The sequence below is a fragment of the Serratia sp. CY27727 genome, from assembly GCF_052169275.1.
Lineage (GTDB): Bacteria > Pseudomonadota > Gammaproteobacteria > Enterobacterales > Enterobacteriaceae > Serratia > Serratia sarumanii.
The window spans coordinates 1-57,671 of record NZ_JBJNLB010000015.1 but is presented as its reverse complement, the minus strand read 5'-3'; the positions used below and the strand labels follow the sequence as shown (position 1 = coordinate 57,671).

Below are 57,671 nucleotides of genomic sequence, written 5' to 3'. Positions count from 1 at the left end.
TACGGATCGCCGACCTGTTCGCCCAGGACAGCGATCGTTTCTCCAGGTTCTCCGCGACCTTCAACGACCAAATGTTGGTGGACTATTCCAAGAACCGTATCACGCAGGAAACCCTGGAGAAGCTGCAGGCGCTGGCGAAAGAAACCGATCTGCAAGGCGCCATCAAATCGATGTTCGCCGGTGAGAAAATCAACCGCACCGAAGATCGCGCGGTGCTGCACATTGCCCTGCGCAACCGCAGCAACAGCCCGATCCTGGTCGACGGCAAAGACGTGATGCCGGAAGTGAACGCGGTGCTGGCCAAGATCAAACAGTTCTGCGCGCGCATCATCGGCGGCGAGTGGAAAGGCTACACCGGCAAACCGATCACCGACGTGGTGAACATCGGCATCGGCGGTTCGGATCTCGGCCCTTACATGGTGACCGAAGCGCTGCGCCCGTATAAAAACCACCTGAACATGCACTTCGTCTCCAACGTCGACGGCACCCATATCGCCGAAACGCTGCAGCCGCTGAACCCGGAAACCACGCTGTTCCTGGTGGCCTCCAAAACCTTCACCACTCAGGAAACCATGACCAACGCCCACAGCGCGCGCGACTGGTTCCTGAGCAGCGCCGCCGATCAACAACACGTGGCCAAGCACTTCGCCGCGCTGTCCACCAACGGCAAAGCGGTGGCTGAGTTCGGCATCGATACCGACAACATGTTCGAGTTCTGGGACTGGGTGGGCGGCCGTTACTCCCTGTGGTCGGCGATCGGCCTGTCGATCGCGCTGTCCATCGGTTATGACAACTTCGAGCAGCTGCTGAGCGGCGCGCACGCCATGGATAAGCACTTCGCCGAAACGCCGGCGGAGAAGAACCTGCCGGTGCTGCTGGCGCTGATCGGTATCTGGTACAACAACTTCTTCGGCGCCGAAACCGAAGCCATTCTGCCGTACGATCAGTACATGCACCGTTTTGCCGCTTACTTCCAGCAGGGCAACATGGAATCCAACGGCAAGTACGTCGATCGCAACGGCAATCCGGTGGATTATCAGACAGGCCCTATCATCTGGGGCGAGCCGGGCACCAACGGCCAGCATGCGTTCTACCAGTTGATCCACCAGGGCACCAAGCTGGTGCCTTGCGACTTCATCGCGCCGGCCATCAGCCATAATCCGCTGGGCGATCATCACGCCAAACTGCTGTCCAACTTCTTCGCCCAGACCGAAGCGCTGGCGTTCGGCAAGTCGCTGGACGTGGTGGAGGCCGAGTTCGCGGCGCAGGGTAAAACCCCTGAGCAGGTCAAGCACGTGGCGCCGTTCAAAGTGTTTGAAGGCAACCGCCCGACCAACTCGATCCTGCTGCGCGAAATCACCCCGTTCAGCCTGGGCAGCCTGATCGCGCTGTACGAGCACAAGATCTTCACCCAGGGCGCGATCCTGAACATCTTCACCTTCGATCAGTGGGGCGTGGAGCTGGGCAAACAGCTGGCTAACCGTATCCTGCCTGAACTGGCGGGCAGCGAGAAAATCAGCAGCCACGACAGCTCGACCAATGCGCTGATCAACCGCTTCAAGGAATGGCGCTAAGCGCCTGAGCTGAAGCCAATAAAAAACCCGCCGCGGCGGGTTTTTTTACGTCTGCAAAAAATTACAGGTTGATGGGTACTTCGAAGCTGACGCCGGCACCCACGTCGTCGGCGGTGCTGTGATCGTTGTCGGTGTACCACAGGCTGGTATCGAACTTAACCTGTGACGGGAAGGTGTAACCCCAGCCGAGCTGAATGCCCTTCAGCGTATCGGATTTCGGGAAGGCCTGGTTGATGCTTTGGCTCAGCGGGTTCACCTTGGCGTAAACCACGCGGGTGCTCCAACGCTGGCCGTCATCCAGCACCATTTCCACGCGGCCGGACAGCATCTGGCCGTCGCCGCCCATCGCATGACCCAGCGGGTAACCTTGCTGGTAGTAGCCGCCTTTATAGGTATAATGTGTGTACACATAGTTTTTGCGGCTCATATCTGAACGGGTGTCTGACCCTTCGATATACCAGTTGATGGTCGTCGGACCCCATTCTGGGTGGCCTTCCAGTCCGAGCAGATAGGTGTTTTGCGATGGCAGATAGCCTGCCTCATCTTCACCCACCAATTGACCATACAGGCTGACTGGCAGGCCGATCAGCGGCTGCATTTTCAGTTTGAAGTCGAAACCGGCGAGCTGGTTGCCTGGATCGTTGCCTTTACCTGAATCATCGTTATCTTTACCGGTGAAGCCGTCCCAGAACGAGCTCCACGACTGCGGTCGGCCTTCACCACCCCACATCATGATGCGTGAAGCGCCCAGCTCCAGGAAGTCGGTCGGCATCATGGTGAAACGGCCGCCAATCAGTTTGGTGTGCGGGACTGAACTGTACTGCGACAGCTGGCCGGCGGACAACTGGTATTGCCAGCGGCCGATCCACGACAGCCATGGGGTTTCAAACGGCGATTGGTCGGCGCGCTGCAGCATAAAGCCGGCCACCGGGCGCGCGGCGTCGGAGCGGATCAGGCTGCCGTCGTAGCCCGGGCCCCACCACTGGGAAACCTCGCCGAAGGAGAGCCATTGGTTCCAGATTTTCACCGCGCCGTAGGAGCCGTTCATGTTGAATTTGGAGCCGTCGCTGACGCGCTGATCGCCTTCCACCGAGCCCTGCAGACGCACGTCCCAGAACTCGCCGTTGGCGCCGGCGCCGATGGTCAGGCGATCGTCGGCGTATTCGTTTTGGCCGAAGCCCTGCGGGGTGCCGGGTTTATCGGTCGAGGCGTAACCGCTGACGCGAATGTTGGCTTTCAGGGCATCGACGCGGCGTTGTACGCGGTCGATAACGTTTTTCTCTGTGTTGGTCACCGGCTTGGCCTGCGCGATAACGGAGCTGATCTCTTCCTGGCTCAGCGGCCAGGTGGACAGGCTGACGTTGATGACGCCGCGGTCAGACAGCCAGGCGAGATCGTTACGCAGATCGTTGTCAGGGGCTACCAGGCCGGCGGCGTGGCCGGACAATGCACAGGTAAACAGGCCCGCAGCGACCAGTCCGTTAAGTTTAGCGCGCATAAAGAATTCCCTTGTTAATTCGAGGTTATTGGTTTTATGTAAAGATCTCTGTGACCCATGATAGTTGACATTTCGATTTGCTACAAATCTATAAGTCAGAAACATCTTATTATAACGTGATGAATTAAATGGGGTTTAAAGTGCTTTCGCGAGGGGCGGAATTTTTAGGACAATGCCTATATTGGCACGGTTGAATCATATACGCGGTATTCAGAGAGAGGTTTTATGGCAAAAACGTCGCGTTCTATAATGATAGCGAAGGGGCTGCAGCGGGTGCTGAACGTGGGCTTGCTACTGCTGGCGGCCATTCTGGTGGTGTTTCTGGTCAAGGAAACCCTCCACCTGGCGAAGGTGTTATTTATCAACAGCGAAGAGTCGTCCTCTTACCTGTTGATTGAAGGCATTGTGATTTATTTCCTGTACTTTGAATTTATCGCCTTGATCGTCAAGTATTTTGAGTCGGGTTATCATTTCCCGCTGCGCTATTTTATTTACATTGGCATTACCGCGATTATTCGTTTGATTATCGTGGACCACAAAAACCCTATCGATACCCTGATCTACGCCGCGGCGATATTGGTGCTGGTGGTGACGCTTTATCTGGCTAATACCGACCGGCTGAAACGAGAGTAGCGATAAAAATGGCGGCCCAAGGCCGCCGAAGACACAGGATATCATTACCCGTCGTCTTTCAAGCTACAGCGTTGTTGACTGCACTCGCTGTAACTTGAAATCCATAGGGTAAAAGATAAGGAAAGACATCAAACGCACTGCAGTGGCACAAATTACCCCTTCACGCCGCCGGCCGTCAGGCCGCCCACCAGCCAGCGCTGCGCCAGCAGGAACACGGCGGTGATCGGTATCGCCGACAGCACCGCGGCGGCGGCGAAGTCGCCCCACAGGTAGTTCTGCGGGTTGAGATATTGCTGCATTCCCACCGCCAGCGTGTAGCTGTTCACATCGCGCAGCAGCAGCGACGCCACCGGCACTTCGGTGATGGCGGCGATAAACGACAGAATGAACACCACCGCCAGAATCGGCACCGACAGCGGCAGCAGCACCAGACGGAACGCCTGCCACGGCGTGGCGCCGTCCAGCGCCGCCGCCTCTTCCAGCGAGTTGTCGATGGTTTCGAAATAGCCCTTGATGGTCCAGACGTGCAGCGCGATGCCACCCATGTAGGCGAAGATCACGCCGCCGTGGGTATTCAGGCCGATAAACGGAATGTACTGGCCCAGGCGATCGAACAGGGCGTACAGCGCCACCAGCGACAGCACCGCCGGGAACATCTGGAAGATCAGCATGCTTTTCAGCAACGTGCTCTTGCCGCGAAAGCGCATGCGGGCAAAGGCGTAGGCGCAGGTGGTAGACAGCGTCACGATGCCGATGGCGGTGATCGCCGCGATCTTGACTGAGTTCCACAGCCACAGCAGCACCGGGAACGGCGGCGGCGTCACGCTGCCGTCGGCGTGGGTGACGCTAAAGCCGAGCGCCAGCCGCCAGTGATCCCAGGAGAGGGTTTCCGGTATCAGGCTGCCGGTGGCGAAGTTGCCGGAGCGCAGCGAGATGGCGACCACCATCAACAGCGGGAACATGATCAGGGCGATAAAGCACAGCATCAAAATATGGGTGATCCACAGGCGCAGGCGCTGGGATTTGGGTTGAACCATGGCCATCGTCATTCTCCCTAATCGAAGTTCATCTTGCTGGCTTTCAAATTCAGGATCGCCAGCGCGCCCACCAACAGGAAGATCAGCGTGGCGATGGCGGCCGCCAGCCCGAAGTCTTGCCCGCCGCCGCCTTCGAAGGCGATGCGGTAGGTGTAGCTGACCAACAGATCGGTATAGCCGGCCGGCGTCGTGGTGCCGATCATGTCCGGGCCGCCGTTGGTCAGCAGCTGGATCAGCACGAAGTTGTTAAAGTTGAAGGCGAAGCTGGCGATCATCAGCGGCGTCAGCGGCTTGATCAGCAGCGGTAAGGTGATGCGGAAGAAGTTTTGCCACGGGTTGGCGCCGTCCATCGCCGAGGCCTCGTACAGATCGTCCGGGATCGCCTTCAGCAGCCCCATGCACAGGATCATCATGTACGGGTAGCCGAGCCAGGTGTTGACGATCAGGATCATGCTCTTGGCGGTGAGCGGATCGCTGAACCAGGCCGGTTTGATGCCGAACAGATGGCTGAGCATCATGTTGATCTCGCCGAAGCTCTGGTTGAACAAACCTTTGAAGATCAGGATCGAGATGAATGACGGCACCGCATAGGGCAGGATCAGCAGCACACGGTAGATCGCCTTGCCTTTCAGCGCCTCCCACTGCACCACGCAGGCCAGCACCATGCCGACCGCCACGGTGAGGATCACCGTCATCACCGAGAACACGATGGTCCAGATGAAGATCGACACGAACGGCTTTTTGATGCCCTCGTCCTGCAGCACCCGCAGGAAGTTTTTCCAGCCGGTGGTGACGGTATAGCCCGGGCTCAGGGTTTCCTGCGCCCAGCCGCCGTCGGCGTTGATCGCCTGATAGAAGCCGGTGTCGCCGTTCGGCCGGTAGCGCACCTGAGTCTGGTTATTGGTCAGCGTGCTGCCGTCTTGGTCCAGCGCATACAGCGGGCGGGTGCCGGAGAACTGGCGCAGGGAGCTCATGCGCAATTCACCGCCGTCGGGCAGCTGCGCCACCAGCTGGCTCAGCGCCAGCCGGTTTTGGGTGATCACCCGCAGCGTGGCGCGCTCGCCCTGCGGCGCGGCGCTCTGCGCCGTCAGTTTCAGGGTTTGCGGCGCGGCGGCGTCGAGGCGGAAAGGCTCGGAGATCAGCGGTGCTTCGCCGTCCGGCGGCGTCAGCTGCAGGCGCCACTGCTGGTTTTCCGCCGGGTAGAGGCCGAAGGTAAAGGTTTTGCCGCTCTGGAACTGGCGCTGCATCAGCACCGATTGCGCGCGCTCGAAGGTCAGCTGGTTGGTGCTGCTGTAGTTGGTGAAGGCGATGGCGATGGTGCAAATCAGCGGGAACAGGACGAACAGCCCCATGCCGGCGACGCCGGGATACACATAGCGCCAGGCGTAGGCGCGGCGGTTGGCGAAGACGTAAAGCCCGGCGCTGACCAGGATCAGCGTCAGGATGGCGAACAGGTATTCACCCTGTGCATACATCAACACAATCAGGTAGCAGGTCACCAGGCTGAACAGGCTGACTACCAGCCATTTCAGCGCGTCGCTTTGCCACCACTTCGATTTTTTACGCGCAGGCGTCCCGGCGTGAGCGAATTGCATAGGGCGTTCCTTTCTGTGAAGCAACGGCGGGGCACCGTGGCACCCCGCACGACGTCGTTACTTGGTGATGCGGGTCTGCACGTCGTCCAGCGCGGCTTTCACCGTCTGACGGCCGCTGACGGCGTTGATCACCGCGCTGCGTTCGGCGTACCAGAAGGCGCTCATCTGCGGGATGTTCGGCATGATTTCCCCGTTTTGCGAGTTCTGCATGGTGGCGGCGATCTTCGGATCTTTGGCCAGCGTTTCCTGATAGGATTTCAGCGCCACCGCGCCCAGCGGCTTGTCTTTGTTGACGTCCGCCAGCCCTTCGTTGGTCAGCAGGTAGTTCTCGAGAAACTCGGTCGCCAGCTCTTTATTCGGGCTGGCGGCGTTGATGCCGGCGGTCAGCACGCCGACGAACGGCTTGGACGGTTTGCCTTTGAAGGTCGGCAGCAGCGTCACGCCGTAGTTGATTTTGCTCTGCTCGATGTTGTTCCAGGCCCACGGCCCGTTGATGGTCATCGCGGTCTGGCCTTTGTTGAACGCGGCTTCGGCGATCGAGTAATCGGTATCGGCGTTGATGTGCTTGTTTTTCACCAGATCGACGATGAACTGCAGGCCGGCCTGCGAACCGACGTTGGCGACGCCGACATCCTTGATGTTGTATTTGCCGTTTTCATACTTGAAGGCATAACCGCCGTCGGCGGCGATGATAGGCCAGGTGAAGTAGGGTTCCTGCAGGTTCCACATGATGGCGCTCTTGCCGTTGGCGCGCAGCTGCTTGTCCAGCGCCGGGATCTCTTCCCAGGTCTTCGGCGGCTGTTTGACCAGGTCTTTGTTGTAAATCAGCGACAGCGCTTCGACGGCGATCGGGTAGCCGATCAGCTTGCCGTCATAACGCACGGCGTCCCAAGTGAACGGGAACAGCTTGTCCTGGAAGGCTTTGGACGGGTGGATTTCGGCCAGCAGGCCGGACTGCGCATAGCCGCCGAAGCGGTCGTGGGCCCAGAAGATGATGTCAGGGCCGTCGCCGGTGGCGGCCACCTGCGGGTATTTTTCTTCCAGCTTGTCCGGATGCTCGACGGTGACCTTGATGCCGGTGTCTTTTTCGAATTTCTTGCCGACTTCTGCCAGGCCGTTATAGCCCTTGTCGCCGTTGATCCAGATAACCAGTTTGCCTTCCTCGATCTTGGCGAAGGCGGAAGAAGAGAGCACCAGGGTGGCCAGTGCCGAGAGCGCCAGCGTGCGGGCGAGGGTAATGCTGCGAGTCATAATCCAGTCCTTCTTTTTGTGGGCACATAAATCAAGGAGTGACGTTTCGCGGTAATAGTGGGTCACAACGCGACATATTCTCATCCTCCCCCCCTCTACGCCCCTGAGATGAGGAGTGTGATCCAGTTAACGTTGCGCTCTATTCTGTGGCGTCAGGCACAAAATAGGGGGGCGATTTTTGCCAGACGGATCACAGATTTGCCTTAAGCGCGGAACTTCTCATCGCCGCGGTCGTTCTCTCATCCTCCCGCCTCCTCCCCCATGAAAAATCCTGTTACGGATGATTACCCTTTCCGGCGACTCCCGCACTATCGGCCCATTGATTTTTAACGCCACGCGCAGCAGGGATACCGGATTTATGTCGTCAATGCCTATCGCCACTCAGCCCACCCTGTACCGGATCCATCCGGCCAGTTTCCGTGACGGAAACGGGGACGGTGTGGGCGACGCGCACGGCATGCTGGCGGCGCTGCCGTACCTGAAAGCGCTGTCGATCGACGGCCTGTTGCTGCCGCAGACGCTGGCGCCGGAGGCCGAGGCGACGGTGACGGCCGAAGGGCTGACGCTGTGGTATGGCGATGAAGCCAACCGCGTTCGCAATGCCGTCGCGCCGCAGCGGTTCGTCCACGGCGCGCTGGCGCTGGACGTGATGCCGTTCAGCGCGGAGAAGCTGGTGGCGGTGCTGCACGCCCGCCGCGCCACGTTGGCGGACAGCCTGTGGAGCACCGGCGACGCCGATCAGCCAAGAGTGGTCAGCCGCTGGGGGCAGGGCGACCTGCGTTCCGCCGCCGCCTTTTTGACGCTGTTGGCGATGTTGCCGGCGCCGATCTGCCTGTACCAGGGCGAGGAGCTGGGGCTGCCGCATGCCGCCGGGCTGCAGGATCCGCGCGGCGCGCAAACGCCGATGCCGTGGCATGAAGCCCCCGAACAGGTCACCGCCGGCGAAATCAGCTGGTATCAACAGGTGGCGATCGAACACCGCGCATTGGCCATCAGCCGCCAACAGCACGACAGCCACTCCACCTTACGTTACTGCCAGGCGCTGTTGGCCCTGCGCCGTTCGCCGCTCATCCAGCGCGGCGAATTGAACGCGATCAGCCAGCGGGACGGCGTGGTGCGCTTACTTATTACCCATCAGGATCAATGCCTTGAAGCGCTGATAAACCTGCAGCCTTATACTCAGGCGGCCGCGCCGTCTGAGGCGACCTTGCCGTTGGCATGGCAGCACGGCGCGCAGCAAGAGGGTCATCAATGGGTTTTGGCGGGCTTTGCCTCCGCCATTTTCACACGACATGTTAACTGCGAAAGCAGGGGAGTAACGCATGGCTAGCGTGACACTGCGCAGCGTTTATAAGGCCTTCGGTGAGGCCGTGATTTCCAAAGACGTCAATCTGACCATCGAAGACGGCGAGTTTGTGGTGTTTGTCGGGCCGTCGGGCTGCGGTAAATCGACGCTGCTGCGCATGATCGCCGGGCTGGAGGACATCACCTCCGGCGACCTGCTGATCGGCGAGAAACGCATGAATGAGGTGCCGCCTTCCGAGCGCGGCATCGGCATGGTGTTCCAGTCCTACGCGCTGTATCCGCACCTGTCGGTGGCGGACAACATGTCGTTCGGCCTGAAGCTGGCCGGCGCCAGGAAAGCGGAAATCAATCAACGGGTGAATCAGGTTTCCGAGGTGCTGCAGCTGGCGCACCTGCTCGATCGGCGGCCGAAGGCGCTGTCCGGCGGGCAGCGTCAGCGCGTGGCGATCGGCCGCACGCTGGTGGCCGAGCCGGACGTGTTCCTGCTCGACGAACCGCTGTCCAACCTCGACGCCGCGCTGCGGGTGCAGATGCGCATCGAGATTTCCCGTCTGCACAAGCGCCTGCAGCGCACCATGATTTACGTCACCCACGATCAGGTCGAAGCGATGACGCTGGCCGACAAGATCGTGGTGCTCGACGCCGGTCGCGTGGCGCAGGTCGGCAAGCCGCTGGAATTGTACCACTACCCGGCCAACCGCTTCGTCGCCGGGTTTATCGGCTCGCCGAAGATGAACTTCCTGCCGGTCAAGGTGACCGCGGCGCAGCCGCAACAGGTGCAGGTCGAACTGCCCAACCGCCAGCTGGTCTGGCTGCCGGTGGAAGGCGAGGGCGTTCAGCCCGGCGCCAACCTGTCACTGGGCATTCGCCCTGAACATCTGCTGCCCGGCGAAGCCTCAGAAGTGCGGCTTACCGGCGACGTACAGGTGGTGGAGCAGCTCGGCAACGAGACGCAAATCCACATCCAAATCCCGGCCATCCGTCAAAACCTGGTGTACCGCCAGAATGACGTGGTGCTGGTAGAAGAAGGTGCCACATTCGCCATCGGCCTGCCGCCTCATCGTTGCCACCTGTTCCGTGAAGACGGTACGGCATGTAAACGGCTGCACCAGGAGCCGGGCGTTTAAAGCATCAAAGTCGGTATAACAGGAGAATAATGATGACTACTCTGCGCAAACTTCCTCTGGCACTGGCTGTCGCCGCCGGTGTTCTCTCTACCCAGGCGCTGGCCGTGGATTTTCACGGTTACGCCCGTTCCGGCATCGGCTGGACCGGCAGCGGCGGTGAGCAACAGTGCTTCAAGGCCACCGGTGCCGCGAGCAAATACCGTCTCGGCAACGAATGCGAAACCTACGCCGAACTGAAACTGGGGCAGGAAGTGTGGAAAGAAGGCGACAAGAGCTTCTATTTCGACACCAACCTGGCCTATTCGGTCTCGCAACGTTCCGACTGGGAAGACGTGACCCCGGGCTTCCGCGAAGTCAACGTGCAGGGTAAAAACCTGATCGACTGGTTGCCGGGCTCCACGCTGTGGGCCGGTAAGCGCTTCTATCAGCGTCATGACGTTCACATGATCGACTTCTACTACTGGGATATCTCCGGCCCGGGCGCCGGTCTGGAAAACATCGATCTGGGCTTCGGCAAGCTGTCCGCCGCCGTGACCCGCAACTCCGAATCCGGCGGCTCTTACGGCTACCTGGATAACGAATGGAAACAGCGCCCAACCGTCAACGACACTTTCGACCTGCGTCTGGCCGGCCTGGAGCTGAACCCGGGCGGCACCCTGGAGCTGGGCGTGGACTACGGCCGCGCCAATGCGCAGGATAACTATCGCCTGGCCGACGGCGCCAGCAAAGACGGCTGGATGTTCACCGCGGAACACACGCAGAGCATCCTGAACGGCTACAACAAATTCGTGCTGCAGTACGCCACCGACTCGATGACCTCGCAGAACAACGGCCGCAACGAAGGCGCCACCATCGATAACAACGGCAAGATGATCCGCGTGCTGGATCACGGCGCCATCGACTTCAACGATCAATGGGCGCTGATGTACGTCGCCATGTTCCAGGACATCGACCGCGATAACAACAACGGCACCACCTGGTACACCGTGGGTGTGCGCCCGATGTACAAATGGACGCCGATCATGAGCACCCTGCTGGAAGCCGGCTATGACAACGTCAAATCCCAGCGCACCGGCGATCGCAACGGCCAGTATAAAGTGACCCTGGCGCAGCAGTGGCAGGCGGGCAACAGCATCTGGTCGCGTCCGGCCATCCGTCTGTTCGCCACCTACGCCAAGTGGGATGAGAAGTGGGGCTACGCCACCGGTGACGACACCGGGTATAACACCGGCACCGCTTACAACGACACCAGCATGCATACCTTCAGCCGCGGCAAGGATGACGAAGTCACCTTCGGCGCCCAGATGGAAATTTGGTGGTAACGACGACAGGGCGGGGAGGGCCATCGGCTCTCCCCCAACCGCATTCGCCGCGGCCGGATCTCTTGCCTGATCCGCCGCGGCGCTGAAAGAGGATATAACGATGAAAAAGAATCTGCTGTCACTCTGCCTGTCGCTGGCGCTGACCGTCGGCGCGCCTTTGGCGGCCAACGCCGACACGCCGGCCAACGTTTCCGTCGCGCCGGCCATCAGCGCCGCCACGCTGCAAAGCCTGCCGTGGCAGCCGCTGCAGCCGCCGGTGTCGCAAGAGGTGAAGCTCGACGCCGTCAGCCCGCAGCTCAATCAGGGCGAAATTCAGGGGGCGATCGCCGCCTATACGCTGCCGGCCGATCGCGGTTCGCTGGAAGTGACGCTGAGCAGCCTCGCCAAAAACAATTCGCTGTACGCGCCGAGCGTGCTGGTGCTGGATGAGCATCTGCGCCCGGCGGCGTATTACCCGAGCAGCTATTTCCCGTATCAGCCGCCGGGGGCGATGTCCTCCGATCGCCTCGAAGGCACGCTGAAACTGACGCCGGCGCTCGGTCAAAAACAGATTTACCTGCTGGTGTACACCACCCGCCAGGACTTGGCGAAAACCACGCAGCTGACCAACCCGGCCAAGGCCTACGCGCAGGGCGTGGGCAACGCGGTGCCGGATATCCCGGATCCGATCGCCGGCCACGCGACGACCGGCACGCTGAAGCTTAAGGTGACCGCGGAACAGGGCACCGGCAACGTGATGATCGGCATGCTGCAGCCTGCGCCGACCGTGGCGCCGGTGGTGGTGGGCTCGACCGCCCCTGCCGCCGTGGCGGCGCCTGCGCCTGCGCCGGAGAAACCGGCGGAGCCGATGCTCAACGATACCGAAAGCTACTTCAATAACGGCATCAAGCAGGCGGTGAAGGCGGGCGATATCGATAAGGCGCTGAAGCTGATGAATGAGGCCGAGAAACTGGGCTCGACCACCGCGCGTAAAACGTTTATCAGCAGCGTTAAAGGCAAGGGGTAACACCCGGCGCTGCCGATGCTGGCTCGATGATTGGTGCGCTTTGGCGCACCTTTTTTCATCCGCGGGCCAGCGTTGCGCCGATCAACGCCAGCAGACGGGCGTTGTCCACCTGCTGCATGACGCGCACCGGCTTGCCCTGCGGCGCCGGCATGCCGACCGTCAGGCGCAGGCTGTCCGGCCGCCAGCGGCGTGAGCTGCCGCGCGTCAACGCCCCTTCCAGCGCCACATCCACATGAAACATCTCGGTGGTGACCAGCTGCGGCGCCAGCAGCCAGGCGATCACCAGCGCATCATGGATCCAGCAGCCCGGCAGGTGCCGCGTATGGCGCGAATAGTCGATCCACGGCTGCGTCGTGGCGCGCAAATAGCGGCACAGCGGGGTATCCGGCTGGGTCAACGCGGCCAGATCCGCCTGGGTCAGCATGGTCTGAGTGGTGACATCCAGCGGCGCCAGCGTGATAGCGGCGCCGCTGTTCAACACCAGCCGCGCCGCTTCCGGATCCAGGCCGAAATTGGTGTCCTTGATATATCCCTCAACGTTGAACACGCCACCCATGATCACGATCTCTTTCACCGCCTGCGCCATCTGCGGGTAAAGCTGCATGGCGTGCGCAACGTTGGTCAGCGGGCCGATCGCCGCCAGCGTGATCTCGCCGGGATGCCGGCAGATCAGTTCGCCGATGGCGATGGCGGCGTCCGGCACAGGCGCGTTGGCCAGCGAGGGCGCGGGCAGGTCACGCCACAGCGCCGCCAGCTTAGGATCGGCGATCGGGCGGTCCAGGTGTGCGCGCCACGGCTCCGGCGGTTCGCTCAGGGCGCGCGCCGCGCCGAGAGCGACCGGCACCTGATAACCGCTCTGTGCCAGCAGATCGGTGGCGACGGTGAAGCCCACTTCGCGCGGGGTGTTGCCGGCCACGATGCTGATCAACTCCAGCTGCAGCTGCGGTTTGGCCGCCAGCGCCAGGGCCAGCGCCAGGCCGTCGTCGACGTTGGCGCCGGGAACGCCGTTGCCGGGATCGCAATCAATGATTAAACGCATATAAGGTGTCCTGAAAAACCGCTAACAGCCGCACGAACGGCGGATGCGCAGTTGAAAAGCGAATTCATGCAGCTCGGCGGGCGCGGCGCCGGCGGCCAGCATGGCGATGGCCCGCTTGGCCATGGCGTCGATCGGCTGCTCGACCGCGCTGAGCGGCGGCACGCTGAATTCGGATTGTTGCGTGCCGTTAAAACAGATCAGCGCCAGATCGTCCGGCGCGCGCAGCCCATGCTCCGCCAGCGCCGACAGGCAGCCGAGCGCTTGCTGCTCGTTGGAGGTGAAAACGGCGCGCGGTCGCGGGCCTTGCACCAGACGCTGGGTGGCCTGGTAACCGCCCTGGCGGGTGTAGGGCGCTTCGAAAATCCACGCGTCGCGTGGCGCGATGCCCGCCTCCAGCAGCGCATCGCGCCAGCCGTTCAGGCGATCCTGCGCGTTGAGCATGGTCAGTGGGCCGATAAAAATGCCGATGTCGCGATAGCCGTGCTGCAGCAGATGGCGGGTCGCCTGGCAGGCGGCGTCGCGCTCGTCGACGCGAATGGCGCAGACGCCGGCCTGGCTGTCGATGGTGTCTATCATCACGCAGGGGGTGCCGGAAGCGCGGATCAGATCGAACCACGGGTGGCGATCGACGCTGGTGTACAGCAGGCCGTCGACCTGGCGGCGCAGCAGGTTGTTGATAAGCTCATACTCGCGCTGACGATCGTCGCCGGCATCGCCCAGCAGCAGCACGCGGCCGCGGCTGAAGGCTTCCTGCTGCAGCGCCCGCGCCAGGGTGGCGAAGAACGGGTTGGAAATATCCGGCACCACCAGCCCGTAGGTTTGCGTGCTGCCGGAGGCCAGCGCCCGCGCGATGTCGTTCGGCCGGTAGCCGGTCTGCTCGATCGCCGCCAGCACGCGCAGCCGGGTGGCTTCCGCCACCGGGCGCGGGCCGTTGTTGATCACGTAGCTGACCACGGCGACGGAGGTGCCCGCTACGCGGGCCACGTCGGCGCGGGTAACGCGTCGCGCGGAGTGATTATCCAAATTGAGATCCTGTTCGCCTTCTCGCTACGCGGCATCCTGCGGCAGGTTGAGATCGCGGCCGCGGGTTTCGGGAGCAAAGAAGGTGGTGATTAAGCCGATGCCCGCCATTACAACAAAATAGGCGGCGACAGGCCACCAGTGACCGAAGCCGGAGAGCAGCGCGGTGGCGATCAGCGGCGCGGTGCCGCCGGAGAGGATCGAGCCGAGCTCCTTGGCGAACGCCATCTTGGAGTAGCGGTTCTTCACGCCGAACAGTTCGACGCCGTAGGCCGCCTGCACGCCGAAGATCCCCAGCGATGCGATGCACATTCCGACCACGATCACCGAGATGACGATCGCCGGTTCACGGCTGTCGAGCAGCCAGAACGCCGGGAAGGCGTACAGCACCAGCAGCAGGCAGAACCAGCGGTAGGTGACGCGGCGGCCGAAGCGATCGGACAGCCAGCCGGCCAGCGGGATCACCAGAAAACCGCACAGCGAGGCAATCAGCACCGCCAGCGCCGGCACCGATTTATCGACCATCAGCACCTTGGCGACGTAGCCGACGATAAAGCCCTGGCACAGATAGGAGGGGCCGTTTTCGCCGATGCGCAGGCCGAGCATCACCCAGAACGCTTTGGTGCGCTGCAGGTAGCTGCGTGAGTCCGGCGCGGCCTGAGCGGCGTCCAGCATGCGCTGGTGGTTTTGTTGCAGCTCGCGCTCGAACACCGGCGTTTCGCGCACGTGACGGCGCAGGTACAGCGCCACCCCGGCGATCAGAATGCTGGCGAGGAACGGAATGCGCCAGCCCCAGCTCATCAGATCTTCCTTGTCGAGCTGCAGCACCAGCAGCCATACCAGCGACGCCAGCAGGGTGCCGCTGTTGGAGCCGATGGCGATGATCGAGGCCACCAGCCCGCGCCGCTTGGCCGGCGCGTATTCCGCCAGCATCACCGCGCCACCGGACAGCTCCGCACCGGCGCCGAACCCCTGCGCGAAGCGCAGGATCACCAGGCAGGTGGGCGCCCAGACGCCGATTTGCGCATAGGAGGGGATCAGGCCGATCAGCGTGGTGGAAATGCCCATCAGCGCCACGGTGGTGATCAGCACCACGCGGCGGCCTTTGCGATCGCCGATCCAGCCGAACACCAGCGCGCCGATCGGCCGCGCGACGAAACCGACGGAGTAGGTGGCGAAGCTGGCCAGCAGGGCGACCAGCGGCGTGGCCTCGGGGAAGAACACATCGCCGAACACCATGCCGGCCGCCAGGCCGTACAGCGCGAAGTCGACGTATTCCATGGCGGTGCCGAGCCAGCAGGAGAAGGTGGCGCGCCAAAATTGGCTGCGCCCCTCTTTGGTTGCCAGGCGTTCATCGGCCGCCAGCGCGGCGTCGGCGGTCTGTGGAGTGGCAAGCGTTGTTTCGCTCATGACGGTGCTATCCTCTTTTGTTCTGCGCCTGGAGGGGCGCGGTTAAAGATGGTTTCCCTGGTGCCGGCAACAAAGGTGTGCCGACAAATGATGTCGGACGCATGGCGATTCAACGCTGCGGTGTCAGAGTATCTACGCGCGTAGATAAAACAACGCGACAAAGATGAAACTTTGCAGGCGATCACAGAATCGTCATCGTGCCGGGGAACGAAGATAGAGAATACGGATGGCAAAAAGATGACAGAACCCCGGTTTTTCCGGCCGATAGGCCTGCCGTTTTCGCCACGAATCAGCCTGCCGCTTTCGCATTTCTGCGCTACAATGGGGGCCTGTTAACAGTTTGTATCGTCTGGCGCGCCGTACCGGCTGCGGTTCAGGCGAGGAGTAAAGCAATGTCTGGCATCAGGGATTCCATCCTGCCGCCGCTGGAGTGGTTGTCCGAACAGGATCCTCCGGCGCCCGCCGCCGTCAGCGACTGGCTGATGGAGTTAGGCTCCATGACCCGCCGATTTGAACGCCATTGCGCCCAGGTACGCGTCGAACCGCAGCGCGAATGCTTCGTCACGCGCGAGGCGCTGGGCGACGAGGCGAAGCACCTGCCCGACAGCCCGCGCTACTGGTTGCGCGAAGTGGTGCTGCTGGGCGACGACCAGCCCTGGCTGCTGGGGCGCACGGTGATCCCGGAAAATACGCTGACCGGCCCCGACCAGGCGCTGGTGGATCTGGGCACGCTGCCGCTGGGGCGCTACCTGTTCAGCAGCGGCGAGCTGACCCGCGACTATATTCATATCGGCCGGCAGGACGCGCTGTGGGCGCGCCGTTCACGGCTGCGGCTGGCGGGCAAACCGCTGTTGCTGACCGAACTGTTTTTACCGGCTTCGCCGCTGTATTCAGCGGTTCCTGCATAAGAGAGGAGAGCAAGACCTTGGAGGGAAGCGTGACTCAAAGTAAATGGCGGGCTTACAGCCATTTGATGCGCATTGATAAACCGATCGGCACGTTGTTGCTGCTGTGGCCGACGCTGTGGGCGCTGTGGCTGGCCGGGAAAGGCGTGCCGCCGCTGTCGATTTTGCTGGTGTTCGTGCTCGGCGTGTTCCTGATGCGCGCCGCCGGCTGCGTGGTGAATGACTACGCCGATCGCGCGGTGGACGGCTACGTGAAACGCACCGCCGGGCGGCCGATGCCGAGCGGCCGGGTGAGCGCGAAAGAGGCCAAGGTGCTGTTCGTGGTGCTGGTGCTGATCTCGTTCTGCCTGGTGTTGACGCTGAATGCGATGACCATCTGGCTGTCGCTGGCGGCGCTGGCGCTGGCCTGGGCGTACCCGTTTATGAAACGGGTGACCAACCTGCCGCAGTTCGTGCTGGGCGCGGCATTCGGCTGGGGCATTCCGATGGGCTATGCGGCGGTCAGCGAATCGCTGCCGCTCAGCTGCTGGCTGCTGCTGCTGGCCAACATCTGCTGGACGGTGGCCTACGACACGCTGTATGCGATGGTCGACCGAGACGATGACCTGAAGATCGGCATCAAATCCACCGCTATCCTGTTCGGCCGTTATGACAAGCTGATCGTCGGGCTGTTGCAGTTCGCGACGCTGCTGCTGCTGGTGTGGGTCGGTTATCTGGCGCAGCTCGGCGGGGCGTTTTACTGGTCACTGCTGCTGGCGGGCGCGCTGTTCATTCACCAGCAGAAACAGATCGCCGGCCGCGAGCGCGAGGCCTGCTTCAAGGCCTTCCTGCAGAACAACTATGTGGGGCTGGTGGTGTTCATCGGCATCGCGCTGAGCTATCTGCCGACGTAACGCTTCCCTTCCGCAAGAAAAAAGGCACCCCGAGGGTGCCTTTCGTGTTTCCGCGCTGGGCGAAATCACTCGTCTTTCTCTTCTTCCGCATCGGATTGCGGCAGGGCGTTGGTTTCTTCCGGCATGTTGACGCTTTCGATGGTCAGCTTGATCTCCGGCGTGATCAGATCGCTCAGCATGTTGTACACCTCGAGGGTGTGCTCGCGGATCGCATCGCCGCTGTCGTTGATATAGCCTTCTTCGCGCAGCGTTGCCACCAGGGTGGAGAACACCGCCTTGTCGAAGAATTCCGGCGCGTTGATGCCGTGCAGCACCGACAGACGCTGCGCCATGATGCGGCTCTCTTTCTCCAGCGCGCCGCGGTTGATGCTCGGGTTGGCGCTGAGGATCGACATGGTGATGGCGTAGCGTTGCAGGGTTTCGCGCACCCCGGCGGCCAGCAGCTGCAGCGGGCGAATGCGCGCCGGGTTCAGCACCAGCTCGTCGCCTTTGTCGCAGATCAGCTGTTGACGGATCAGCTCGTCGATCACCGGCCGCAGCACCTCCGGCAGCTGTTCCTTGTCGTTATGCAGGAACAGCTCGGCTTTCAGCATCGGATAGATCATGCCGATTTGGCGCAGCAGCTCGGCGCGCGATACCCGGCGGTGATGCATCACGATGCTGGCGATCAGCGACGGCAGCACCAGCAGGTGGTGGATGTTGTTGCGGTAATAGGTCATCAGCACCGCCTGCTCGCGCGGCAGGATGATGATGTCGCCGATGCTGTCCTTCTCCACCTCGAACTTGTTCATGTTCAGCGCGTGATCCAGCAGCTCGTCCGGCGTTTGCGTCGGCACGGTGACGTCACGCGCGTAAGGCGCGTTGCGCATCAGCTGCAGGTAGCACTCGAGCTGTTCGATCAGCTGTTCGCGGGTCAGCGAACGCTGACGCGAGGCCAGCAGCGCGGTGGAACACAGGTTCATGGCGTTGGCCGCGGCGGCGTTGTTGATGCGCACCATGATCTGGCCGGCCAGATCGTTGACCGTCGGCGTCAGCCAGCTTGGGCGCTGGGCTTCGATCGGATCGATCGACTCGCGCCACTGCGGCACGTTCTGGTTGAGGTAAGCCGTCAACGGCAGCGGTTCGCCGAAGTTGACGTAACCCTGGCCCAGGTTGCGCAGCTTGCGCAGGCCGCGCAGCATCTGCGGCAGGCTCTCTTTTTCCTTGGTGGCGCCGCGCAGCTCTTTGGCATAGGTACCCACTTCCATCACGTGCTCGTAACCGATGTAAATCGGCACCAGCGTGATCGGACGGGTGCCGCCGCGCAGCATCGCCTGGATGGTCATCGACAGGGTGCCGGTCTTCGGCTCCAGCAGGCGCCCGGTGCGGGAACGGCCGCCTTCCACGAAGTATTCCACCGAGTAACCGCGGGTGAACAGCTCGCCGAGGTATTCGCGGAACACCGTCGAGTAAAGCTTGTTGCCCTTGAAGGTGCGGCGGATGAAGAACGCGCCCAGGCGACGGAAGATCGGGCCGGCCGGCCAGAAGTTGAGGTTGATGCCGGCGGCGATGTGTGGCGGCACCAGGCCCTGGTGATACAGCACGTAGGACAGCAGCAGATAGTCCATGTGGCTGCGGTGGCAGGGCACGTAGACGATCTCGTGGCCGTCCTGCGCCAACTGGCGCACGCGCTCGGCGTTGGTGACGTTGATGCCCTGATACAGCCGGTTCCAGGTCCAGCTCAGCACGCGGTCGGACAGGCGCACGGTTTCGTAGGAGAAATCGGCGGCGATCTCTTCCATCAGCGCGATGGCGTTTTGCTGGGCCTTCTCGTGCGAGATCTTCTTGCTGCGCGCTTCGTCCTCGACCGCTTTTTCGATCGCTTTGGACGCCAACAGCTTGTTAAACAGATCCTGACGGGCCGGCAGGCTCGGGCCCACGGCGGCCAGGCGCTGACGCGAAAAGTGCATGCGCGCCACGCGCGCCAGTTTCTGCGCGATGGTTTTATCCGTTCCGTGTTCGGTGGCCATGCGGCGCAGCGAAACGGTGTTGGAGAAACGCACGAAGCTGTCGCGGCCGAGCCACAGCACGGCGAAGAATTTCTGCACGCCGTTCAACAGACGCAGGTGCGGCGTACCGTGGCCTTCGCGGCCCGGCGAGCGGCCGAACATCACCGAAACCGGCAGCATCTGAATGTCGAGATCCGGATTGCTGCGATGCAGATCCAGATAGTCGTGGAACAGCTTTACCGACTCTTCTTTCGGGGTGTAATAGCGGAACACGCGCGGGCCGTCGTGAATGAACACGTAGCTCGGCAGCACGGTGCCGTCGATCTCCAGCGAGTTGAGCGGATCGGGCAGATCCTGCGCCAGGCACTGGGTGCGCAGCGTCAGCAAATCCGCCTTGGAATTGTAAGGTAAAACATACAAAATCGGCCGTGAGGGATCCAACCCTAGCTCGGTAACCGGATCTGAAGGGATGACCTTACTTCTTACCAACAATTTAAGTGGTAAATTCAATATTTTATAATAAATTTTACGCCAACCTGACATAACAACGTGAAGCCTCTTGTTAGCAATGCGCCGCAAGCATACCAGAAACCGGGTAGCAGATCTGTGGTGTTCGAAATCCGAGAGCCGTCAGCGCGGACTGTTCTAGACTCTTTTTATTATGACCGACCTCTGAGAAAGGCACGAAAACATGGCAAACCAAGCAACCGGCCTGACCCGCATCATCAAGGCCGCCGGCTATTCCTATAAAGGGCTTTCCGCCGCCTGGCAACACGAAGCGGCGTTCCGCCAGGAACTGGTGGTCACCCTCCTGGCTATCATACTGGCTGTCTGGCTGGATGTGGGTGCGATAGCGCGCATTTTATTGATCGGATCGGTAGCGCTGGTGATGATTGTCGAGATCCTGAACAGCGCGATCGAGGCGGTGGTGGATCGCATCGGCAGCGAACATCACGAGCTGTCCGGCCGGGCCAAGGACATGGGATCGGCGGCGGTGTCGCTGGCGATCGTGCTGGCGCTGTTCGTTTGGGGCACGGTCTTATGGCAGCACTTCGGCTGACGAAAAGCGCCTACTGACTGATTTTTATTTAATCTTCGGTTCCCAATCCGCGCTTACCTGTATATACTCACAGCAAGACTGTATAAACAAACAGGGGGCGGAATGAAAGCACTAACTACCAGACAGCAAGAGGTCTACGACCTGATTCGCGAGCACATTTCGCAAACGGGCATGCCGCCAACGCGTGCCGAGATCGCGATGCGTCTGGGGTTCCGTTCGCCTAACGCCGCCGAAGAACACCTGAAGGCGCTGGCACGCAAAGGCGTGATCGAAATCGTCTCCGGTGCCTCGCGCGGTATCCGCCTGCTGATGGAAGAAGAAGAGGGTCTGCCGCTGATCGGCCGCGTCGCCGCCGGCGAGCCGCTGCTGGCGCAGCAGCACATCGAAGGGCACTACCAGGTGGATCCTTCCCTGTTTAAACCGAGCGCCGATTTCCTGCTGCGGGTGAACGGCATGTCGATGCGCGACATCGGCATTCTGGATGGCGATCTGCTGGCGGTGCACAAAACGCAAGACGTGCGCAATGGCCAGGTCGTGGTGGCGCGCATCGAAGACGAAGTGACGGTCAAGCGCCTGAAAAAGCACGGCAACGTGGTTGAACTGCTGCCGGAGAACAACGAATTCCAACCGATCGTGGTCGATCTGCGTCAGCAGAATTTCACTATCGAAGGGCTGGCGGTCGGCGTGATCCGCAACGGCGACTGGATTTAATCGTCGCACCCTCAGTGCCGCCTCCTTGTATCAATCGCCCCTGTTCTGGGGCGTTTTTGTTTCTGACCTTGCCATTCGCCACCGCTACGGGAACGTCTCATCATGCGCTTGATTTCCGCCTTTACCAGCGACACCGATAAAGCTCTGTGGCGCCTGGCCCTGCCGATGATTTTCTCCAATATTACCGTGCCGCTGCTCGGGCTGGTGGACACCGCGGTGATCGGCCACCTCGACAGCCCGATCTATCTGGGGGGCGTGGCGATCGGCGCGGTGGCGACCAGCTTCCTGTTCATGCTGCTGTTGTTCCTGCGCATGAGCACCACCGGCCTGGCGGCGCAGGCGCTGGGGGCACAGAACCCGCAGGCGCTGGCGCGCGCCTTTATGCAACCGCTGCTGTTGGCGCTGCTGGCCGGAGCGGCGATCGTCCTGCTGCGCTATCCGCTGATCGAACTGGCGCTGCGGATCGTCGGTGGCGATGGCGAAGTGCTGGAACAGGCGCGGCGTTTTCTTGAGATCCGCTGGCTCAGCGCCCCGGCGGCGCTGGCCAATCTGGTGCTGCTGGGCTGGCTGCTCGACGTGCAGTACGTGCGGGCACCGGTGATCCTGCTGATCGTCGGCAACCTGCTGAATATCGTACTGGATATCTGGCTGGTGATGGGCCTGGGCTGGAACGTGCGAGGGGCGGCGGCGGCCACCGCCATCGCCGAATACGCCACGCTGTTGCTCGGCCTGTGGCTGGCGTGGCGGGTGATGCGCCTGCGCGGTATTACCCTGCCGATGCTGCGCCAGGCCTGGCGCGGCGATCTGCGTCGCCTGCTGGCGCTCAACCGCGACATCATGCTGCGTTCACTGTTGCTGCAACTGTGCTTTGCGTCGCTGACCATTTTCGGCGCTCGCCTGGGGAGCGAGGTGGTGGCGGTCAATGCGGTATTGATGAATCTGCTGACGTTCACCGCCTATGCGCTCGACGGCTTCGCTTATGCGGTGGAGGCCCATTCAGGCCACGCCTACGGCGCCCGGGACGATAGCCAACTGCGTAAGGTGTGGCACGCGGCCTGCAGGCAGGCGGGGCTGGTCGCGTTGGCCTTCGGCCTGGCGTATGCCGTTACCGGCCAGCAGATCGTGGCGGCGTTGACCTCCTTGCCGGAGCTGCGTGCGTTGGCTGCCCATTATTTACCGTGGCAGGTCATTCTGCCGCTGGTCGGGGTGTGGTGCTATTTGCTGGATGGCATGTTTATCGGCGCCACGCGCGGCGCCGAGATGCGTAACAGCATGGCGGTGGCTGCGGCAGGGTATGGTCTGACGCTGTTCAGCGTGCCGCTGCTTGGCAACCACGGGCTTTGGCTGGCGCTGGCGGTGTTTCTGACGTTGCGCGGCGTGGCACTGGGCTGGATTTGGCACCGCCACCAGGTGCGCGGCAGCTGGTTTACCGCACATTAACCCGGGCGTTCCGTTGGGATAATGGTTAGTTTTTCTTATGTTTTTTGTCATGTTTGCTTACATGTTTTCAGCCTAGTCCTGTTCGCGTTAGTTTGTTGTTTTCTGGCGTTTTTTGTTTTTATTTTGTCATTTAATGGTTTTTTATTCTGTGTTTTGGCTTTTTTATTTCCACGTTTAACTAGAATGAATCATGTGGCCGGTAAATGAAGGGGGACGGTGCTCCTTAAGGTGAAGGGAACATCAGTCAGAAAAATTTCTGGTTAACCCCGGCCGGCGACAGGGATCACTGATTCACCACAGGTTAACGGAGAGACTATGAATAAAGATCAAGCCGACGGTAACTGGAAGCAGCTGAAAGGCAAAGTGAAGGAAAAATGGGGCAAGCTGACCGATGACGATCTGACGGTCATCGAAGGGAAACGCGAACAGCTGGTCGGCAAAATCCAGGAGCGCTACGGTTACCAGAAAGAGGCGGCCGAGAAAGAGGTGAAGGCCTGGGAAGAACACACCAAACACCGCTGGTAATTTGCAGGGCCGCCATTGAAGGCGGCTTGCCCAGCGCAGGCCGGCGTCGCTCTCATCCTCTGGCGCCCCGGCCGCAGGTACAGGGAGGTACCTGACTTCGTCTTACTTCTTCTTGATGGCGATGCTGTGATCGTGTTCGGCGCAGTCATGCTTGCTGTCGCAAGCCTCAACCTCCACGCAGCCGGCGCACAGACCGTGCGCTTCCACCACGCTGTGCCGCAGCGCAAATCCGGCTTCCTGCGCCAGTTTCTGCAGCGTTTCCTCTACGCCTTCGGTGGTGCGTTCGGTCACCTGGCCGCAGCGGTCGCAGATAAACAGTGCGGACGTGTGCATCGGCTGTTCGAAATGGTGGCACAGCACGTAGCTGTTGGCGGATTCCACTCTATGGATAAACCCTTGCTCCAGCAGAAAATCCAGCGCGCGGTATACCGTCGGCGGCTTGGCCTGCGGTTCGGCGACGCGCAGCAGATCGAGCAGGTCATAATCGCTGATTGCACCGGGTTGCTGAGTCATCAGACGCAGCACTTCCAGCCGTTGCGGCGTCAATCGCACATTGCGTTGCTGGCAGAGGCGTTCCGCCTGCGCCAGCAGCTTTTCCTGGGTGGTTGAGTTCATCGCAAATATCCCGGTACGTAAAAAAGCCGATTTTACCATGATTACGGCGAATCGCCGAGAGTTGCCCCCTTTTCCCCTGAGGATTGCGCAGGGAAAGGCGCGCAGAGTGCGCTAAAAGAGAGATGCATCACAACTTTTCCCCGCCGCAGGGCGACAAATCAACATTGCCGGTTTTAGCGCTGGAGAGCGGCGGGCGAGAGCGGTATAACGCGCTTCACCCGCGTGATGAGCAGGAGCCATTGTACGATGACGGAAAGAGAGAAGCTGTTAAGCGGCCAGGTGTACAACAGCCGCGATGAAAACCGATCTAGATGTGCTGCAAGATATGTGGGCAACGTTGGAAATGTAGAATTTGCAGTGCAGCAAAATGATATAATCTGTGGTAATAATTTTTTAAGTGTGCAGTGATTTGTTAATTAATAATATTCTTATTGGCTATATTGCTTGATGTTGTCTTTTTTGTTTCTGATTTTTTTTTTTTTTTTTTTTTTTTTTTTTTTTTTTGTGGTTTAATGTTGGCTGTGTTATGGGGTTGTTTGACGGAAGGATATATTAATAAGGATGATAGCCACTTAATTTAAATGGCTATCAATCATTTTACTTTCAGTTAACGATGTATTCTTTTTTCTATTTTCTCATACAGGAATATGCCTAAAACTGCAGAGGCAAGTACTGATAATAAACCTGTAATTAGACATATCCACATACTTGAGGTGTTTTTTGATATAATCCCGTAAGCTAAAACTATGAATGAGTGACTCAAATATATTGTATATGAAGCATCGCCAATTTTTAAGAGGCTTTTCCTTCCTTGATCAATTGGCAAGATAAAAATCAGTATCAATATGCTTAATAAGTAGTCTATAATAACTGGTTTTTCAACGTAGGTAGCTATTAGTATAAGTAGGGTTGTAATTATCCATAGTGTATGATTTTTTGTTTTTGTCAATAGTTGAGTTATAATGCCTTGGTTTTTTTCTAATAATATCCCCGCCACGAAAAGCAAAAGTAGCCAATTTGAGAAAAATATATTTAGTTCGGCTAATGGAAATAGATTGGATTGTGAGAGTACGACTAATGTTGAAAAGAATACGAGTAGTAACATTGGCATTGTTTTTTTATTTATTCTTAACATTATAAAAAATCCAAATGTTATATAAAAGAACATTTCGTATCTTAATGTCCACGCTTGAGTCAAGACTGGTGGCGTTATTTTATCATCAGTTACACCATAAGGTATTAGGATGTATGAGTATATTATTTGAGAAAAACTATAATGATGGGAGCGCATAGCCAGGCCGACAGCCCATAGTGCAATAAATATCGAAAGATATATCCAATATAAAGGATATATCCTCTTTATTCTTTTTTGTATAAATATTTTAGCATATAAAATATCAAAATTTTTATTTTTTGTCGTGTAGGACATTATATAACCACTAATGGCAAAGAAAACATATACACCTATGTTGCCCATGTTTATTGTTTTCTTTAACATTGTATCAATAAAGTCAACACCTGTAGATTGGTAGAGTGAGAATTGCGTTACAGTATGGTCTATGACGACAAGCATTGCTGCTATCGCCCTAGCGTACTGCAATGATTCTAATTTCTTCATGATTGCCTTTTTAATGGTTATGTTAGTGATTTCAGTTGATTGAATTTAAAAGCTTAATTTCATCCTGAACGCTTGAACTCAACTCAGGTATACAAATGTTTTGTATTGCTAGAAGCTCCCTTGGTTGACGTATGTCGTTGCTTTCCTGCTGGGGTAGTTAGCTATCAACAATGGTTGCTCTTATGACTAATAGTGTTAGATAATTTATTTCTGACCATTCTGTTTGAACGAGATTTATAAATTAACTTTAAGTAACTAAATATATATATTCTTGCGTCAGCAATTAAATAATGACAAATGTAAATAAATAGCACCTATGTTAAGGTGGCGAATGTAAATTTTCCAGTATTTTCTTTTTTTTAGGAATATCCTTAACTTTTCTTTTGGCGGTAATAAAACAATAGTGTCAGAATATTTACAATGGTAAAGGTAACCAGTTCTGGGCATTGTTATCTTTTGGTTCTTTGGGCAACGAACAATAAGCCTCGCTAGCGCAGCCGTGCCAGGTTATCCGCACGTTGGAATAGGGCGCTCAACACGGATTGGCGGCCTGCGGTTTATCGGCGAGTGCGGGGAAAGGGGGGAGGATGGCTCTCCTTAATGGTGCAAATTGTCGGTTCGCCGCTGTCGGTCATCGGCCAATGCCAGACGTGCGGCCGCCAGCACTTTGCTGCTTCCCGGTAGGATAACCCATACACCAGAAACAGCGAGTTGTGCTGAGCCGATGGCAGTCGGCTGACATGCCGCATCACTTCATTGAACCAGACCGGCTGTTCACCGTTGTCTGCATCGCCAAGCTCTTCCGCCGCCATGCAGCCTTGCCCTTGGCGAAGATGCTGGGCGCGAACTTCATTGGGCCAGATGGGGTGCAAGATGGAAAACAACCAGCGATTCAGGTATGAACTGGGGGAATTGCGTAGCGCGTTCCTGAGCATAGCACCACAGGCGGAAAAGATAGTGGCCGAGTTCATCGCGTATCGCACCGCCGCTGATAGTCACCTCCGCAGGTGCATCTGATCAAGATTCCGGTTGGTGAACGATGGCCGCTGCCAGATCGGGCCGGCTTTTCAGCATATAGGCTTCCCCCAGGTACTCGTGCACTTTAGGGGATTTCGGAACGAGGGCGGCTAATTTTAAATAATAGCCGATCCTCTCATCGGTGCGGCCAAGTTTGCGCGTGGCATAGCCGCGATAATTCAGTGCGACGGCGGTACTGGGATCTTTCAGCGTGTTGAGTACATCGATCGCTTCCTGATAGCGGCCGCTTTTCGCCAGCGCATAGGCATAGCTGGTGCGGTCTGCGTCGCCGATTCTGCCGCCTTTATCCACCATGCAGGTCTGGGTTTTGCTGTCGTAGACCTGGCCTCTTGGACAGGTAGGCGGGGTTTGATTGCTGCCGTCGCCACCCATCGTCAGCGCCGCACCGGAAAACAGCAGACAGCCGGCCATCCAGGTGTTTAACGAAGCTTTTCATGGTCGTGTCTTCAAGGCAGAGGCGTCGTGTGCGCCCGTAGTGATAAAACTTGAACGAGTGAAATTATTCGCCTTACTCCCACTTATTTACGCCGCCGGCAAGCCGGTTTTCCCAACGGCGCCGATTGTCGTTATAATAGCCGTTTGCGGCCGCGCGCCGTTCGTTGAACCCAGACAGACTCAGGTAGCCAGTAACTCAGCATGACGAAAGACAACCACGCCCCAACCTACGCCGCCAATCGTTTCTCCATCGCGCCGATGCTCGACTGGACCGATCGTCATTGCCGTTACTTCCACCGCCTGCTGACCAAGGAAACGCTGCTGTACACCGAAATGGTGACCACCGGCGCGATCATCCACGGTAAAGGCGACTACCTGGCCTACAGCGAAGAAGAGCATCCGGTGGCGCTGCAGCTGGGCGGCAGCGATCCGGCCGCGCTGGCGCACTGCGCCAAACTGGCGGAGCAGCGCGGTTACGACGAGATTAACCTCAACGTCGGCTGCCCGTCCGATCGCGTGCAAAACGGCATGTTCGGCGCCTGTTTGATGGGGCAGGCGACGCTGGTCGCCGACTGCATCAAGGCGATGCGCGACGTGGTGTCGATCCCGGTGACGGTGAAGACCCGCATCGGCATCGACGATCAGGACAGCTACGCCTTCCTGTGCGACTTTATCGAGACCGTCGCCGGGCGCGGTGAGTGCGACATGTTCACCATTCACGCGCGCAAGGCCTGGCTCTCCGGCCTCAGCCCGAAAGAGAACCGCGAAGTGCCGCCGCTGGACTACCCGCGCGTTTATCAGCTGAAGCGGGATTTCCCGGCGCTGACCATCGCCATCAACGGCGGGGTGAAAACGCTGGAGGAGGCGCGGCAGCACCTGCAGCATCTGGACGGCGTGATGATGGGGCGCGAGGCGTACCAGAATCCGGGCATCCTGGCGCGGGTCGACAGCGAACTGTTCGGCGCGCAGACCGCAGTGCCGGACAGCGTGGCGATCGTCGAAGCGCTGTATCCGTATATCGAGCGCGAGCTGTCCAACGGCACCTATCTCGGCCACATCACCCGCCACATCCTCGGTTTGTTCCAGGGCGTGCCGGGCGCGCGCCAGTGGCGTCGCCACCTGAGCGAGAACGCCCACAAGCCGGGCGCCGATGCGCGGGTGGTGGAGCAGGCGCTGGCGCTGGTGCGTCAGCCGCGTGTCGAAATGGCGTAGCCCACAAAAATTTTGACCAACAGTTAGTCTTTTTCGCCAGGCATTCGGCGCGTTGCCGGATGCCTGTCCCATCTTTTCAATTGGTTAGCCCTTCCGCCATTCTGGCACGCTTCTTGTAATCCATTCAGCAGATACGTTGAGTTGCAAAGGAGCAATCATGTTGGAAATTTTCTTTCTCATTGGCTTTGTGGTGATGCTGATGGTGACCGGCATCTCGCTGCTGGGGATCTTCGCTGCGCTGTTGGCGGCGGCGGCGTTCATGCTGGTGGGCGGGTTGTTCGCGGTGGTCATCAAGCTGCTGCCGTGGCTGATTTTGGCGGTGGTCGGGGTATGGATTTACCGCACGATGCAGAAACCGCAGGCCAGGCGTTACTGATTTTTTGCTGAATAATCAGACAGTCACACTGAAACTTGCACAATTTTTCGCACCGCGAATGCGGCAACGATCACAGCTTGGCAGTTTTCCCCGGCGATGTGGCACATAAAGCGTGTTTTTTGCCGAACGGGGCTGTTAGGATGTGGGTCGATGCAGTGATGCGACCGATTTCATCACCGTGAGAGACAACCAAAATTCGTGTTGCTGAAGCAACCCCCTGTCTCTGGCGGACTCTGCTCTACCCCTACAAAACGCAGTAACAGAAAGGGCTCCGCAAGGAGCCCTTTTCTTTTGCCGCTATCAGGGGATCAGCAGGCTGGAGCCGCTGGTGCTGCGGCTTTCCAGCACCTGGTGCGCCCGCTGGGCGTCGGCCAGCGCAAATTTCTGCTCGTCTCTCACCTCCACCCGAATGGCGCCGCTGCCGATCAGCGAGAACAGCTCGTTGCTGGCGTACTGTAGTTCGGCGCGGTTGGTGACGTAGCCGTTGAGGGAAGGGCGGGTGACGTACAGCGATCCTTTCTGGTTGAGCAGCGCCAGATCGACGCCGGTCACCGGGCCGGAGGCATTGCCGAAGCTGACCATCAGGCCGCGGCGTTTCAGGCTGTTGAGCGAGGCCTGCCAGGTGCTTTGCCCCACCGAATCGTACACTACGCCAACCTTCTCGCCGTGCGTCAGCTCGGCCACCCGCTGGGCGATATCCTCTTTGTGGTAGTTGATGGTGGCCCAGGCGCCGGCCTGTTTCGCCAGGGCGGCCTTCTCGTCGGAGCCGACGCTGCCGATCAGGCGCGCGCCCAGCGCTTTGGCCCATTGGCAGGCGATAAGGCCAACCCCGCCGGCGGCGGCATGGAACAGGAACACTTCTCCCGGCTGCACTTCGTGGGTTTGGCGCAACAGATAGTGCACCGTCAGCCCTTTGAGGAAAGAGGCGGCGCCCTGCTCAAAGCTGAGGTTGTGCGGCAGCAGCGCCACTTTTTCTTCCGGCACGTTGTGGATCTCGCTGTAGGCGCCGAGCGACGACTGCGCATACACCACCCGGTCGCCCGGTTTGATCGCGCTTACCCCGGCGCCGACCTTGACCACCACGCCGGCCGCCTCGGTGCCGAGGCCGCTCGGCAGGCTGGCCGGCGCGTACAGCCCGCTGCGCACATAGGTGTCGATGTAGTTGATGCCGATCGCCTTGTTCTCGATCTGCACTTCCCCGGCAGCCGGATCGAGCGGTGTAAAATCAACGTATTGCAAGACTTCCGGCCCGCCGGTGGCGGAGAATTGAATGCGCTTGGCCATATCGTTACCTCGTTGGAGTGTCTGATTTCACCCTATTCTTTTTAGTCTCGGAGATCCAGTTTGCCCGTGCGGGGTTCAATACCTTTTTTGCATCGGTTATGGCGCAAAAATCACGTATACTCTCGCGTCAGGATCCTTCATTCGCAACCGGATAAAGACTACGTTTCATGGCAGGAAAAAAACCAACCAACAAAACAAACGCGGACGAAACCAGAGAGCGTTCCAGAGATCGTCAGATGGAAGGGCTGAAGATGCCGCCGCACTCGCTGGAGGCCGAGCAGTCGGTGTTGGGCGGTTTGATGCTGGATAACGAGCGCTGGGACAACGTGGCGGAGCGCGTGGTCGCCAACGATTTCTTCAGCCGCCCGCACCGCCTGATCTTTACCGAGATGCAGCGTCTGCTGGAGATGAGCAAGCCTATCGACCTCATCACCCTGTCCGAATCGCTCGAACAAAAGGGCGAACTGGACTCGGTCGGCGGCTTCGCCTACCTGGCCGAGCTGTCGAAAAACACCCCGAGCGCCGCCAACATCGGCGCCTACGCCGACATCGTGCGCGAGCGCGCGGTGGTGCGCGAGATGATCTCGGTGGCTAACGAGATCGCCGACGCCGGCTACGATCCGCAGGGGCGCAGCAGCGAAGACCTGCTCGATCTGGCGGAATCCCGCGTCTTCCAAATCGCCGAGAACCGCGCCAGCAAAGACGAGGGCCCGAAGGGCATCGAGCGTATTCTGGAAGACACCGTGTCGCGCATTGAGCAGCTGTATCAGCAGCCGCACGATGGCGTGACCGGGGTCGATACCGGCTATCAGGATCTCAACAAGAAAACCGCGGGCATGCAAAAGTCCGATCTGATCATCGTCGCCGCCCGTCCTTCGATGGGGAAAACCACCTTCGCCATGAACCTGTGCGAAAACGCCGCGATGACCCAGGAAAAACCGGTGCTGATCTTCAGCCTGGAGATGCCCGGTGAGCAGATCATGATGCGTATGCTGGCGTCGCTGTCGCGCGTGGATCAGACGCGCATCCGTACCGGCCAGCTTGACGACGAGGACTGGGCGCGCATTTCCAGCACCATGGGTATCCTGCTGGAGAAGCGCAACATGTACATCGACGACTCCTCCGGCCTGACGCCGACCGAAGTGCGCTCGCGCGCGCGGCGCATTTTCCGCGAGCACGACGGGCTTAGCCTCATCATGATCGACTACCTGCAGCTGATGCGCGTGCCGGCCCTGTCCGACAACCGTACGCTGGAGATCGCCGAGATTTCGCGCTCGTTGAAGGCGCTGGCGAAAGAGCTGCAGGTGCCGGTGGTGGCGCTGTCGCAGCTGAACCGAAGCCTGGAGCAGCGCGCCGATAAGCGCCCGGTCAACTCCGACCTGCGTGAATCCGGCTCTATCGAGCAGGATGCCGACCTGATTATGTTCATCTATCGTGATGAGGTGTATCACGAGAACAGCGATCTGAAAGGGATCGCGGAAATTATTATCGGTAAGCAGCGTAACGGCCCGATCGGCACCGTGCGCCTTACCTTTAACGGCCAGTGGTCGCGTTTCGATAACTACGCGGGGCCACAATACGATGACGAATAATCAGCTAAGGAACTGAAATGAAAGCGGCAACCGCTGTAATCGACCGCCGCGCTCTGCGACATAATCTGCAACAGGTGCGCCGCCAGGCGCCGCAAAGCCGCCTGATTGCCGTTGTGAAAGCAAACGCTTATGGACATGGCCTGCTGGAAACAGCCCACACCCTGCAAGACGCCGACTGCTACGGCGTGGCGCGCATCGGCGAGGCGCTGATGCTGCGCTCCGGCGGCATCGTCAAACCGATCCTGCTGCTGGAAGGCTTCTTCTGTGCCGAAGATCTGCCGGTGCTGGTGGCGAACAACATCGAAACCGCGGTACACAGCATCGAACAGCTCGAAGCGCTGGAGCAGGCCGAGCTGGCGCGCCCGGTGCCGGTGTGGATGAAGCTCGATACCGGCATGCATCGGCTGGGGGTGCGCCCCGAACAGGCGGAAGCGTTTTATCAGCGCCTGTGCGCCTGCCGCAACGTGGCGCAGCCGGTCAATATCATGAGCCACTTCAGCCGCGCCGATGAGCCGGAATCCGACGCCACCCTGAAACAGATCGCCTGCTTCGAGCAGTTCGCGCGCGGCAAACCGGGCCAACGCTCGGTCGCCGCGTCCGGCGGCACGCTGCTGTGGCCGGATGCCCACAATGAGTGGGTGCGTCCTGGCATCATTTTGTACGGCGTGTCGCCGCTGGATAACGGCAGCGGCGCCGAGCATGGGCTGCAGCCGGCGATGACGCTGAAGTCCAGCCTGATCGCGGTGCGCGAGCACAAGGCCGGCGAAGCGGTTGGCTACGGCGGCACCTGGGTAAGCCCGCGCGATACGCGGCTGGGCGTGGTAGCGATGGGGTACGGCGACGGCTACCCGCGCAGCGCGCCGACCGGTACGCCGATCCTGATCAACGGCCGCGAAGTGCCGATCGTCGGCCGGGTGTCGATGGACATGATTTCGGTCGATCTCGGGCCGGACGCCGCCGATAAGGTGGGGGATGAAGCGGTGCTGTGGGGCCAGGCGCTGCCGGTCGAGCGCATCGCCGCCTGCACCGGCATCAGCGCTTACGAACTGATCACCAAGCTCACGCAGCGCGTGGCGATGGAATACATCGGCGACTGATGCGCAGCAGGGGCCGACGCGCGTCGGCCCCGTTTCTCAGCGGGTTACTTCTTTACCGCCAACCACTTGTCGATAATCTTCTGATACTCGCCGGTCGCCTTGGCCAGGTGCAGCCACTGATCCACATACAGTTTCCAGCTCAAATCGTCGCGCGGCAGCATGTAAGCCTTCTCGCCGTACTGCATCGGTTTGCTCGGATTCACCGCGCACAGTTTCGGATAGCGCTTCTGCTGGTACAGCGCCTCGGAGGCGTCGGTGATCATCACGTCCGCCTTGCGGTCTACCAACTGCTGGAAAATGCTCATGTTGTCGTGCGTCAGCGTCAGCTTGGCCTTCGGCAGATAGGCGTGCACGAAGGCTTCGTTGGTGCCGCCCGCCGGCTCCAGCAGGCGCACCGACGGTTTGTTGATCTGCTCGAGAGTGCGGTATTTCTTCACGTCGGTGCAGCGCACCAGCGGGATTTTGCCGTCGGTATCCAGCTTGTCGGCGAAGAACACCTGTTTTTGTCGCTCCAGCGTGACAGAGATGCCGCCCATCGCGATATCGCACTTGCCGCCGACGAAGTCCGGCGTCAGGGTTTTCCAGCTGGTTTTCACCCACTTCACTTTGGCGCCCAGGCTCTTGGCCAGCGACTCCGCCATATCGATGTCGATGCCTTCATAGCCGCCGTCTTCCTTGAGGAAGGTATAGGGCTTGTAGTCGCCGGTGGTGCAGACTTCCAGGGTCTTTTGCTGCAGCACCTTGTCCAGGTGGGATTGCGCGCCGGCGCCGCCGGCGGCGAGCAGCAGCGCGAGAGGGAGTAGCTTTTTCATCTGGCGTCCTTTTTATACATTCGTGGTTTTATGCGTTACTTCGCCGTTAATTGTCGTTTACCTGCATGAGTTAGCCGTTTTTTATGCCGCTTACCGGCGAAAACGCCGGGCGTTGCTGCTGTACGCGATTTAAGCGCCAGGGTGTGACGTCGGCAACGGTAAAAAAACTGGTAGGCTGTAACGTCAACATTTATTAACACAGTTTACAGGTGGCTATGTACAACATTGACGATTTTGATATGAAAATCCTGACGCTGTTACAGGCCAACGGCCGTCTGACCAATCAGGAACTGAGCGAGCTGGTCGGGCTCTCCGCCTCCCAATGTTCGCGGCGGCGCATCAGCCTGGAGCAGGCGCAGCTGATCCGCGGCTACCACGCGCGGCTGGCGCCGGAGGCGGTCGGCCTGGGGCTGGTAGGGCTGATCGAAGTCAGCCTGATCACGCACGCGCAGGAGCAGATCGACAGCTTTCATCAGATGCTGGAGGAGGTGGATGCGATCCTTGACGCTTACAAGACCACCGGCGACGCCGATTACCTGCTGAAAGTGGCGGTGGCGGATCTGCCGGCGCTGAGCGAGTTCATCAGCCAGACGCTGTCGCCGCACAAAAGCGTGGCGCATATCAAAACGGCGGTGGTGCTCAATCGCATCAAGGAAAACGGTTTGTTGCCGGTGGCGAGATAAAGCTAAAACCGAATGCGGTTTTCCGTCTATATTAGGAACGTAACGCTGTGCCCAAACCACAATAAACCAGGAGAAAACCCCCGTGTTCCAGAACGTTGACGCCTATGCCGGCGATCCCATTCTGTCGCTGATGGAAAAATTCAAACAAGACCCGCGCGCGCACAAGGTGAACCTGAGTATCGGCCTGTACTACGATGCGCAGGGCATCATCCCGCAGATGCGGGCGGTCGCCGCGGCGCAAGCGCAGTTGAACAGCGTCGAGCACGGCGCCTCGGTATACCTGCCGATGGAAGGGCTGCAACCCTACCGTTCCGCCATCCAGCAGCTGCTGTTCGGCGCGCAGCACCCGATGCTGCAGCAGGGGCGCATCGCCACCATTCAGACCGTCGGCGGTTCCGGCGCGCTGAAAGTGGGCGCCGACTTCCTGAAAAGCTACTTCCCGGATTCGCAGGTGTGGGTCAGCGATCCCACCTGGGAAAACCACGTCGCCATCTTCAGCGGCGCCGGTTTCAAGGTGAATACCTACCCGTATTTCGACGGCGAAAGCCTGGGCGTGAAGTTCGACGCCATGCTCGCAGCGCTGAAACAGCTGCCGAAGCACAGCATCGCGCTGCTGCACCCGTGCTGCCACAACCCGACCGGTTCCGACCTGACCCCTGCCCAGTGGGATGAGGTGGTCAAGGTGATCGCCGAGCGTGAAATCATTCCGTTCCTCGACATCGCCTATCAGGGCTTCGGCGGCGGCATGGAGCAGGATGCCTACGCCATTCGCGCCATCGCGGCGGCCGGCCTGCCGTGCCTGGTGAGCAACTCGTTCTCGAAGATCTTCTCGCTGTACGGCGAGCGCGTCGGCGGCCTGTCGGTGGTGTGCGAAAGCGAAGAGGCGGCCGGGCGCGTGCTGGGCCAGCTGAAGGCCACCGTGCGCCGCAACTACTCGAGCCCGCCGAACTTCGGCGCGCAGCTGGTGGCCAAGGTGCTGAACGACGCCCAGCTGAAAACCCAGTGGCTGGACGAAGTGGAGAGCATGCGCACCCGCATTCTCGAGATGCGTCACGCGCTGGTGGACACCCTGAAGAGCGCGCTGCCGCAGCGCAACTTCGATTACCTGCTGGCGCAGCGCGGCATGTTCAGCTACACCGGCTTCAGCGCGGCGCAGGTCGATCGCCTGCGTGAAGAGTTTGGCGTCTACCTGATCCACAGCGGCCGCATGTGCGTGGCCGGCCTGAACCACAACAACGTGCGTCAGGTGGCCGAGGCGTTTGCCGCGGTGCAGTAACGCCTGTTAGTCTGAACGGACGTTCATCGGGGAGCGATAGCGATATCGCTCCTTTTTTATTGCCGGCGCGCCGCCGAAGTTGCCGCAAACCGGAGAGAGAATATACTGATTGAGGGGCGCTCACTCATGTGGCATCAGCAAACGCTAATCCTCAGCGCAAAAGCGCGTGGCTTTCATCTGGTTACCGACGAGATCGTCAACCAGTTAACCCACTTACACCGCCTGCAAACCGGCCTGCTGCATCTGTTGCTGCAGCATACCTCGGCCTCGCTGACGCTCAACGAGAACTGCGATCCCACGGTGCGAGCCGATATGGAGCAGCATTTCCTGCGTCAGGTGCCGGAAAACGCACCCTATCAGCATGACTACGAAGGGCCGGACGACATGCCGGCGCACATCAAATCCTCGCTGCTGGGCGCTTCCCTGACGCTGCCCGTCAGGCACGGGCGGCTGATGTTGGGCACATGGCAGGGCATCTGGCTGGGGGAGCACCGCATCCACGGCGGAGCACGCCGTATTGTGGCCACGTTACAGGGGGAATAACCCAATGAATAACAGTGCATTGCTGGAGTACTGCATGGCGAAGCCGGGCGCGGAACAAAGCGACCAGAACCAGTGGCAGGCCAGCCAGATCAAGGTGGGCGACGTGATGTTCGCCATGGTGTGCGAGGTCGAAGGGCGGCCGGCGCTGGCGGTCAAGTCCAGCCCGGAGCTGGCGGAAAGCCTGCGTGAACACCATCCGGAGATCGTCGCCTGTGACGGCCTGAACAAGGCGCACTGGAACACGGTGTTTCTTGACGGCAACCTGCCGAACTCGCAGTTTTACACGCTGATCGACAGTTCCTATCAGCTGGTGGTGGAAGGCCTGCCCGAACACGTGCGCCAGGAACTGCGCGCCTGATTGTCGGGCGGCGGCGCCGCCCGTTTTCTCCTGCTTTTTCATGTTAAAGCGTGATCGCGGTTTTAAGTTGGGAACGTTCCCTTTCTGTTGCCGGGCTAAAGCGGCTACGCTTGGGCATTCAAGAAACGCGGGTAAAATAAGGAGGCCGACATGGCCATCAGCGAAGAAAAGCGCAAGATGATCGCCGGGGAACTGTACGACGCCGGCGATGACCTGCTGCGCAGCGAACGTCGGCGCGCGCGCCAGCTGACGCATCGCTATAACCACTCCTCGCCGGAAGAGGGCGAGCTGCGCAAACAGTGGCTGGGCGAGCTGCTGGGCGGCTATCAGGGCGGCACCATCGAGCCGACCTTCCGCTGCGACTACGGCTATAACATCTATCTGGGCAAGAACTTCTACGCCAACTTCGACTGCGTGATCCTCGACGTGTGCGAGGTGCATATCGGCGACAACTGCCTGCTGGCGCCGGGCGTGCATATCTACACCGCGACCCATCCGCTGGACGCCGAGACCCGCGTCGGCGGGGCGGAGTTCGGCAAGCCGGTCAGGATTGGCGATAACGTGTGGATCGGCGGGCGCGCGGTGATCAATCCGGGGGTGACCATCGGCGACAATGCGGTCGTTGCCTCCGGCGCGGTGGTAACCAAAGACGTGCCGGCCAATTGCGTGGTGGGCGGCAACCCGGCCAGGATCATCAAGCAGCTATAAGAAACGGGCGCCGTTGGGCGCCCGCCGTCATCAGACCCGCAGCGAGTCGATATCCACCACGAAGCGGTACTTCACGTCGCTTTTCAGCATGCGCTCATAGGCTTCATTAATCTGCTGCATCGGGATCAGCTCGATATCCGACGTGATGCCGTGTTGGCCGCAGAAGTCCAGCATCTCTTGCGTTTCCGCGATGCCGCCGATCAGCGAACCGGCGATGCGGCGGCGCTTCATGATCAGATTGAACACCTGCGGCGACGGATGATCGTGCTCCGGCGCGCCGACCAGCGTCAGGGTGCCGTCGCGGCGCAGCAGGTTGAGGAACGGATTCAGATCGTGCTGGGCCGCTACCGTGTTGAGGATGAAGTCGAAGCTGTTGACGTGCTGCGCCATCTCCTCCGGGTTGCGCGAAATCACCACTTCATGAGCGCCAAGACGCTTGGCGTCTTCGATTTTCGACGGCGAGGTGGTGAACAGCACCACGTGCGCGCCCATCGCCCGCGCCAGTTTGACGCCCATGTGCCCCAGCCCGCCGAGCCCGACGATGCCGACCTTTTTGCCTGGCCCCGCGCCCCACTGGCGCAGCGGCGAATAGGTGGTGATGCCGGCGCACAGCAGCGGCGCGACCCCGGCCGGATCGAGATTCTCCGGCACGCGCAGCACGAAGTCCTGATCTACCACCAGATCGGTGGAGTAGCCGCCGTAGGTCACGGCGCCGGTCTGGCGATCCTGACCGTTATAGGTGCCGGTGAAGCCGTTCTCGCAATACTGCTCCAGCCCCTCATCGCAGCTCGGGCAGCTGCGGCAGGAATCTACCATGCACCCGACGCCGACCAGATCGCCGACCCGGTAACGCGAGACGTGGCCGCCGACGGCGCTAACGCGGCCGACGATTTCGTGGCCTGGCACCACCGGGTAAATGGTATTGCTCCATTCATTGCGCGCCTGGTGCAGATCCGAGTGGCAGACGCCGCAGAACAACACCTGAATTTGCACATCGTGCTCGCGCAGGGCGCGCGGCTGGTAATCGAAAGGCACCAGCGCAGACTTCGCGTCATGCGCGGCATAGGCATGGGTAATGTTCATGGTCGCTCCAGTTATCAATGTATGGGGGACAACGCTTGGCCGGCAGCGAGTGCCGGTGAGACGCGGCCTGAGTCAGACAGGGCGGCCGCCGAGGGAACATTGATGATAAAAGCGGTGAGCGCGGAGGGAAATGCCTGAAAATGTCGAAATCTTGCCTGTTTCTGTTTGATTGCAGCGAAACGGGCCGGCGTGCGGGCCGCCTGAGCGACGGCCCGCACGCCGGCGGCACTACGGCTTCAACAGCGGTTTCAGGAAGCGTGCGGTGTGCGATTTTTCACACTCGGCCACGGTTTCCGGCGTGCCGGCCACCAGGATCTCGCCGCCGCCGCTGCCGCCTTCCGGCCCCAGATCGACGATCCAGTCGGCGGTCTTGATCACGTCCAGGTTATGCTCGATGACCACGATGGTGTTGCCCTGATCGCGCAGCTGATGCAGCACCGCCAACAGCTGCTGGATATCGGCGAAGTGCAGGCCGGTGGTCGGTTCGTCGAGGATATACAGCGTCTGGCCGGTGCCGCGCTTCGACAGCTCGCGCGCCAGCTTGACGCGCTGCGCCTCACCGCCGGAGAGCGTGGTGGCCGACTGGCCGAGGCGGATGTAGGACAGCCCGACATCCATCAGGGTCTGCAGCTTGCGCGCCAGCGCCGGCACTGCGTCGAAGAACTCGCGCGCTTCTTCGATGGTCATCTCCAGCACTTCGTGGATGCTCTTGCCCTTGTACTTCACTTCCAGCGTTTCGCGGTTATAGCGCTTGCCCTTGCACTGATCGCACGGCACGTAGATGTCCGGCAGGAAGTGCATCTCAACCTTGATCACCCCGTCGCCCTGGCAGGCTTCACAGCGCCCGCCCTTGACGTTGAAGCTGAAACGGCCCGGCGTATAACCGCGGCTGCGCGATTCCGGCACACCGGCGAACAGCTCGCGCACCGGGGTAAAAATGCCGGTATAGGTGGCCGGGTTGGAGCGCGGCGTGCGGCCGATCGGGCTCTGATCGATGTCGATCACCTTGTCGAAATGTTCCAGGCCGGTCACTTCGCGGAATGGCGCCGGTTCGGCGATGGTGGCGCCGTTGAGCTGGCGCTGGGCGATCGGGAACAGCGTATCGTTGATCAGCGTCGATTTGCCGGAGCCGGAAACGCCGGTGATGCAGGTAAACAGACCGACCGGCAGAGTCAGCGTCACGTCCTTCAGGTTGTTGCCGCGCGCGCCGCTCAGCTTCAGCACCTTGGTCGGATCGGCCTGCACGCGCTGCGCCGGAATGGCGATCTCGCGCTTGCCGCTGAGGAACTGGCCGGTCAGCGAGTCCGGCTGCGCCATGATGTCGTCGACGGTGCCTTCCGCCACCACCTGGCCGCCGTGTACGCCGGCGCCGGGGCCGATGTCGATCACGTGGTCGGCGGCGCGGATGGCGTCTTCGTCATGCTCCACCACGATCACCGTGTTGCCGAGGTTGCGCAGGTGGATCAGCGTTTCCAGCAGGCGCTCGTTGTCGCGCTGGTGCAGGCCGATCGACGGCTCATCCAGCACGTACATCACGCCCACCAGGCCGGCGCCGATCTGGCTGGCCAGACGGATGCGCTGCGCTTCGCCGCCGGAGAGCGTCTCCGCCGAGCGGGACAGCGACAGGTAGTTCAGGCCGACGTTCACCAGGAATTTCAGGCGATCGCCGATCTCTTTCAGCACTTTTTCGGCGATCTTGGCGCGTTGGCCGCTGAGCTTCATGTTCTGGAAGAAGGTCATCGCATGGCCGATGCTCAGATCGGAGATCTCCGGCAGCGTGGTGTCTTCGACGAACACGTTGCGCGCTTCTTCGCGCAGGCGAGTGCCGTGGCACGAGGCGCAAGGGCGGTTGCTGATGAACTTCGCCAATTCTTCGCGCACCGCGCTGGATTCGGTCTCTTTATAGCGGCGCTCCATGTTGTGCAGCACGCCTTCGAACGGATGACGGCGCACGGTGGTATCACCGCGATCGTTGATGTATTTGAATTCGATCGACTCTTTGCCGGAGCCGCTCAGCACCGCCTTCTGCACGTCGGCGCTCAGGGTGTTGAACGGCGCTTCGACGTCGAACTCATAGTGCTCCGCCAGCGAGCGCAGCATCTGGAAGTAATAGAAGTTGCGGCGATCCCAGCCGCGGATCGCGCCGCCGGCCAGCGACAGCTCGGGGTTTTGCACCACGCGATCCGGATCGAAGAACTGCTGCACGCCCAGGCCGTCGCAGGTTGGGCAGGCGCCGGCCGGGTTGTTGAAGGAAAACAGGCGCGGTTCCAGCTCGCGCATGCTGTAGCCGCAGATCGGGCAGGCGAAGTTGGCGGAGAACAGCAGCTCATCCGCTTTCTCGTCGTCCATGTCCGCCACCACCGCGGTGCCGCCGGACAGCTCCAGCGCGGTTTCGAACGATTCGGCCAGGCGCTGCGCCATGTCCTCGCGCACCTTGAACCGGTCGACCACCACTTCGATGGTGTGTTTCTTCTGCAGCTCCAGCTTCGGCGGATCGGACAGATCGCACACTTCACCGTCGATGCGCGCGCGGATATAGCCCTGGGCGGCCAGGTTTTCCAGCGTTTTGGTGTGCTCGCCCTTGCGGTCTTTCACCACCGGCGCCAGCAGCATCAGGCGTTTGCCTTCCGGCTGGCTCAGCACGTTATCGACCATCTGGCTGACGGTTTGCGCCGCCAGCGGCACATGGTGATCCGGGCAGCGCGGCTCGCCGACGCGGGCGAACAGCAGGCGCAGGTAGTCGTGGATTTCGGTGATGGTGCCGACCGTGGATCGCGGGTTGTGCGAGGTGGATTTCTGCTCGATGGAGATCGCCGGCGACAGGCCCTCGATATGATCGACGTCCGGTTTTTCCATCAGCGACAGGAACTGGCGCGCATAGGCGGAGAGCGATTCGACGTAGCGGCGTTGCCCTTCGGCATACAGCGTATCGAAAGCCAGCGATGACTTGCCGGAACCGGACAGGCCGGTGACGACGATCAGTTTGTCACGCGGGATGATCAGGTTGATGTTTTTCAGATTATGGGTTCGAGCACCACGAACTTCGATATTGTCCATTTACACTTCCCGTCTTGATGATACACCGCGCCTGTCGCGATTTTTGCGGGGGATTTTGTGATGGATCTCGCAAAAAACCGGCACAGCCAGGTCGAAACGCATAATTATGACACAAAAAAACCTGAATGAATATCCAGTATGCGAATGCAACAAGGTCGATCGAAAAGACAATTCTGGAATGCAATTCGCACTTATCAACACGGGTGTGGTTTCGCACTCAGCGTGGTAAACTGACGCGTTTATACTGTGTAGAAATCAATCATCGGGAGAAGTGCTCATGGCCAGCAGAGGCGTAAACAAAGTAATTCTGGTCGGGAATCTGGGTCAGGATCCAGAAGTCCGTTACATGCCGAACGGCGGCGCAGTGGCCAACATTACCCTGGCGACCTCCGAAAGCTGGCGTGACAAGGCGACCGGCGAACAGAAAGAGAAGACCGAGTGGCACCGCGTCGTGCTGTTCGGCAAACTGGCCGAAGTGGCGGGCGAATACCTGCGTAAAGGCTCTCAGGTCTACATCGAAGGCTCCCTGCAGACCCGTAAATGGCAGGATCAGAGCGGCCAGGATCGCTACACCACCGAGATCGTGGTTAACGTCGGCGGCACCATGCAGATGCTGGGCGGCCGTCAGGGCGGCGGCGCACCGGCCGGTCAATCTGCCGGCGGCCAGGGCGGTTGGGGCCAGCCTCAGCAGCCACAGGGCGGCAACCAGTTCAGCGGCGGCCAGCAGCAGTCGCGCCCGGCGCAGAACAGCGCTCCGGCGACCAGCAACGAACCGCCAATGGATTTCGACGACGATATCCCGTTCTGATATCCGGCCGTTTGCAGCCAAAAAAAAAGCCCCTTCACGGGGCTTTTTGCATTTCAGGGATGGTTACGCCGAGAAGCCGCCGTCGATGCTCAGGCTGGCGCCGGTGATATAACCCGCCTGCGGGCCGGCGAGGTAGGCGACGAAGCCGGCGATCTCTTCATCTTTGCCGTAGCGGCCGATCGCCATCAGCTGCTTGAGCTGCTCGGCGAACTCACCGGCGTCCGGGTTCATCTCGGTGTCTACCGGGCCGGGCTGCACGTTATTGACGGTGATGCCGCGCGGGCCGAGATCGCGCGCCATGCCTTTGGTCAGGCCGACCAGCGCCGATTTGCTCATCGCATACACCGCCGCGCCGCCGAACGGCACGCGCTCGGCGTTGGTGCTGCCGATGTGAATGATGCGGCCGCCGTCGTTCATGTGGCGCGCCGCTTCCTGGCTGGCGACGAACACGCTGCGCACGTTGACCGCCAGCATGCGATCCAGATCGTCCAGCGCCAGCTCCTCGGTGCTGCCCAGCGTAAACACCCCGGCATTGTTCACCAGAATATCCAGGTTGCCGAACTGGCTGACCGCCTGGCGCACCGCCTGCTGCAGCGCCGCCGCATCGGCGCTGTCGGCCTTGATGGCGAGGGCTTTGCCGCCGGCGGCGGTAACGGCGCTTGCCACCGCTTCGGCGCGATCGGCCGAGGCGGCGTAGGTAAAGGCGACCGCGGCCCCTTCGCTCGCCAACCGTTTCACGATGGCGGCGCCGATGCCGCGTGAGCCGCCCTGGACGAACGCGACTTTGCCATGCAGAGGTTGTGCTGTGGTCATGTTATTTCTCCAAAGTGGGTGAGGGTAAGGCGTTATTCCCAGTATCGGTGAAATGTCTGGCGGCCACTGTTCACAAAGAGCTTTGCCTGCCCACAACGAGAAAAGCCCCTTGCGGGGCTTCTTTCTTCCGTCGGTTGGCTGTTCGACGATCAGTTGAAGATTTCTGCGGTGCCGTACAGTTTGTTCTGGCCGCCGGCGGCGACGATGCGGTATGAGCTGGCGCCTGACGCAGCGGCTTTGCTGGCCAGTTCGCTTTCCAGCGCGCTCAGGTTGCTGGCGCCACTAACGGAGACTACGCCGATTTTCTGGGCGTCTGCAGCGGGTTGGCTGGACGGCAGGTCAGCGGCGAAGGTAGCGAAAGAAGCGGTAGCCAGCAGCGCAGCGGTAGCAAAAATTTTGACGTTTTTCATGATGTATTCCTCAGCGTATTGATTGGATGAGAGCCCGTTGTCTCTCGATGTATTAAATAGTAGTGCGACAGGCTGGAATAAAAAATCGGAGAGTTTTGAGTATCTCTGTCAAATAAACTGATTGTTTTTTCTTCCGCTGGCGCGCGGTAAAAATCGCCACTACCCTTTACAGACGATCCTTAACCGGAGAAGCGTAATGACGGTAAACGCATTTATCGGCAGCTGGGCGCTGGTGTCCTCGGCATTTGAGAACCAGGACGGCGAGCTGAATTACCAGCTGGGCGAGCAGGTGCTGGGGCGCATCCATTATGAGGCCAACGGCACGATGGCGGCGCAGCTTTACAGCGCCGTGCGGCCGCGTTTCGCCGCCGACGATTTGGCGCAGGGATCCGAGCGGGAGATCCGCGCCGCCTTCATCAATATGATTTGCTACTTCGGCCGCTATCAGGTGGAGGAAAGCGAGCAGCGGGTGGTGCATCAGGTCGAAGGCTGCTCGTTCCCCAACTGGGTAGGCAGCCGTCAGGTGCGTTTTTACGCTTTCAGCGGCGATCGGCTGACGTTGCGCACGGTGCCCTTGCAGCTCGGCAACGGCGTGCAGGTGGGCGAACTGGTGTGGCAGCGGACAGGAGCTTCTTTATGATCATTGTTCATCATCTCAATCATTCGCGCTCGCAGCGCATTCTGTGGTTTCTGGAAGAGCTGGGCGTGCCCTATCAGGTGCAACGCTACGAACGCGATCCGCAGACCATGCTGGCGCCGGCGGCGCTGAAAAAGATCCACCCGCTGGGCAAATCACCGGTGATCGTCGACGGCGATCTGACGCTGGCGGAATCCGGCGCCATCATCGAATACCTGCAGGAAGCCTATGACGCGCAAGGGATGTTCATGCCGACCGACTTCCACGCGCGCCAGCAATACCGCTACTGGCTGCACTACGCCGAAGGATCGCTGATGCCGCTGTTGGTGATGAAACTGGTGTTCAGCCGCCTCGGCCAGCCGCCGATCCCCTGGCTGCTGCGGCCGGTGGCCGGCGCGATCGGCAAGGGCGTGCAGCGCGAATATCTCGACAAGCAGATCGCGCCGCACTGCGAGTATCTCGAGCAGCACCTGAACAAGGGCAGCTGGTTCGTCGGCAACGACTTCAGCGCGGCGGACATACAGATGAGCTTCCCGCTGGAGGCGATGGCGGCGCGCGGCGCGTTGGATGATTGCCCGAAACTGCGCGGCTTTCTGCAGCGCATTCACGCCCGGCCCGCCTACCAGCGGGCGTTGGAGCAGGGCGGCCCTTACGACCTGCTGAGTTAACCGGATGGGCTATACTCGATGGGGTCATTCTTCATCGGAGGTAGCCCATGGCTACGCAAATCTTCGTTAATCTGCCCGTCCGCGATCTGCCTGCCTCGATGGCTTTTTTCACCCGCCTGGGTTTCACTTTCAACCCGCAATTTACCGATGACACCGCCGCGTGCATGGTGGTCAGCGACACGATTTACGTGATGCTGCTGACCCATGACAAATTCAGGGGGTTTACCCCGAACCCGATCGGCGACGCCAAACAGGCCACCGAAGTGCTGGTGTGCCTGTCGCAGCCCAGCCGGGCGGCGGTGGACGAACTGGTGCGCAAGGCGGTCGCCGGCGGCGGCAACACCTACCACCCGCCGCGGGACTACGGCGTGATGTACGGCCACGGTTTTCAGGATCTGGACGGCCATATCTGGGAATTGATGTATATGGATCCCGCGGCTGTGCAGGCGCAATAACCCCGCCGTGACGGAATTCGCCGGGGCGCTCGTCGCCCCGGTTTTATCGTGCAGGCGCCATTTCCGCCGCTTTCTGCATAAATTGCCGCGATCTTTAGTTGATTAGACGCTAGGGAAGGCAGGATAATCGTTTGCCTTGAATAAACCACCATAAATCACCCGTACCGCGCGCTGCGAGTTAAACGTTTGCCTTGGTGCGCATCGCCGTTGGCGCTGCGACGGAAGGGCACGGATGCGGAACGTGACGTAAACGATTACGTGACGATCGGGCGCGGGCGAGATTACAGGCCTGCTGCGACGGGCCGATTCATGAAACACAGGGGAAGTAACCTATGTCGAACTCTCAAGCGAACCACGCCGCAAAACCAACCGGCGGGCTTGATGGCTATTTTAAAATTTCCGCGCGCGGCAGCAGCGTGCGCCAGGAGGTGGTGGCGGGGCTGACCACCTTCCTGGCGATGGTGTACTCGGTGATCGTGGTGCCGAGCATGCTGGGCAAAGCGGGCTTCCCGCCGGCGGCGGTGTTTGTCTCCACTTGCCTGGTGGCCGGTCTGGGCTCGCTGCTGATGGGGCTGTGGGCTAACCTGCCGATGGCGATCGGCTGTGCGATCTCGTTGACCGCCTTCACCGCCTTCAGCCTGGTGCTGGGCCAGCACATCAGCATTCCGGTGGCGCTGGGCGCGGTGTTCCTGATGGGCGTACTGTTTACCGTCATCTCGGTCACCGGTATCCGCGCCTGGATCCTGCGCAACCTGCCGATGGGCGTGGCGCACGGCACCGGCATCGGTATCGGTCTGTTCCTGCTGCTGATCGCCGCCAACGGCGTCGGCCTGGTGGTGAAGAATCCGCTGGATGGCCTGCCGGTGGCGCTCGGTGCGTTCACCTCCTTCCCGGTGGTAATGACGCTGGTCGGCCTGGCGGTGATCTTCGGCCTGGAAAAACTGCGCGTGCCCGGCGGCATTTTGCTGGTGATCATCGCCATTTCCATCATCGGCCTGATCTTCGACCCGGCGGTGAAATACCAGGGGCTGTTCGCCATGCCGAGCTTGGCGGACGCTGACGGCAAATCGTTGATCTTCAGCCTGGATATCATGGGCGCGTTGCAGCCGGTGGTGTTGCCGAGCGTGCTGGCGCTGGTGATGACCGCAGTGTTCGACGCCACTGGCACCATCCGCGCGGTGGCCGGGCAGGCCAACCTGCTGGATAAAGACGGGCAGATCATCAACGGCGGCAAGGCGCTGACCTCGGATTCCCTGAGCAGCATCTTCTCCGGCCTGGTGGGCGCCGCGCCCGCCGCGGTCTACATCGAATCCGCCGCCGGCACCGCCGCGGGCGGCAAGACCGGGCTGACCGCCACCGTGGTCGGCATCCTGTTCCTGCTGATCCTGTTCCTGTCGCCGCTGGCCTATCTGGTGCCGGTCTATGCCACTGCACCGGCGCTGATGTACGTCGGCCTGCTGATGCTGAGCAACGTCACCAAGCTGGACTTCAACGACTTCGTCGACGCGATGGCCGGCCTGCTGTGCGCGGTGTTCATCGTGCTGACCTGCAACATCGTTACCGGCATCATGCTGGGCTTCAGCTCGCTGGTCATCGGCCGCATCTTCTCCGGCGAATGGCGCAAGCTGAACATCGGCACCGTGCTGATCGCCGTGGCGCTGGTGGCGTTCTACGCCGGCGGCTGGGCGATTTAAGCCATCGGGTTTCCCTCGCCCGGCGGGCGGGGGAAGCTGTTACGGCAATTCCCTTCTTAAGATAAGTCTTCTTCTGCTCTGCACCGCGTTTTGAAAGGCACAACAAGCTTTAACGGCTGTAAAAAAAGTGATCTACTATCGGGACCAACGCAGGCCCTGAGCCGATGTCGTCTGAATCGTAGAGTCTAAGGAAAGCATGGAAATCTTTTTTACAATCCTCATTTTGATCCTGGTGGTCTCCCTGTCCGGGGTGGTGACGCGCATGTTGCCGTTCCAGGTGCCGCTGCCGCTGATGCAAATCGCCATCGGGGCCCTGTTGGCCTGGCCGCATTTCGGGCTGCACGTCGACTTTGATCCCGAACTGTTCCTGGTGCTGTTCATCCCGCCGCTGCTGTTCGCCGACGGCTGGAAAACGCCGACGCGCGAATTCCTGCACCACGGGCGTGAAATTCTCGGCCTGGCGCTGGTGCTGGTGCTGATCACCGTGGTCGGCGTCGGCTATCTGATCTACGCCATGGTGCCGGGCATTCCGCTGGTGGCGGCCTTCGCGCTGGCGGCGGTGCTGTCGCCGACCGATGCCGTGGCATTGTCCGGCATCGTCGGCAAAGGGCGCATTCCCAAGCCGATCATGGGCGTGCTCGAGGGCGAGGCGCTGATGAATGACGCGTCCGGCCTGGTGTCGCTCAAGTTCGCCATCGCGGTGGCGATGGGCACCATGGTGTTCACCGTGGGCGGCGCAACCCTCGAGTTCCTCAAAGTGGCGATCGGCGGCCTGCTGGCCGGCGTGGCGGTCACCTGGACCTACAGTAAATCGCTGCGGGTGATGAGCCGCTGGAGCGGCGACGATCCGGCGACCCAGATCGTGTTCCTGCTGCTGCTGCCGTTCGCTTCTTACCTGATCGCCGAACATATCGGCGTTTCCGGCATCCTGGCGGCGGTAGCGGCGGGGATGACCATCAGCCAGTCCGGCGTGATCCGCAACGCGCCGTTGGCGATGCGCCTGCGCGCCAATAGCGTGTGGGCGATGCTGGAATTCGTGTTCAACGGCATGGTATTCATCATGTTGGGCCTGCAGCTGCCGGGCATTCTTGAGACCTCCATCCTGCAGGCGGAGCTGGATCCGACCATCCAGACCTGGTACCTGTTCGCCGACGTGGCCACCATCTACGCCGCGCTGCTGGTGCTGCGTTTCACCTGGCTGTGGGTAATGAAGAAGGCCAGCAACCGCTTTATGAAAAAGCGCCCGCTGCAGTTCGGCGACTACAGCACGCGTGAGCTGTGGGTGGCGTCGTTCGCCGGGGTGCGCGGGGCGATTACCCTGGCCGGTGTGCTGTCGATACCGCTGTTGCTGAGCGACGGCACCGCCTTCCCGGCGCGCTATCAGTTGGTGTTTATCGCCGCCGGGGTGATCCTGCTGTCGTTGATCGTCGGCGTGCTGGCGTTGCCGCTGCTGCTGCGTGGCGTGCAGGTGGCCGACAAGAGCGCCAGCAAGCAGGAAGAACGCATGGCGATCGCCATGGCGGCCGAAGTGGCGATCGAGAGCGTGAATAAAATGGAAGAGCGCCTGGTTGCCGATACCGAAGAGAACCTCGATCCGCAGGTGTTGAAAGAGGTCAGCTCGCGGGTGACGGGCATGCTGCGGCGGCGTATCGCCTCGAAAGACGACATCGAGAATGCGCTGGCGATGGAAAACCTCGAGCGGCGTTTCCGCCTGACGGCGCTGCGCGCCGAACGCGGCGAGCTGTACCATCTGCGCGCCACGCAGAAAATCAGCAACGAGACGCTGCAAAAACTGCTGCACGATCTCGACTTGCTCGAAGCACTGCTGATCGAGCGCGAAGGGTAAGCTTCAGAAGAGGAATAAACGTTTCCTCTTTATTTCTGTCCTGAAGGGCCGCCTGTGCGGCCCTTGTTTTTTGGCTACTTGAGCGGCGGCCAGTAGTCGCGGCAGCAGGCGATCCAGGCCTGCGCGCTGTGCGACAGGTAGCTGCCCTGGCGCCAGATCAGCCCGACTTTCCACTCCATGCGCGGCTCCAGCGGCAGCCAGACCAGGTTTTCCTTGTCCAGCCAGCGGCAAACCGGCTCCGGCAGCATGGCGATGCCCACGCCGGCCTGCACCATCGAGGCGAGGAAGTCCCATTGGCCGCTGCGCACCGCGATTTGCGGTTCAAAACCGGCCTGGCGAAACGCCTTCATCAGCATCTTGTACAGCGCAAAGTCTTCGTTATAAATCAGGATCGGGCTGTCGGCCAATTCGGCGATATTGATGCGGGTGCGGTTGAGCCACTGCGGCGTGCGCGGCGCCACCACGCACATCGGATGGCCCAGCAGCGGCAGAAAGGTCAGCGGCTGTTCCGAATCGAAGGGCAGCACCGTCATCGCCAGATCCAGTTCGCCGGACATCACCGCCTGTTCGACCGACAGCCCGCCCAGCTCGGAAATTTTCAATTCGATACCGGGGTAGGTCTGGCGAAAGCGGCGGATCAGATCGGCGATCTGCCTGCCGACCATCGGCGGAATGCCCAGCCGCAGCACGCCCTTTTTCACCGAGCTGATGTCTTCCAGCTCCGCCTCCAGCTGGCGGAATTCGTCGAGGATCGTCAGGCCGCGCTGATACACCGCCTGGCCGCTGTCGGTCAGGCGCAGCTTGCGGCCTTCGCGGATCAGCAGCGTGCATTCCAGCTCCTCTTCCAGATGCCGCAGCATCTTGCTGATGGTGGGCTGGGTGACGAACAGTTTTTCCGCGGCGCGGGTGAAGCTTTGCTGGCGCACCACTTCAACGAAGTAGCGCAGGGTGCGGACATCCACGTTAGGGTTCTCCTTGAGGGCGCTACCGGCGGGAAACTATTCCCGGACGGCATGATGTCGATAATTTTAATTCATTTCAGGCGTGGTTTCCCGGCTGCGTATACTGTAGGCCGTCAATTTATTGTTTGAGGTCATCTTTCATGTCTCTGGCGTTACGCCGCGTTGCCCCCTCCCTGCTGACCCGTTTGCAGGTGCCGATTCAGGTGGCGTTGTATGCGGCGCTGTTCCTGATCGCCGATCGTCTGGTGCAACAATTCCACCTGCCGCTCCCCGCCAATATCGTCGGCATGCTGATGCTGCTGGCGCTGATCCTGCTGCGCATTCTGCCGCTGAGCTGGGTCAAGGCCGGTTCCCGCTGGCTGCTGGCGGAAATGCTGCTGTTCTTCGTGCCGGCGGTGGTGGCGGTGGTCAACTATGCCCAACTGCTGATGGTCGAGGGCTGGAAGATCTTTCTGGTGATCGCGGTCAGCACCATGCTGACGCTGGGCGCCACCGGGCTGGTGGTGGACAGGGTGTATCGGCTGGAGATTTGGCTGCAGCGACGGAAGCTGCGCCATGAATGATTTTATCCTCAGCCTGGCCTGCTTTCTGGCGACGCTGGCGCTGTACTTCGCCAACAAGAAACTCTATCGCCGCCGCCGCACGTTACTGCTGATGCCGCTGGTGCTGACGCCGATGATCCTGGTGCTGCTGCTGGTGGTCACCCACATCTCCTATCAGGACTATATTGGCGAAACCCACTGGCTGCTGTGGCTGCTGGGGCCGGCGACCATCGCCTTTGCGGTGCCGGTGTACGAGAATTTGCACATCATCCGCCGCCACTGGCTGTCGCTGACCGCCGGCGTTACGACGGCGGTGCTGGTGGCGGTGTACAGCTCGGTGTGGCTGGCGCGCCTGCTGACGCTGCCGGAAGAGGTGCAGCGCAGCCTGGCGGTGCGTTCGATTACCACGCCGTTCGCGCTGGAGGCCGCCAAGCAGATGGGCGGGCAGCCGGATCTGGTGGCGCTGTTCGTGGTGATCACCGGGGTGTTCGGCATGGCGGTGGGCGACATTCTGTTTCTGCGGCTGGCGGTGCGCAGCCGCCTGGCGAAGGGGGCCGGATTTGGCGCCTCGTCGCACGGCGCCGGCACCGCCCGCGCTTATGAACTGGGGCCGCAGGAGGGCGTGGTGTCGAGCCTGGTGATGATGCTGGCCGGCATTATCACTGTGGTGGCCGCGCCGCTGATCGGCCGGCTGATGTGGTAAGACCTCTCGGGGCGGGCTCTGCCGCCCCGTTTTACGTTGTCTGGCATTGGGAACGATGCCGTTGATTGACGCCCGAAAAAACGAAGAAATTTTTCAGCATAATTTTTCCCATCGTTATAACAAAAAACGATAGATGCGCCGCGAGCAAAATTGCCGTTCATTTTAAATGCCAATGAATTAATTAAATAATAAATTATTATCATAAAAACAATAAAGTATAACTTATTGATATGGAGAGGCTCTTATCGTAAGCATTGCTGCACATTAACTGCGGTGAATAATGTAAAAGAATATGAATTTCTCTCTAATTATCTCAGATTAATACAAGCGGAATACGCTCGTCATCCCTGAGTAATATCGGGGAAATAAAATGGTCATTTATTCCCTTTCGCACATTTCGCCAAAAAAAATATCCTCTCCTATACTTCACAGCTCAACAAATTGAGGCACAGGGGGAACCTCTGGATTAACCATTTCATCCTTTCTTAGTTGGGGGGAGACCCAACTTTTCTACGGTTTTTTTATTCTGACCTGAACTGTCGGACGGCCAGGCTTTGCCTAAATCCGGACGGTCCCTTTCATTAACGTAATGAAAACGTGCTAGAGAATATTATGAACAAACAAACTGATGTGAAGAGTGGGGAACTCCGTACGGGTGCTCAGGCCGCGGCGGAGAAAGTCGAACTGCATGAAATGACTATCGCCCAGCGTGAACTCTGGCTGGGGGAAAATATTTCCAAAGAGTTGTCGTTCAATATCTGGGGCTATGGGCAGGTTGACGGGCCTCTCGACGTTAAGCTGCTGCGGCAAGCCATCGATGCTATCGTCGAAGAAACGCCGGCTCTGCAAGCGCATTTTGTGGAAAAAGACGGTGAGCTTTATCAATACCGCGCGCCACGCACACATGAGCCGCTGTTCACACTCGATCTCAGTAAGGAACCCGATCCCCTGCAGGCGGCCAGACGCTGGATGGTGGCGGATGCGGCGCTGCCGCGCCGCGCCACGGGAGAGGAACCTTTTAGTTTTTATGTGATTACGCTCGCTCCGCAGTGCTATGTCCTCTATCGGCGTTTCCACCATATGATCACCGACGGCCGCAGTGCCGAGGAAGTGATGCGGCGCATCGCGGCTTACTATAACGCGCTGGCGTCCGGCGGCGTCATCCCTGAATTCGCCAACTGCAATTTCTCTCTGCTTTATGAAAACGACATCAAATACCGCGACTCCTCACGCTTTTCTTCCGATCAGGCTTTTTGGCGGGAATATACTGCCGCTGCGCCGCAGAGTTTGTCGCGTAGAGCCATATTGACCCCGGACGCCGCGATGAACCGCAACACGCAGCTGCTGGAAAAAGAGGCATTGGATCAGCTGCAGCAACAAGCTGACAATATCGGCGTACACCGCGCACATATATTGGCCGCCGCCGTAGCATTATGTTTCTACAGCCTGACCGGCAGTGAATATCTTAATTTCAGCATGCCGGTCACCGGAACGAGAGAACGAAACAGTATTGGTATGACCTCTAACGTTGTCCCTTTGATTATCAAGGTTGAACCCCAGCTGAGTCTGGCCGAATTTATCCAAAAGGTCGCGGCCGAAATAGCAAAAGTGGTTCGTCATCAATTATATCGTGGGGAGGACATTCGGCGTGACAATGGCGCGACGGATTCCGCCTGGTTTGGCCCTTCAATTAACATTGTTTCTTTCGACCACGGCGATCCTTTCTGGGGATGCCGCACCCGTTGGTATTATGGCGGGAATATTCCGTCCGGCGATCTACAGATTATGCTGTATGAAGACCAGCAGGCGAATGAGCTGGACGTCACTTTTTCTGACGCCGATTATGCAAATTCATTAGGCGATCTGGATGTTTTGCAGCGCCGTTTCCAGTTTATTTTACGGGCGCTGAACGCATCAACGGCGGGGACGATCGAGGCGTTGGATCGGCAAGTGGCGGCGCTGGCGGATGCCGAGGCCGGCGGCAGCTTTTACACCAACCGTCGGCAACCGCCTGCTGGCGGCATCATTCGTTGGGATCGCCCTGCTGAGGCGCTGCAGCGCCTGGTGAGTTCGCTGAGCCATGGCGCGGGATGCGCGGCGAAGATGCTGTTGGCGGAGCGCGTGTTGGGCGTGACGGCGCTGCAGGCGGTGAGCGATGAGCCGCAGGCCGAACCCGGTACCCTGCTGCACGTCGAGGCCGACGGCTGGGTAATTGCCGCGAACCCCGGCGTGGTGCGCGTCGGGCCGTTCTTGCGCGCCGACGGCTCGGCTCAGCCAGGCGATGCGCTGGCGCAGGCCTGCGGCCTGTCTGTCGGCTCGGTCTTGCCGACGATTAACGCTGCCGAAGCCTCGCTGTTAGGCGCGGCGTATGGCGCCAGCGCCGATAGCGCCGCTTTTTGGCAACCGCGCCTGACGCGTTATTATCCGGCGCCGTTCCCGCCGGGGCCTGGCCGCCAGGCGGATCTTCCCGCACGCTGGCAGGCGACGGCCTGGCAGCGCCTGGAAAAAATTGCCGGCGAGCAGGTGCTGGCGGCAGCAACCCTTTATCTGGCGCGCATGTGCAATGAAACCGATTTTCAGCTGGGGTGGATCACCCCGGACGATCGGAATTGGGGGCGTTGGGCTCACCTGAGCGCGCGCGTGCTGCCGCTGCAGGTCTCTGTTGATCACACCGGCAATTTCCAGCAGGCGTTGGCCGCGCTGGAACAGGAATATAGCCAGCTGCGCGCTCATGCCGATTATCATCCCGCGTTGCTGACGCGCGATGCGGACCTGCGAGCGTCTCAGACTTGGCCGACGGCGGTATCGATCGTCAGCCGGCGCTCGGCGCAGGGGTTGCAGCCTGAAGACGAGGGGGTTGCCGCCATCATGGCTTCCGGCTCGCGCGCGGTATTGCAAATCTGCAAGGCTGACGGCGCTTTCCGTTGGGTCTACGACGCCGCCTCCGTGGCTGACGAGCAGATGTTGCGGGCGACGCAACATCTGCTGATGCTGCTCAACGACGCGGTGAGGGCGGGTTCTCATCGTCGCACCGTCGGCGAACTCAGTCTGGTTTCCGAGGAAGAACGCGCGCAGTTGCTGCAGGGCCTCAACCACACCGTCGCTTCACATTCGCCGACGGCCTGTCTGCACCGGTTGTTCGAAGCACAGGTTAAACGGACGCCGGAGGCGATCGCGGTGACGTATGGCGATGACAGCCTGACCTACGCGGAATTGAATACCCAGGCGAACCGTTGGGCCCATTGGCTGGTACAGCTTGGCGTGCAGCCGGACAGCCTGGTGGCGCTGTGTGCCGGGCGCGGGCTGCCGATGCTGGTCGGGCTGCTGGGGATACTCAAAGCCGGCGGCGCCTATGTGCCGCTGGATCCCGCCTATAGCGGCGAGCGGCTACAGTACATCCTGGCGGACTCAGCGCCGGTGCTGCTGTTGGCGGATGAGCTCGGCCGACAAGCGCTGGGTGACTGCGAGGTGCCGGTGCTGGCGCTGGAACAGCCACTGACGGGAGAAAGCGACGATCTGCAGGACGTCGGGGTGCGCCCGGCGCACCTGGCATATGTGATTTATACCTCCGGCTCGACCGGCAAACCCAAAGGGGTGATGGTGGAGCACCGGCAGGTCGCGCGGTTGTTCAGCGCGACGAACGCCTGGTTCAACTTCAGCGCCGCCGACAGGTGGTGCCTGTTCCACTCATTCGCCTTCGACTTCTCGGTCTGGGAGATCTGGGGCGCCTGGCTGTATGGCGGCCAGCTGTTCATCGTACCGCAGGCGATCGCCCGCTCGGCGCCGGATTTTTATCATTTCGTCTGCCGCAGCGGCATCACGGTATTGAACCAGACGCCGAGCGCCTTCAAAGCCTTTATCCAGGCTCAGGCGCACAGCGAAGCGCGCCAGCAGCTACGCGAGATCGTGTTTGGTGGCGAAATGCTGAAGCCTTGCGATCTTGCGCCGTGGTTTGCTCGTCCAGAGAACCGGCAGACACGGTTGATCAACATGTACGGTATCACCGAGACCACGGTGCATGTGACTTATCGGCCGCTGTCGGCGCAGGATACGGCGATCACCACCAGTCCGATCGGCAGCCGCATCCCGGATTTGCGCTTGTATCTGCTGGGTGCCGACGGCGAACCGGTGCCGATGGGGGCGATCGGCGAACTGTACGTCGGCGGCGAAGGGGTGGCGCGGGGTTACCTGAACCGGCCCGAATTGACGGCGGAACGTTTTCTCGATGATCCTTTCAACCGGGCGCCGGGTGCGCGCATGTATCGTACCGGCGATCTGGCGCGCTATCTGCCGGGTGGCGATATCGAATACCTGGGGCGCAATGACCAGCAGGTAAAAATCCGCGGTTTCCGCATCGAATGCGGCGAGGTGGAGGCTCAGCTGAGTACCGATCTGCGCGTGCGCAGCGTAGCCGTGGACGCGATTGACGATGGCGACGGGGGCAAGCGACTGGTGGCGTGGGTGGTTCCGGCACCGGAAGCCGAACGCGCTACGCTGGCGACCGGGCTGCGTCAGCATCTGCAGGCGCGGCTGCCGGATTATATGGTGCCGGTGGCTTACGTTTGGCTGGAGGCGTTGCCGCTGACCGGCAACGGCAAATTGGACAAGCGGGCTCTGCCGGTGCCGCAGGTCGACGCCTATGTGCGTGAAGCCTATGCGCCGCCGCAGGGCGAGGCGGAAAACCTGCTGGCGGCTATCTGGCGCGAGCTGCTGGGCGTAGAGCGCGTCGGTCGCTATGACCACTTCTTCGAACTGGGCGGGCATTCGCTGATGGCGGTGCGCCTGGCTAACCGCGTGCAACAGGCCGGATGGCAGTTACCGTTGCAGGCGCTGTTCGCCAGCCCGGTACTGCACGTGCTGGCGCAGACGCTGGAGGTTGCGCCGGCTCAGGAACCGCTGCCGATACTGCCGGTGGCGCGCGACGGCGAATTGCCCCTGTCGTTCGCCCAGCAACGCCTGTGGTTCCTGACCCAGTTGAAAGGGATGAGCGAAACCTACCATATCCCCCTGGCGCTGCGGCTGCATGGCCGGTTGGACCGGCAGGCGCTGCAACATAGTCTGGATGCGCTCTATGCGCGTCACGAATCGCTGCGTAGCCGGTTCATCACCCGGGAAGATCGGCCACAGGTGCAGATTTTGCCGGCAAACGGGCTGCCGCTTGCGTTCCACGATCTGCGACGTCACCCCGCGCAAGCCGACACGCTGTGCCGTCAGGCGGCCACTCAACCGTTCGATTTGACGCAGGGGCCGCTGGTGCGCGCCGCGCTGATCCGCCTGGCGGATGAGGAGCACCTGTTCCTGCTCACCTGTCATCACATCGTCTCCGACGGTTGGTCGACCGGCATTCTGCTGCGTGAACTGGGGGCGCTGTACGGCGCTTTGCGTCGCGGCGATGCCGATCCGCTGCCGCCGCTGACGCTGCAATACCCGGATTATGCCGCCTGGCAGCGTCGCTATCTGACGCCGGAGCGGTTGGCGGCGCAGGCGCAATACTGGCGCGAAACGCTGATTGGTGCGCCGGCGCTGCTGACGCTGCCGACTGACCGGCCGCGTCCGACGGTGCAGTCTTTCAGCGGCGGGGAGGTGCCGATCGCGATCGACGCCGAGTTGACGCAGGCGCTGCGGCAGTTCAGCCGGCAGCATGGCGGCACGCTGTTCATGACGGTGCTGGCGGCCTGGAGCCTGGTGCTGGCGCGCATGGCCGGGCAGCAGGAGCTGGTGATCGGCACGCCGGAGGCCAACCGTGGCCGGCTGGAAACCGAATCGCTGGTTGGCTTCTTCGTCAGCACGCTGGCCCTGCGCATCGATCTTCGCGACGATCCGGATCTGCCGACGCTGATCGCGCGGATCCGCCACACGGTGCTGACGGCGCAGGAAAATCGCGATCTGCCGTTCGAGCAGGTGGTGGAGCTGGTCAATCCGCCGCGCCACTTGGGCTATACCCCGCTGTTCCAGGTGATGCTGGCCTGGCAGGACGGCTCGGTGCGCGATATTCCGCTGCCTGGGCTGCAGGCCGAGCTGGCCGGGCTGGAATACAGCGCGGCGAAGTTTGATCTGACGCTCGATCTGGCCGATACCGGCGAAGGCATCAGCGGTACGCTGAACTTCGCCACGGCATTGTTCGATCGCGCCACCGCCGAACGCTACGGCGTTTACCTGGTACAGGCGCTGCGGGCGATGACGCTGAATAGCCCACGGTCAGTATCCCATATCGATTTGTTGCCGCCCGCCGAACGGGAGCATCTGCTGCATGGCTGGAACCGCACCGAGCGTGACTACCCGCTGGATCAGACGCTGGCGGCGCTGTTCGAGCAGCAGGTGCGCCGCACGCCGCACGCCACCGCGCTGGTGAGCGGAACGGAAAGCCTGAGCTACGCCCAGCTGAACGCCCGCGCCAACCGGTTGGCGCACGCGCTGATAGCGCGCGGCGTCGGCCCGGACAGCCGGGTGGCGGTGTGCGCCGAACGCGGCCTGAACATGGTGACGGCGCTGTTCGGTATCCTCAAGGCCGGCGGCGCCTATGTGCCGCTCGATCCGGCCTATCCGGGCGAACGCCTGCAGTACATCCTGCAGGATGCCGACCCGGTGCTGCTGCTGGCGGACGCCGCCGGCCGGGCGGCGCTGGGCGAGCCTGCGACGCCGCAGCTGGCGCTGGAGGCCGCGTTGCCGGAGACGCTGAGCGCCGAGAACCCGGCACCGCGCGCGCAGGCGTCGCACCTGGCGTACGTGATTTATACCTCGGGCTCGACCGGCAAACCGAAGGGCGCGATGAACGAACACCGCGGGGTGGTCAACCGGCTGGTGTGGATGCAGGAGGCCTACGGCCTGACGGCGGCGGACACGGTGCTGCAAAAAACGCCGTTCGGCTTCGATGTCTCGGTGTGGGAATTCTTCTGGCCGCTGATGGTCGGCGCGCGCCTGGTGATGGCGAAGCCGGAAGGGCACAAGGATCCGGACTACCTGAGCCGCGCCATCGAACAGTACGGCGTCACCACGCTGCACTTCGT

General features: G+C 60.6%; 49 protein-coding genes (1 of these 49 running past the window's edge). 30 read left to right on the top strand and 19 right to left on the bottom strand.

All coding sequences use genetic code 11. The features are described from left to right. On the top strand, positions 1-1,574 hold the 3' portion of the coding sequence (gene pgi / locus ACJ8HB_RS23295) for a glucose-6-phosphate isomerase (RefSeq protein ID WP_047570348.1). It extends 73 nt beyond the left edge of the window; the window shows 1,574 of its 1,647 coding nt (coding positions 74-1,647); the start codon falls outside the window, past its left edge; it ends in the stop codon at positions 1,572-1,574. Positions 1,575-1,635: 61 nt separating this feature from the next. On the opposite strand, the gene ACJ8HB_RS23290 is transcribed toward pgi, so the two are convergent. Beyond that, positions 1,636-3,072: a capsule assembly Wzi family protein gene (locus tag ACJ8HB_RS23290; RefSeq protein WP_047570350.1), complete on the bottom strand. Its 1,437-nt coding sequence runs from the start codon at positions 3,070-3,072 to the stop codon at positions 1,636-1,638. Positions 3,073-3,297: 225 nt separating this feature from the next. Here ACJ8HB_RS23290 and psiE point away from each other — a divergent pair, with 225 nt between their 5' ends. Next, a complete protein-coding gene (gene psiE, locus ACJ8HB_RS23285) occupies positions 3,298-3,705 on the top strand; it encodes a phosphate-starvation-inducible protein PsiE (protein ID WP_033636217.1) in 408 nt (135 codons plus the stop codon). 152 nt (positions 3,706-3,857) lie between these two features. Here psiE and malG read toward each other — a convergent pair whose 3' ends face one another. From malG to malE, 3 genes are read right to left on the bottom strand one after another with little or no spacing between them, the layout of a single operon-like run. Further along, positions 3,858-4,748 (bottom strand): maltose ABC transporter permease MalG, encoded by an 891-nt coding sequence (gene malG / locus ACJ8HB_RS23280; protein ID WP_021505147.1) that lies wholly within the window; start codon positions 4,746-4,748, stop codon positions 3,858-3,860. Between the two features lie 11 nt (positions 4,749-4,759). Continuing rightward, on the bottom strand, positions 4,760-6,337 hold the full coding sequence (gene malF / locus ACJ8HB_RS23275; RefSeq protein WP_047570353.1) for a maltose ABC transporter permease MalF: 1,578 nt from the start codon (positions 6,335-6,337) through the stop codon (positions 4,760-4,762). Positions 6,338-6,394: 57 nt separating this feature from the next. Continuing rightward, positions 6,395-7,588, bottom strand: coding sequence for a maltose/maltodextrin ABC transporter substrate-binding protein MalE (malE, locus tag ACJ8HB_RS23270; RefSeq protein WP_047570355.1), 1,194 nt, complete (start codon positions 7,586-7,588; stop codon positions 6,395-6,397). Between the two features lie 358 nt (positions 7,589-7,946). Here malE and ACJ8HB_RS23265 point away from each other — a divergent pair, with 358 nt between their 5' ends. From ACJ8HB_RS23265 to malM, 4 genes are all read left to right on the top strand, one after another. After that, complete coding sequence (locus ACJ8HB_RS23265; protein ID WP_033638605.1) at positions 7,947-8,918, top strand: alpha-amylase family glycosyl hydrolase; 972 nt, start codon at positions 7,947-7,949, stop codon at positions 8,916-8,918. Beyond that, the gene (gene malK, locus ACJ8HB_RS23260; RefSeq protein ID WP_033636214.1) at positions 8,911-10,020 is read left to right on the top strand and encodes a maltose/maltodextrin ABC transporter ATP-binding protein MalK; all 1,110 of its coding nucleotides are present in this window, start codon (positions 8,911-8,913) and stop codon (positions 10,018-10,020) included. Before ACJ8HB_RS23265 ends, malK begins: the two co-directional genes overlap by 8 nt. A 32-nt stretch (positions 10,021-10,052) precedes the next feature. Then, positions 10,053-11,342, top strand: coding sequence for a maltoporin (locus ACJ8HB_RS23255; protein ID WP_033649704.1), 1,290 nt, complete (start codon positions 10,053-10,055; stop codon positions 11,340-11,342). A gap of 100 nt (positions 11,343-11,442) precedes the next feature. Continuing rightward, positions 11,443-12,348: a maltose operon protein MalM gene (gene malM, locus ACJ8HB_RS23250; protein ID WP_033636212.1), complete on the top strand. Its 906-nt coding sequence runs from the start codon at positions 11,443-11,445 to the stop codon at positions 12,346-12,348. Positions 12,349-12,403: 55 nt separating this feature from the next. Here malM and ACJ8HB_RS23245 read toward each other — a convergent pair whose 3' ends face one another. From ACJ8HB_RS23245 to ACJ8HB_RS23235, 3 genes are read right to left on the bottom strand one after another with little or no spacing between them, the layout of a single operon-like run. Beyond that, positions 12,404-13,387, bottom strand: coding sequence for a nucleoside hydrolase (locus tag ACJ8HB_RS23245; protein WP_047570357.1), 984 nt, complete (start codon positions 13,385-13,387; stop codon positions 12,404-12,406). A gap of 21 nt (positions 13,388-13,408) precedes the next feature. After that, on the bottom strand, positions 13,409-14,410 hold the full coding sequence (locus ACJ8HB_RS23240) for a LacI family DNA-binding transcriptional regulator (protein WP_033649706.1): 1,002 nt from the start codon (positions 14,408-14,410) through the stop codon (positions 13,409-13,411). 24 nt (positions 14,411-14,434) lie between these two features. Further along, entirely contained in the window at positions 14,435-15,817 is a 1,383-nt protein-coding gene (locus tag ACJ8HB_RS23235) for an MFS transporter (protein ID WP_033654718.1), read from the bottom strand. 392 nt (positions 15,818-16,209) lie between these two features. On the opposite strand from ACJ8HB_RS23235, the gene ubiC reads away from it, so the two are divergent. Further along, positions 16,210-16,725, top strand: coding sequence for a chorismate lyase (gene ubiC / locus ACJ8HB_RS23230; RefSeq protein WP_033636208.1), 516 nt, complete (start codon positions 16,210-16,212; stop codon positions 16,723-16,725). A gap of 17 nt (positions 16,726-16,742) precedes the next feature. Then, entirely contained in the window at positions 16,743-17,615 is an 873-nt protein-coding gene (gene ubiA, locus ACJ8HB_RS23225) for a 4-hydroxybenzoate octaprenyltransferase (protein ID WP_033636207.1), read from the top strand. Between the two features lie 65 nt (positions 17,616-17,680). Here ubiA and plsB read toward each other — a convergent pair whose 3' ends face one another. Continuing rightward, positions 17,681-20,146, bottom strand: a complete 2,466-nt coding sequence (gene plsB / locus ACJ8HB_RS23220) for a glycerol-3-phosphate 1-O-acyltransferase PlsB (protein ID WP_033649708.1) — start codon at positions 20,144-20,146, stop codon at positions 17,681-17,683. Between the two features lie 148 nt (positions 20,147-20,294). Between plsB and ACJ8HB_RS23215 the strand changes: the two genes are divergently transcribed. The 4 genes from ACJ8HB_RS23215 (at position 20,295) to ACJ8HB_RS23200 (ending at position 23,339) form a co-directional block, all read left to right on the top strand. Further along, positions 20,295-20,663, top strand: a complete 369-nt coding sequence (locus ACJ8HB_RS23215) for a diacylglycerol kinase (RefSeq protein ID WP_015379225.1) — start codon at positions 20,295-20,297, stop codon at positions 20,661-20,663. Between the two features lie 102 nt (positions 20,664-20,765). Then, positions 20,766-21,374, top strand: a complete 609-nt coding sequence (gene lexA, locus ACJ8HB_RS23210) for a transcriptional repressor LexA (RefSeq protein ID WP_004936736.1) — start codon at positions 20,766-20,768, stop codon at positions 21,372-21,374. A gap of 102 nt (positions 21,375-21,476) precedes the next feature. After that, a complete protein-coding gene (dinF, locus tag ACJ8HB_RS23205) occupies positions 21,477-22,814 on the top strand; it encodes an MATE family efflux transporter DinF (protein ID WP_442522808.1) in 1,338 nt (445 codons plus the stop codon). Between the two features lie 315 nt (positions 22,815-23,129). Continuing rightward, positions 23,130-23,339 (top strand): CsbD family protein, encoded by a 210-nt coding sequence (locus tag ACJ8HB_RS23200; RefSeq protein ID WP_033636203.1) that lies wholly within the window; start codon positions 23,130-23,132, stop codon positions 23,337-23,339. Positions 23,340-23,441: 102 nt separating this feature from the next. On the opposite strand, the gene zur is transcribed toward ACJ8HB_RS23200, so the two are convergent. The 4 genes from zur to ACJ8HB_RS23180 all read right to left on the bottom strand — a co-directional run bounded on the left by zur (position 23,442) and on the right by ACJ8HB_RS23180 (position 27,021). Then, positions 23,442-23,954 (bottom strand): zinc uptake transcriptional repressor Zur, encoded by a 513-nt coding sequence (zur, locus tag ACJ8HB_RS23195; protein WP_442522807.1) that lies wholly within the window; start codon positions 23,952-23,954, stop codon positions 23,442-23,444. Positions 23,955-24,561: 607 nt separating this feature from the next. After that, complete coding sequence (locus ACJ8HB_RS23190; RefSeq protein WP_164134857.1) at positions 24,562-25,572, bottom strand: acyltransferase family protein; 1,011 nt, start codon at positions 25,570-25,572, stop codon at positions 24,562-24,564. A 557-nt stretch (positions 25,573-26,129) separates the two neighbouring features. Then, on the bottom strand, positions 26,130-26,543 hold the full coding sequence (locus ACJ8HB_RS23185) for an RNA polymerase sigma factor (protein WP_223307134.1): 414 nt from the start codon (positions 26,541-26,543) through the stop codon (positions 26,130-26,132). Positions 26,544-26,589: 46 nt separating this feature from the next. After that, the gene (locus ACJ8HB_RS23180) at positions 26,590-27,021 is read right to left on the bottom strand and encodes a tetratricopeptide repeat protein (RefSeq protein WP_249263195.1); all 432 of its coding nucleotides are present in this window, start codon (positions 27,019-27,021) and stop codon (positions 26,590-26,592) included. 225 nt (positions 27,022-27,246) lie between these two features. Between ACJ8HB_RS23180 and dusA the strand changes: the two genes are divergently transcribed. Together dusA and pspG are read left to right on the top strand one after the other, a co-directional pair. After that, entirely contained in the window at positions 27,247-28,257 is a 1,011-nt protein-coding gene (dusA, locus tag ACJ8HB_RS23175; protein WP_033636201.1) for a tRNA dihydrouridine(20/20a) synthase DusA, read from the top strand. Between the two features lie 157 nt (positions 28,258-28,414). Beyond that, entirely contained in the window at positions 28,415-28,633 is a 219-nt protein-coding gene (gene pspG / locus ACJ8HB_RS23170) for an envelope stress response protein PspG (RefSeq protein WP_033654714.1), read from the top strand. 300 nt (positions 28,634-28,933) lie between these two features. Here the strand turns inward: pspG and ACJ8HB_RS23165 are convergent, their stop codons facing one another. Next, positions 28,934-29,917, bottom strand: coding sequence for a quinone oxidoreductase (locus ACJ8HB_RS23165; protein ID WP_033654713.1), 984 nt, complete (start codon positions 29,915-29,917; stop codon positions 28,934-28,936). Between the two features lie 167 nt (positions 29,918-30,084). On the opposite strand from ACJ8HB_RS23165, the gene dnaB reads away from it, so the two are divergent. Together dnaB and alr are read left to right on the top strand one after the other, a co-directional pair. Next, a complete protein-coding gene (dnaB, locus tag ACJ8HB_RS23160) occupies positions 30,085-31,509 on the top strand; it encodes a replicative DNA helicase (RefSeq protein ID WP_025160134.1) in 1,425 nt (474 codons plus the stop codon). Positions 31,510-31,526: 17 nt separating this feature from the next. Then, entirely contained in the window at positions 31,527-32,606 is a 1,080-nt protein-coding gene (gene alr / locus ACJ8HB_RS23155; protein WP_039569648.1) for an alanine racemase, read from the top strand. Between the two features lie 44 nt (positions 32,607-32,650). Here the strand turns inward: alr and ACJ8HB_RS23150 are convergent, their stop codons facing one another. Continuing rightward, a complete protein-coding gene (locus ACJ8HB_RS23150; RefSeq protein ID WP_039569645.1) occupies positions 32,651-33,418 on the bottom strand; it encodes a transporter substrate-binding domain-containing protein in 768 nt (255 codons plus the stop codon). 215 nt (positions 33,419-33,633) lie between these two features. Between ACJ8HB_RS23150 and ACJ8HB_RS23145 the strand changes: the two genes are divergently transcribed. The 5 genes from ACJ8HB_RS23145 (at position 33,634) to maa (ending at position 36,986) form a co-directional block, all read left to right on the top strand. Then, positions 33,634-34,101, top strand: coding sequence for an Lrp/AsnC family transcriptional regulator (locus ACJ8HB_RS23145; protein ID WP_004936775.1), 468 nt, complete (start codon positions 33,634-33,636; stop codon positions 34,099-34,101). An 82-nt stretch (positions 34,102-34,183) separates the two neighbouring features. Continuing rightward, the gene (locus ACJ8HB_RS23140; protein WP_033636195.1) at positions 34,184-35,377 is read left to right on the top strand and encodes an amino acid aminotransferase; all 1,194 of its coding nucleotides are present in this window, start codon (positions 34,184-34,186) and stop codon (positions 35,375-35,377) included. 126 nt (positions 35,378-35,503) lie between these two features. Beyond that, positions 35,504-35,920, top strand: a complete 417-nt coding sequence (locus tag ACJ8HB_RS23135; protein WP_004936779.1) for a secondary thiamine-phosphate synthase enzyme YjbQ — start codon at positions 35,504-35,506, stop codon at positions 35,918-35,920. Between the two features lie 4 nt (positions 35,921-35,924). Then, positions 35,925-36,278: an MmcQ/YjbR family DNA-binding protein gene (locus tag ACJ8HB_RS23130; protein ID WP_019453210.1), complete on the top strand. Its 354-nt coding sequence runs from the start codon at positions 35,925-35,927 to the stop codon at positions 36,276-36,278. A 150-nt stretch (positions 36,279-36,428) separates the two neighbouring features. Beyond that, the gene (maa, locus tag ACJ8HB_RS23125) at positions 36,429-36,986 is read left to right on the top strand and encodes a maltose O-acetyltransferase (protein WP_041036886.1); all 558 of its coding nucleotides are present in this window, start codon (positions 36,429-36,431) and stop codon (positions 36,984-36,986) included. Positions 36,987-37,016: 30 nt separating this feature from the next. Here maa and ACJ8HB_RS23120 read toward each other — a convergent pair whose 3' ends face one another. Further along, positions 37,017-38,069, bottom strand: coding sequence for an NAD(P)-dependent alcohol dehydrogenase (locus ACJ8HB_RS23120; RefSeq protein ID WP_047570363.1), 1,053 nt, complete (start codon positions 38,067-38,069; stop codon positions 37,017-37,019). Between the two features lie 228 nt (positions 38,070-38,297). Continuing rightward, positions 38,298-41,126 (bottom strand): excinuclease ABC subunit UvrA, encoded by a 2,829-nt coding sequence (gene uvrA / locus ACJ8HB_RS23115; protein WP_033636192.1) that lies wholly within the window; start codon positions 41,124-41,126, stop codon positions 38,298-38,300. Positions 41,127-41,403: 277 nt separating this feature from the next. Between uvrA and ssb1 the strand changes: the two genes are divergently transcribed. After that, entirely contained in the window at positions 41,404-41,934 is a 531-nt protein-coding gene (gene ssb1, locus ACJ8HB_RS23110) for a single-stranded DNA-binding protein SSB1 (protein ID WP_004936793.1), read from the top strand. A 63-nt stretch (positions 41,935-41,997) separates the two neighbouring features. Here the strand turns inward: ssb1 and ACJ8HB_RS23105 are convergent, their stop codons facing one another. Together ACJ8HB_RS23105 and bhsA are read right to left on the bottom strand one after the other, a co-directional pair. Next, a complete protein-coding gene (locus tag ACJ8HB_RS23105) occupies positions 41,998-42,747 on the bottom strand; it encodes a 3-oxoacyl-ACP reductase family protein (RefSeq protein ID WP_033649717.1) in 750 nt (249 codons plus the stop codon). A 149-nt stretch (positions 42,748-42,896) separates the two neighbouring features. After that, on the bottom strand, positions 42,897-43,157 hold the full coding sequence (gene bhsA / locus ACJ8HB_RS23100; protein WP_033636189.1) for a multiple stress resistance protein BhsA: 261 nt from the start codon (positions 43,155-43,157) through the stop codon (positions 42,897-42,899). Between the two features lie 196 nt (positions 43,158-43,353). Here bhsA and ACJ8HB_RS23095 point away from each other — a divergent pair, with 196 nt between their 5' ends. The 5 genes from ACJ8HB_RS23095 (at position 43,354) to ACJ8HB_RS23075 (ending at position 48,457) form a co-directional block, all read left to right on the top strand. Then, positions 43,354-43,797, top strand: a complete 444-nt coding sequence (locus ACJ8HB_RS23095) for a lipocalin-like domain-containing protein (protein WP_094860211.1) — start codon at positions 43,354-43,356, stop codon at positions 43,795-43,797. Beyond that, a complete protein-coding gene (locus tag ACJ8HB_RS23090; RefSeq protein ID WP_033649718.1) occupies positions 43,794-44,462 on the top strand; it encodes a glutathione S-transferase family protein in 669 nt (222 codons plus the stop codon). Before ACJ8HB_RS23095 ends, ACJ8HB_RS23090 begins: the two co-directional genes overlap by 4 nt. Before the next feature lie 47 nt (positions 44,463-44,509). Next, entirely contained in the window at positions 44,510-44,917 is a 408-nt protein-coding gene (locus ACJ8HB_RS23085) for a VOC family protein (protein ID WP_033649719.1), read from the top strand. 332 nt (positions 44,918-45,249) lie between these two features. Further along, positions 45,250-46,611: an NCS2 family permease gene (locus ACJ8HB_RS23080; protein ID WP_033636185.1), complete on the top strand. Its 1,362-nt coding sequence runs from the start codon at positions 45,250-45,252 to the stop codon at positions 46,609-46,611. 196 nt (positions 46,612-46,807) lie between these two features. Continuing rightward, complete coding sequence (locus tag ACJ8HB_RS23075) at positions 46,808-48,457, top strand: Na+/H+ antiporter (protein WP_033636184.1); 1,650 nt, start codon at positions 46,808-46,810, stop codon at positions 48,455-48,457. Positions 48,458-48,531: 74 nt separating this feature from the next. Here ACJ8HB_RS23075 and ACJ8HB_RS23070 read toward each other — a convergent pair whose 3' ends face one another. Next, the gene (locus ACJ8HB_RS23070; RefSeq protein WP_047570374.1) at positions 48,532-49,419 is read right to left on the bottom strand and encodes a LysR family transcriptional regulator; all 888 of its coding nucleotides are present in this window, start codon (positions 49,417-49,419) and stop codon (positions 48,532-48,534) included. A 140-nt stretch (positions 49,420-49,559) separates the two neighbouring features. Between ACJ8HB_RS23070 and ACJ8HB_RS23065 the strand changes: the two genes are divergently transcribed. The 3 genes from ACJ8HB_RS23065 to ACJ8HB_RS23055 form a co-directional block, all read left to right on the top strand. Continuing rightward, positions 49,560-49,982, top strand: a complete 423-nt coding sequence (locus tag ACJ8HB_RS23065) for a CidA/LrgA family protein (RefSeq protein ID WP_047570376.1) — start codon at positions 49,560-49,562, stop codon at positions 49,980-49,982. Further along, positions 49,975-50,664: an LrgB family protein gene (locus ACJ8HB_RS23060; RefSeq protein ID WP_004936833.1), complete on the top strand. Its 690-nt coding sequence runs from the start codon at positions 49,975-49,977 to the stop codon at positions 50,662-50,664. Before ACJ8HB_RS23065 ends, ACJ8HB_RS23060 begins: the two co-directional genes overlap by 8 nt. Positions 50,665-51,276: 612 nt before the next feature. Continuing rightward, a partial coding sequence (locus tag ACJ8HB_RS23055; protein ID WP_442522617.1) for an amino acid adenylation domain-containing protein occupies positions 51,277-57,671 on the top strand: 6,395 nt, incomplete at its 3' end.

What these genes read in the sequence shown, in the direction of transcription:
- ACJ8HB_RS23130 (WP_019453210.1), top strand. Translation starts at nt 35,925, where the DNA reads ATGAATAACAGTGCATTGCTGGAGTACTGCATGGCGAAGCCGGGCGCG.
- ACJ8HB_RS23290 (WP_047570350.1), bottom strand. Translation starts at nt 3,072, where the DNA reads ATGCGCGCTAAACTTAACGGACTGGTCGCTGCGGGCCTGTTTACCTGT.
- ACJ8HB_RS23255 (WP_033649704.1), top strand. Translation starts at nt 10,053, where the DNA reads ATGACTACTCTGCGCAAACTTCCTCTGGCACTGGCTGTCGCCGCCGGT.
- malG (WP_021505147.1), bottom strand. Translation starts at nt 4,748, where the DNA reads ATGGCCATGGTTCAACCCAAATCCCAGCGCCTGCGCCTGTGGATCACC.
- lexA (WP_004936736.1), top strand. Translation starts at nt 20,766, where the DNA reads ATGAAAGCACTAACTACCAGACAGCAAGAGGTCTACGACCTGATTCGC.
- malF (WP_047570353.1), bottom strand. Translation starts at nt 6,337, where the DNA reads ATGCAATTCGCTCACGCCGGGACGCCTGCGCGTAAAAAATCGAAGTGG.
- ACJ8HB_RS23120 (WP_047570363.1), bottom strand. Translation starts at nt 38,069, where the DNA reads ATGAACATTACCCATGCCTATGCCGCGCATGACGCGAAGTCTGCGCTG.
- ACJ8HB_RS23065 (WP_047570376.1), top strand. Translation starts at nt 49,560, where the DNA reads ATGTCTCTGGCGTTACGCCGCGTTGCCCCCTCCCTGCTGACCCGTTTG.
- ACJ8HB_RS23090 (WP_033649718.1), top strand. Translation starts at nt 43,794, where the DNA reads ATGATCATTGTTCATCATCTCAATCATTCGCGCTCGCAGCGCATTCTG.
- ACJ8HB_RS23085 (WP_033649719.1), top strand. Translation starts at nt 44,510, where the DNA reads ATGGCTACGCAAATCTTCGTTAATCTGCCCGTCCGCGATCTGCCTGCC.
- ACJ8HB_RS23135 (WP_004936779.1), top strand. Translation starts at nt 35,504, where the DNA reads ATGTGGCATCAGCAAACGCTAATCCTCAGCGCAAAAGCGCGTGGCTTT.
- plsB (WP_033649708.1), bottom strand. Translation starts at nt 20,146, where the DNA reads ATGTCAGGTTGGCGTAAAATTTATTATAAAATATTGAATTTACCACTT.
- ACJ8HB_RS23180 (WP_249263195.1), bottom strand. Translation starts at nt 27,021, where the DNA reads ATGGCCGGCTGTCTGCTGTTTTCCGGTGCGGCGCTGACGATGGGTGGC.
- bhsA (WP_033636189.1), bottom strand. Translation starts at nt 43,157, where the DNA reads ATGAAAAACGTCAAAATTTTTGCTACCGCTGCGCTGCTGGCTACCGCT.
- ssb1 (WP_004936793.1), top strand. Translation starts at nt 41,404, where the DNA reads ATGGCCAGCAGAGGCGTAAACAAAGTAATTCTGGTCGGGAATCTGGGT.
- dinF (WP_442522808.1), top strand. Translation starts at nt 21,477, where the DNA reads ATGCGCTTGATTTCCGCCTTTACCAGCGACACCGATAAAGCTCTGTGG.
- malK (WP_033636214.1), top strand. Translation starts at nt 8,911, where the DNA reads ATGGCTAGCGTGACACTGCGCAGCGTTTATAAGGCCTTCGGTGAGGCC.
- ACJ8HB_RS23190 (WP_164134857.1), bottom strand. Translation starts at nt 25,572, where the DNA reads ATGAAGAAATTAGAATCATTGCAGTACGCTAGGGCGATAGCAGCAATG.
- ACJ8HB_RS23235 (WP_033654718.1), bottom strand. Translation starts at nt 15,817, where the DNA reads ATGAGCGAAACAACGCTTGCCACTCCACAGACCGCCGACGCCGCGCTG.
- ACJ8HB_RS23080 (WP_033636185.1), top strand. Translation starts at nt 45,250, where the DNA reads ATGTCGAACTCTCAAGCGAACCACGCCGCAAAACCAACCGGCGGGCTT.
- ACJ8HB_RS23215 (WP_015379225.1), top strand. Translation starts at nt 20,295, where the DNA reads ATGGCAAACCAAGCAACCGGCCTGACCCGCATCATCAAGGCCGCCGGC.
- malE (WP_047570355.1), bottom strand. Translation starts at nt 7,588, where the DNA reads ATGACTCGCAGCATTACCCTCGCCCGCACGCTGGCGCTCTCGGCACTG.
- maa (WP_041036886.1), top strand. Translation starts at nt 36,429, where the DNA reads ATGGCCATCAGCGAAGAAAAGCGCAAGATGATCGCCGGGGAACTGTAC.
- psiE (WP_033636217.1), top strand. Translation starts at nt 3,298, where the DNA reads ATGGCAAAAACGTCGCGTTCTATAATGATAGCGAAGGGGCTGCAGCGG.
- ACJ8HB_RS23105 (WP_033649717.1), bottom strand. Translation starts at nt 42,747, where the DNA reads ATGACCACAGCACAACCTCTGCATGGCAAAGTCGCGTTCGTCCAGGGC.
- ACJ8HB_RS23075 (WP_033636184.1), top strand. Translation starts at nt 46,808, where the DNA reads ATGGAAATCTTTTTTACAATCCTCATTTTGATCCTGGTGGTCTCCCTG.
- dusA (WP_033636201.1), top strand. Translation starts at nt 27,247, where the DNA reads ATGACGAAAGACAACCACGCCCCAACCTACGCCGCCAATCGTTTCTCC.
- pspG (WP_033654714.1), top strand. Translation starts at nt 28,415, where the DNA reads ATGTTGGAAATTTTCTTTCTCATTGGCTTTGTGGTGATGCTGATGGTG.
- alr (WP_039569648.1), top strand. Translation starts at nt 31,527, where the DNA reads ATGAAAGCGGCAACCGCTGTAATCGACCGCCGCGCTCTGCGACATAAT.
- ACJ8HB_RS23185 (WP_223307134.1), bottom strand. Translation starts at nt 26,543, where the DNA reads ATGAACTCGGCCACTATCTTTTCCGCCTGTGGTGCTATGCTCAGGAAC.
- zur (WP_442522807.1), bottom strand. Translation starts at nt 23,954, where the DNA reads ATGAACTCAACCACCCAGGAAAAGCTGCTGGCGCAGGCGGAACGCCTC.
- ACJ8HB_RS23245 (WP_047570357.1), bottom strand. Translation starts at nt 13,387, where the DNA reads ATGCGTTTAATCATTGATTGCGATCCCGGCAACGGCGTTCCCGGCGCC.
- ACJ8HB_RS23095 (WP_094860211.1), top strand. Translation starts at nt 43,354, where the DNA reads ATGACGGTAAACGCATTTATCGGCAGCTGGGCGCTGGTGTCCTCGGCA.
- ACJ8HB_RS23150 (WP_039569645.1), bottom strand. Translation starts at nt 33,418, where the DNA reads ATGAAAAAGCTACTCCCTCTCGCGCTGCTGCTCGCCGCCGGCGGCGCC.
- ACJ8HB_RS23145 (WP_004936775.1), top strand. Translation starts at nt 33,634, where the DNA reads ATGTACAACATTGACGATTTTGATATGAAAATCCTGACGCTGTTACAG.
- ACJ8HB_RS23200 (WP_033636203.1), top strand. Translation starts at nt 23,130, where the DNA reads ATGAATAAAGATCAAGCCGACGGTAACTGGAAGCAGCTGAAAGGCAAA.
- dnaB (WP_025160134.1), top strand. Translation starts at nt 30,085, where the DNA reads ATGGCAGGAAAAAAACCAACCAACAAAACAAACGCGGACGAAACCAGA.
- ACJ8HB_RS23165 (WP_033654713.1), bottom strand. Translation starts at nt 29,917, where the DNA reads ATGGCCAAGCGCATTCAATTCTCCGCCACCGGCGGGCCGGAAGTCTTG.
- malM (WP_033636212.1), top strand. Translation starts at nt 11,443, where the DNA reads ATGAAAAAGAATCTGCTGTCACTCTGCCTGTCGCTGGCGCTGACCGTC.
- ubiC (WP_033636208.1), top strand. Translation starts at nt 16,210, where the DNA reads ATGTCTGGCATCAGGGATTCCATCCTGCCGCCGCTGGAGTGGTTGTCC.
- uvrA (WP_033636192.1), bottom strand. Translation starts at nt 41,126, where the DNA reads ATGGACAATATCGAAGTTCGTGGTGCTCGAACCCATAATCTGAAAAAC.
- ACJ8HB_RS23060 (WP_004936833.1), top strand. Translation starts at nt 49,975, where the DNA reads ATGAATGATTTTATCCTCAGCCTGGCCTGCTTTCTGGCGACGCTGGCG.
- ACJ8HB_RS23265 (WP_033638605.1), top strand. Translation starts at nt 7,947, where the DNA reads ATGTCGTCAATGCCTATCGCCACTCAGCCCACCCTGTACCGGATCCAT.